This is a genomic window from Pseudomonas sp. NFACC45, assembly GCF_900113505.1.
Classification (GTDB): Bacteria; Pseudomonadota; Gammaproteobacteria; order Pseudomonadales; family Pseudomonadaceae; genus Aquipseudomonas; species Aquipseudomonas tehranensis.
Genome location: NZ_FOPO01000002.1, coordinates 461,372 through 519,042 on the forward strand (window position 1 = coordinate 461,372; position 57,671 = coordinate 519,042).

Consider the following 57,671-nt stretch of genomic DNA (forward strand, 5'->3'; position numbering starts at 1 on the left):
TGATGGTCAGCACCGCGATGTTCAGCGGTTGAAAGTGTTGTTGCGTCAGATGGGCCATGGTCAGCCGTCCTTAAAAAAAACATGGCCCAGCCTGAACCGCAATCGGCGCCGGGCCTATTCCTCCATGGAGGTACCTCCCTCGGCGCTCCCTGCACAAACAATGATCCCCCCGTAGGAGCTGCCGAGCGTAGCGAGGCTGCGATCTTTCCCCGGCCACTTGAGTCTCAAGCGAAGGATCAAAAGATCGCAGCCTGCGGCAGCTCCTACAGGGGCGTTCAGTCAGGGTGCCAGGCGGCTACGCTGCCAGGTGCCCTCTTGCAGGCGGTAGTCGAGGCGATCGTGCAGACGGTCGGCGCGGCCTTGCCAGAACTCCAGCCGTTCAGGCCTCAGGCAATAGCCGCCCCAGTGTTCGGGACGCGGCACCGGTTGATCGGTGAAACGTTGTTCGGTTTGCGCCAGCAAGGTTTCGAGCGCGGCCCGATCATCCAACACACGGCTCTGCGGCGAGGCCCAGGCGCCAAGGCGGCTGGCCAGGGGGCGGGAAGTGAAATAGGCATCCGACAGCCCGGGGTCGAGTTTGTGAACCTGCCCTTCAACCCGCACCTGCCGTTCCAGCCCTGGCCAGAAAAACGTCATGGCCGCCCACGGATTGATCGCCAGGTCCTGTCCCTTGCCACTGTCGTAGTTGCCGAAGAACGTGAAACCGTCCTTGCCGAACCCCTTGAGCAACAGCACCCGGCAATGGGGCCGCCCCTGCTCGTCGACAGTCGCCAGGGCCATGCTGTTGGCTTCCACGGGTGGGCTTTCGGTGTCGCGGGCTTGTTCCATCCATAGCCCGAACAGGACCATCGGGTCGTCCGGGGTCCGGGTTTCATCCAGGCCGTCGAGGGTGTACTGGCGGCGCATTTTGGCCAGGGAAAGGGGCATGAGGGTGATCTCCCGATAGGTTCGGCCCAGTCTGCATCAGGCCACCGAGGGCAACCTTGATCACCATCAATAGGGCGCCGCCCTGTAGGAGCTGCCGAAGGCTGCGGTCCTGTCCCAGGCAAGGGAGTCTCGAGCTAAGAGCAGGTCAAAAGATCGCAGCCTTCGGCAGCTCCTACAGTCAGTGCATGGCTCAGTAGCAGAGTGACCAAAGATTCATTTGAGCCCCAACCGCCGCGCCAGTTTATGCAGGTTGCTCGGGTCGACCTCCAACAACCGCGCCGCCCCCGCCCAGTTCTGCCCGCAACGCTCCAGGGCTTTGAGAATCGCCTGGCGCTGACACGTGTCGACAGCTTCGTTCAAAGGCTGGAACGATACATCGGCGACCTCTGGAGACTGTTCAAGCGTCGCGTGGGCCGTGGATCCGCTGGCATTGACATCCAGATCCAGCACCTGCGGTTCCAGGGTCATGATCAGGCTGCGACTGGCCCCGCGGCTGAGTTGTTTCAACGCCGCGCGACTGATCACGTGTTCCAGCTCCCGCACATTGCCTGGCCAGGTATACGCCAGCAACGCCTGTTCAGCGGCCGGCGACAGGCGCAAGCCGCGCAAGCCCAGGCGCGTGCGGTTCAGCTCCAGGAAATGCCCGGCGAGCATCAGCACATCGTGACCGCGTTCGCGCAGTGGTGGGATCGGCACCGGATAGACCGAGAGCCGGTGATACAGGTCGGCGCGAAACAGCCCGTCGCGAATGCTGTCGGGCAGGTGGCGGTTGGTGGCGGCGATGATCCGCACATCGACATGCAGCGGCTTGTCAGCACCCAGGCGCTGGATCTCACCGTTTTGCAGAGTGCGCAGCAGCTTGGCCTGCACACTTAACGGCAACTCGCCCACCTCGTCGAGAAACAGCGTACCTCCATTGGCCGCGTCGAAGCGCCCGGCGCGGTCGGTCGTCGCCCCGGAAAATGCCCCTTTGACGTGGCCGAACAGTTCACTTTCGGCCAGGGATTCGGGCAATGCCGCGCAATTGACCTGCACCAGCGGCTTGTGGCTGCGCCGGGACAGGCGATGCAAACGACGGGCAAACAACTCCTTGCCGACACCGGTTTCTCCCAGCAACAGCACCGGCAATTCGGAGTCGGCCAATACGTCCAGCTCGTTGAGCAGTTGATCCAGCACCTCGCTGCGCCCAAGGATCTCGCCCTCTTCGGCCGGCAGCCGGACATCCGGCAGATCACTGCGCGAGGCCCGCAGGCTGCGATTTTCCTGTTCGAGTCGGGTCACCCGCACCGCCGCTTCGATCTGCAAGGTGCAGCGTTTGAGTTCCTCCCGTGCGCGGCTGTCGAAGGTGCCGGCGTGCAAGGCATCCAGGGTGATCGCGCCCCACAGGCGGCCTTCCACATACAGGCTCACGCCCATGCAGTCGTGCACCGGCAGCGGCTCGCCGACGTGGTTGTCGAGCAAGCCGTCATAAGGGTCCGGCAAACGGCTGTCGGGCTCAAACCAGGTAGGTTCGCGCGACGCCATGATCGCCGCCAGACGTGGGTGTTGGGCAATCACGAACCGCCGGCCCAGCGCCTCATGCACCAGGCCTACGGTGGCGACGGGCCTGAGGCTGTCATCGTCCAGGCGCAACAAGCCTACGGCGCCACTGTTGAAGTATTCGCGCAGGGTCTGTACCAGGCGTTGCAATCGTACGGCATTGGGCAACTCGACGATCAGGTCGGCGGCCAGGCTTTCACGCAGCATGGTAGTGATTACCCTCCAGGGTTCGTTTGACCCCTTGCAGCCAGGGTGAGAATCACCCTGGTAAATATTTATTCGTTAATTTTCAGGCATTTAAATCTGGCACGTCGGCTGCAAAGTTCGCTCATCTGTCCCTGCCGGGATTCCACCCAAGGAAACATGATGAGCCTCGATCTGCTGGAACAAAGCCTCGGCCAATTGGCCTGCGACATTCCCGGTGCCACCCGTACCTTCCATCACTACAACCTCGACTTCTGTTGTGGCGGGCAAAAATCCTTGCGTGAAGCAGCGCTGGGCAAGGGCCTGAACCCACTGCTGATCGCCGACGCCCTGCGCACCTTGCAAGCCGCCGGGGAGCTGGGTCATGACTGGCGCGACGAACCCCAAGCGTTGTTGATCGCCCACATTCTGGAACGCTACCACGCCCGCCACCGCGAACAGCTGCCGGAATTGATCCGTCTGGCCCGCCGCGTCGAGAGGGTCCATGGCGCCCGCGCCAGTTGCCCCGTCGGCCTGGCCGATCACTTGCAGGACATGTATCAGGAGCTCGAAGGCCACATGCTCAAAGAAGAGCAGGTGCTGTTCCCGATGCTGCAACAGGGCCTGGGTGAACGGGCCTTGGCGCCGATCCAGGTGCTGCGCTACGAACACGACCAGCACGGTGAAGCGTTGGAAACCATGCTCGCCCTGACCGACCAGATCACCCCGCCCTCCGACGCCTGCAACACCTGGCGCGCCCTGTATCGCGGGCTGGTGGAGTTACGTGACGACCTGATGCAGCACATCCATCTGGAAAATAATGTGTTGTTCGTCAATGCGATGAAGCCAACTGCTCGCTGAGCCTTAAACATCGCACTTCTCACTGTGGGAGCGAGCCTGCTCGCGAAGCGTCGGATCAGTCGGTATTGAGTTATCTGACCCACCGCAATCGCGAGCAGGCTCGCTCCCACAAAGGCCTTTGGAGCCCACCCTTTTTTGCACACCCTCGGTTCGGTGTTGTTCTCTCCTGCTTCAAAACTGCCAATAGAACATCGCCTTGGCCAACACCACGATCAGCAACATGTGCCCCAGGATACTGCGACGCAGCCAGCAGGCCCGGTTCGGGGTGAGACGGCCGCTCTTGAGCCAGTACGCCAGCCACAGATAGTGCCCGATGATGCTCAGCGCCAGCAGGATTTTCAGGCTCAGCAGCAGGCCGAAGCTGTTGCTCAGCGGTTGACTCAAGGCGCCACGATGCTGCCAGGCCAGCGCGATACCGGCGCTGTAAAGCACCAGCACCACACCGTGCAACACCTGCCGCGAACGCTTGGCGATCGCCGGGTCGGCGGCGTCCTTGACGCCTTGGGCCAAAGGCCTGCGGGCGGCATGCCAGATAAAAACCTCGAAAAACAACGTGCCGATAAAAGCGATAGCCGCCAATAGATGAGTGACTAGCAAAACCCCATACATCATCGATCCCCTCGGCTCATCCCGGATGCCCATCCACCCGGGCCTGCAACAGCATCGGGCCATAACGCCAGGCGTAGAGTCCGAATGCCAGGGTCCAGCACAGCCCCGCCAGCCACAGTGCAGCCAACGGGAACAGCAGCACCAGCAGCACTCGGCTCAGGCACGCCAGGTTCAGCAGGACGAAAGCCAGGGTCATGCCCGCCGGCGGTTCCAGGGCTCGTCCGGTATGGCCCAGGCTGACGCGGGCGATCATCGCCAGGATCAACCCGGCCATGGCGCCGATGGACAAGCTGTGCACCGCCAGGCTCGGGTTCAGCGCGACGCCGAAATGCCACAACGCCATGCCCAGGCAAGCCAGCGCCAGCCAGGCGTAGGCCAGGTGCAGCGACCACAGCAGCGGCACCCGCCACAAGTCCCGATCGTGCCAACGCACCAGTCGCACCCCGTGCCCCACCGCCAGCGCGGCGAACAGCAGGCCGACCCAGAGGCTGGCCGACAGTGCCGGGCCGAAGGCATACAGCAGCGCCACCAACGCTGACCCTGCCAGTAACAGGCGATCGAGCCACGGCCAGGGGGCAACGCCCTCGACCCGGCCGAGACCGCGCTGAGTAAAGAAAGGAATCACCCGCCCGCCGATCAGCCCCATCATCGCCGCCACCAGCCACAGGCCAGTGAGCACGCTTTGGCGCTGCAAGCCCTCGTCATGTTGCACCAGACCGTACACGGATAACGCATCAGCGGCGGCCAACAGCAGCAAGACCAACACAATCGGGTAATTGCGCTTCTGCCGCACGCGCCACAACGTAATGCCCATCAACGCCGCAACCGCCAGGGCGAAACCCAGCTCCAGCGCCGTCAGCAATGGCCACGGCGCATCCACCAGCCAGGCCAGTCGCGCGCCCAGCCATAACAACGCCAGCGCCGCCAGACGTTTGCCGCTGAGCCCCGGAGTACCTGTCCAGGTCTGCACGGCCGTCAACAAGAACCCGGCGATGATCGCCAGGCCGAAGCCGAACAACAGCTCATGACGGTGCCAGGCCAACCAGCCGCCGGCCGGTTGCCAGGCCGACAGCCTTCCCGTGAACGCCGCCAGCCACAACGGTATGGCCAACAACGCAAGCACACACCCGGCCAGGAAAAACGGTCGAAACGCCAGCCGCCACAACGGCAGGATGGCCATGGCCTTGCGACGGTCAAGCACTTGCATACACCACTCCTTTACCTCACCGCAGGACGGGCCTGGCGATAAGGGGTCAACAATCAGGGGTCGAATGATCAGCTATCGGCACTGACGAGCCTTGTCTCAGATCAAGCCAGCCTGCCTCAGCCAGGTACTTGCAAGGGGCTTGCCGAAACCGGTCGAGGATGTAACGCCCCACTCAATAAACCGTCTGCTTATCCCTTGAAAGGGCGAGCCTACTGGCGATGAGGCCGGTCAGCTCGATATCTCCGCTGACTGTCAAGCCGCCATCGCGAGCAGGCTCGCTCCCACAAACAGCCATCAGCCGGGTAAATATGACCCTGTCATGGTGATTATCACCCTAGCGGACCAGGGTCATTTATACCCACTCAACAGTAAGGCCCCACAAATCAACGGTTGCGGGCCTGGCCCGGCTCTTGCTCAAGCAAGGCACAGACTTTTTTTGCCGGGGTTATCCATGAAACACGTCGCGCTGCCGCTTGCCTGGTTCGTCTTGCTCTCTTGCGTCGTGGGGCTGGCCAGCGGCCTGTCCCTGAGCCTCGTCTGAATCCGATCCATCTTCCTGCCCTACAAGGACTCATGCCATGGTGCTCCACCGTGTTCATCACCAGATTCTGCGCAGTCATCACCTGTTCGAGCCGTTGAACGAAGAACAACTCGACGAACTGATGAGTACCAGCCAACTGCTGAATGTCGACAGGGGCGAACCGCTGTTCCGCCAGGGCGAACCGGCGCAGGCGTTTTACTTCGTGATCTCCGGGGCGGTGAAAATCTACCGACTGACGCCAGACGGCCAGGAAAAAGTCTTCGAGGTGATCGGCGAGCGCCAGACCTTCGCAGAAGCCATGATGCTAATGGACACCCCGAACTACGTCGCTTGCGCAGAAGCCGTTGGGCCCACCCAGCTGTATCGCCTGTCCAATGCCACGTACATGCGTCTTTTGCAAAGCAACAGCCGGTTGACCTTTGCCCTGCTCGGCAAGCTCTGTGTGCGCCTGCACCAACGGGTCAACGAGATTGAAACCCTGTCGCTGAAGAACGCCACCCACCGCGTGGTGCGCTACCTGCTGACGCAACTGGTGCGCCTGCAAACCGTGGACAGCCAGTTCGAGCTGCCAATGGCCAAGCAACTGATCGCCGGGCACCTGTCGATCCAGCCGGAAACGTTTTCGCGGATCATCCGCCGGCTGATCGATGAAAAGATCATCACCCAGGACGGTCGCCAGATCGCCATTCTCGACCGCCTGCGCCTGGAACATTTCGAATGAGCGCGCAACCCACCTGCCTGTATTGCCAACACGCCAACCCGACGAGTCAATCCGGATGTCGCCAGTGCGGCATGCCCCTGCCGGCCGAGGCTGCACGGGCCGGCGAGCGCCGCCTGCGGCGCTTCACCTGGTTCTGTGTCGGCCTGACGGTGTTCTGCGTCGTCATGTTTTTCTGGTTACCTCGCAGCATCGCTTGAACCCTCAATCCTGAGTCAATTGCCGGTACAACTGTGGCAAACGCAGCGGCAGCTGTTCCGGTTGACGGATCAAGGTGTAGCCATTGGCGCCGAACATGTACGGCAGGTAATCCCCGGCTTCACGATCGATGGTGATGCAAAACGGCGTCAGCCCCTGGCGCCGGGCCTCCAGCACCGCCTGGCGGGTGTCCTCCACGCCATAGCGCCCTTCATAGAGATCCAGGTCGTTGGGCTTGCCATCGCTCACCAGCAACAACAACTTGCGTCGCCGCTTGCAACCTTCCAGCCGCTGGGTCGCCTGGCGAATGGCGGCGCCCATGCGCGTGTAATAACCGGGCCTGAGGCCCTGGATCCGACCTCGGGTGTGGTCGTCATAACCTTGGTTGAACGCCTTGATCTCGTGCATCCGCACTTGTTGGCGGCGCAGTGAAGAGAATCCGTACAGGGCAAAATCGTCCCCCAGCACTGACAGGGTTTCACCGAACAGCAGCAGGCTGTCGCGGATCACGTCGATCACCCGGTGCTCGTCGTTGAGATGAGCATCGGTGGACATCGACAGATCGGCCAACAGCAGGCAAGCCAGGTCGCGGCGGGTCTGGCGCTGTTCCATGAACAGGCCGCGTTCGCTGCACTGGCCGTGCTGGCGCTCGACGTGAAAGTCCAGCCAGGCTTGCAGGTCCAGCTCCGAGCCCTGGGTTTGCTGGCGCAGCCATTGTCGATCGTTGCGCAGATGCTCGAACTGGCGGCGCAAACGCTGGGCCGAAGCGCGCAGGCGGGCCGGCAGCGGCTGGGGTTCGCAGTCTCGGGGAATGAAGGTCTGCACGCTGACGAAATCGTCCTGCAGGCGTTGCTTACGGTAGTCCCATTCCGGCAACAGGATGCCCGCGCCCAGGGGAATGTCATCCACATCGGCTGGCGGCAGGTCCAGGTGCAACTTCAAACCGCCGCCCTTGCGCAAGCGGGTGCGCGACAGGGTCAATTGATCCAGGTCCTCGGCGACTCGCGCCGCGTCCGGGTCTTCGCTGTCATCCGCCCAGCGATCCAGGTCCACGTGTTCGGTCCAACTGAACAGGTTCTCCAGGCGCACGATCAGCAACCCACCGTCACGGGTGGTGTCATCGATTCGCTCGGCGCGCTTGCGACCGCCCTGCTGCTCACCCGGCGGCGTCGCCAGGTATTGCTCGGACTCTTCGAGGTTGGCCGCCTGGGGATTGCCCAGATGCTGGGGCGGATACAGCCACAGCGGCAGTGGCCAGGCGGCCCGCTCACTGCGCGGAAACTGTTCGACGCTGCCCGGCTCGCGCAAGGCTTGGCACAGTGCGCGCTCCAGGGCAGCTTCGGCCGGGGGCAACGATTGCGGATCGGGGCGCAAGGACAGATGCGCCTCCACCAGTCGCCGATATCGGCTGCGCAGCGCCGGGTAACGTCCCAGCAGCGCTTGCGTCCAGCGCTGGTTGTCCCGCCCCCAATGCGTCATCGGCCCCGCTTGCGCGGCCAGCAACGCCAGCCAGCGGTACAGTTCTTCGTTCAATTTGGCATCGGGAAACGCTGCCAGGCTCGCCGGCAAACGCAGGTTATCGCCATCGCAGCAGGCCAGCGGCACTTGCTTGCAGGTGCCGGCGATCTGCTGCAACAGGTTGCGCCGCAGCAGCAGGTCGCGGTCGCTGACGGCCTCCACACCCAGGTGAGAAGCACCACCGGTGGCGCGCAACAGCACCTGCAAAGCGCGTTGCCGGGGGATCAACTCCACCCGTGCTTCGGGAAAATCCACACTGGCTCGTCGGGTGATGAAACGGTGCCAGACGCTGCCGACCCATTCTTCCAGTTCTAGGGTGAATGCCATGGTTATTCTCCTATCGACCCGTTGCGGTGAGGGAGCTGGTTCGCACTGCGCTTTGTGGCGAGGGAGCTTGCTCCCGCTTGGGTGCGCAGCGCCCATCAAAAAGGGTCTGCTACGCAGCCCAGCGGGAGCAAGCTCCCTCGCCACAACAGCTGCCTCGACACGGCTTCAGTGGTGGCCCGTCAAGAAGGCACCACTGCTGCCGGGGCGCGCAAAGCCGCACGGCCACGTTGGCGGAAGCTGAACAGGTAGCAGAGCAAACCCGCCAGGAACCCGACGCCGCTGACCAGACGCGCCCAGAACAGCGGCTTCAAATGGTCCATCGTCGCCATGAACGGCAAGGCGCTGCCGTCCGCCATCCAGCGTTGCAGCCACACCTGGACGACACCGGCAGCGGTGAGGAACAAGGTGATCATCACCATCGACAGGGTCATCAGCCAGAAGCCCCAGATCTCCAGGCGCTGCGAACGCTCATCCGCCGCTTCACCCAACCCGCGCAGACGCGGCATGGCGTAACTGATCAGGGTCATCACGATCATCGCGTAGGCCCCGTAGAAGGCCAGGTGACCGTGGGCTGCGGTCAGTTGCGAGCCGTGGGTGTAGAAGTTCACCGGAGCCAGGGTGTGCAGGAACCCCCAAACGCCAGCACCGAAGAACGCGGTGACCGTGGTGCCCTTGGCCCACAACGTGGCGGCGCGGTTGGGGTGTTGCCGGCGACGGTTTTTCACCATGCTGAAGGCGAAGATCACCATCGCCAGGAACGGCAGCGGTTCCAGCGCGGAGAAGATCGAGCCGACCCACAACCAGACCTCGGGTGCACCGATCCAGAAGAAGTGGTGACCGGTGCCGATGATCCCGGTAATCAGGGCCATGGCGATGATCACGTAGAGCCACTTCTCGACCACTTCCCGGTCCACGCCAGTGACCTTGATCAGCACAAAGGCGAGCATCGAACCCATGATCAGTTCCCAGACGCCTTCAACCCAAAGATGCACCACCCACCACCAGTAGAACTTGTCACGGACGAGGTTTTCCGGGTTGTAGAAGGAGAACAGGAAGAACACCGCCAGGCCGATCAGGCCGGTCATCATCACCATGCTGACGGTGGTCTTGCGGCCCTTGAGCAGAGTCATGCCGATGTTGTAGAGGAAACCCAGGCAGACCACCACGATGCCCATCTTGGTGATCGTCGGTTGCTCCAGGAACTCACGGCCCATGGTCGGCAGCAAATCGTTGCCGGTGACTTTGGCCAGCGTGGCATAAGGCACTGAGAGGTAGCCCAGGATCGTCAGTACCCCGGCGGCGGCGAACACCCAGAACAGCACGATCGCCAGCTTCGGACTGTGCAGCTCCCGATCAGCTTCCTCGGGTATCAGGTAGTACGCCGCGCCCATGAAGCCAAACAGCAGCCAGACGATCAGCAGGTTGGTGTGGACCATACGGGCCACGTTGAAGGGAATCAGCGGGAACAGGAAGTCGCCGACCACGTATTGCAAGCCCATGATCAAACCGAACAACACTTGCCCCAGGAACAGGATCAAGGCAAACACGAAGTAGGGTTTGGCAACGGCTTGCGAGGCGAATTTCAGATGCGGATTAGCCATGCTCATCTCTCAGCCCTCCTTGTTTGGCGGCCAGCCATTGGTATTGATTTTCGCGCTCCACTTGAGGAACTCGGCGATGTCGTTGACTTCCTGTTCGCTGAGGTTGAATTGCGGCATGGCTCGGCGTCCGGGCACGCCCAAAGGCTGCATCTTCATCCAGGCTTGCAGGAACGGCGTGAAGGCTTCATCGCCGCCGCGCCGGTTGACCACATTGCCCAGCTCCGGCGCGAAATACGCGCCCTCGCCCAGCAGGGTGTGGCAGCCGATGCAGTTGTTGCGCTCCCAGACGCCCTTGCCGCGAATCACCGATTCGGTCAATTGCGTATCGTTACTGCGTTCCGGAAACGTTTGTTCCGAGTGGTAGGTCAGGGCCAGGAAGATCAGGAAAAAGAACACGCTTCCCCCGAAATAAATATTCCTGGCCATGCCTTTGGTGAAGGTATCTGACATGGTCACTTCCTCATTGCTTGGCGTGTCCATTCTAGGAAGTGAGGGTCTGAAACCCGCTTGATGGCGATCAAGAATCTCCGATGGTTTTAGTGGGTTGTTCAAACACCGCTCGAAAGTCAGATGAGCTTTTGCTTTTGTGGCGAGGGGATTTATCCCCGCTGGGCTGCGAAGCGGCCCCCGACATGCTGTCTGATACACCGAGGTAGCAGAACATTTGGGTCTGCTTCGCAGCCCAGCGGGGATAAATCCCCTCGCCACAGGGGGTTGCATTCGCAGTGTCAGGCAGCGGAGATGATGACGCCCCCGATCACCGTCGCCAACAGCACCGCCCAACTCAACACCAACCAACGCCACAAGCGCGGCGCATGGCGCAGTTCCATGAAGCCGTCGGCGATCAACCAGGCCTTGGTCACCGCCACCGCCAGGATCGCGACGGACACCAGCCCGGTGGCAGCGACCTGGCCCAGGGCAACGGTGCCGATGCTCAACACGGCCAGTGTCATCCAGCAGGTGATCAAGACATGGGAAGCCGACATGAGCACCTCCGCTCAACCAAGAATGTAGACAACCGGAAACAGCAGCACCCAGACCAGGTCCACCATGTGCCAATACAGCACGCCGGATTCCAGCCCGCTGCACTGCTGCGAACCGTAACGCCGGCGCCGGCAACCCTCGGCCAGCCAGCCGAGGATGACCATGCCCAGCAGCACGTGCAGGAAATGAAACGCGGTGAGGATCCAGTACAAGGTGAAGAAGGTGTTGTGCTCCAGCCCGAGGCCGTTCGCCCACAAGTGGGCGTACTCAATGAGCTTGAGCGCCACGTAGGCGCCGGCAACCAGCAAGGCCAGCCACAACAGCAGCGCCCCTTGGCGTGGCCGGTCCTGCCGGACTTGCTCCTGGGCCAAGGCGGCGAACAACCCGGCGCTCAGCAGGCTGAGGGTCATTGCCAGGCCGGTGGAGCGGTCCAGCAATTGCCGGCCTTCGCTGAACAACGGCGGGTTCAATGCCTGGGCGACAGCGAACGCCAGGATCAGCAAGGCAAACACCGTCAGTTCGGCGAGGATGAAAAACCACATCGCCAGATCCCCTGGCAAACGCCGGGTGGACAGCGCAGCGGCTTCAGCCGAAGTGAACATCGACCACATCCATCAGCGCGGCCACGGTCTGCGGATCGTCGCTCAACGGCTCGGCCAGGCAGGCCAGGCAGGCTTGGCGCGGGTCCATGCCGGATCCGATCATGCGCGCGGCGAAAATCAGCAGACGGGTGGAGGCCACCTCCTCCAGATCATGTTGATCGAGCCGGCGCAGCGCCTGCCCCAGCCGCACCACCTGGGCCGCCAGAGCCATATCCACCCCGGCCTCGCGAGCCACGATGCGCTCTTCATCGGCAATCGTCGGATAGCCAAAGCGCATCGCCACGAAACGCTGGCGGGTGCTGGGTTTCATGCCCTTGAGCAAGTTCTGGTAACCGGGGTTGTACGACACCACCAACATGAACGAGGGCGGTGCCTGAAGAACCTCACCGGTGCGTTCCAGGTACAGCTGCCGGCGATCATCGGCCAAGGGATGCAACACCACCGCGGTGTCTTGGCGTGCCTCCACCACCTCGTCCAGATAACAGATACCGCCCTCGCGCACTGCTCGGGTCAGCGGCCCATCTTGCCACCAGGTGCCCTGGGCGCCAATCAGGTGGCGCCCCACCAGATCGGCTGCGCTCAGGTCATCGTGGCAAGCCACGGTGTACAACGGCAATTTCAGTCGATGGGCCATGTGCTGGACAAAACGGGTCTTGCCGCAGCCCGTCGGGCCTTTGACCAGTACCGGCATGCCGTGCTGCCAGGCCTGTTCGAACAACGCCAGCTCGTTGTCCTGGGGTTGGTAGAAAGGTTCGGCCGGGTGTTCAAGGGTGTGGATAGCGTTCATGGCATGACCTGATCAGATAACACGATTGCCAGCCACGCTACGGGCCCCTGCGACAACCTGGCAAGGGCTGTGGCCGGCAAACTTGATCGCCGTCAAGCAGGTAACCACCGGCCTGGGCATAGCCTTGCAGCGCACCAAGAATCTGCGCGCCGAACGTCAACTGCAGGGCCGCGCGGGTCATGCCTGAGGAGAAATGGAATGCTGATCAGCCACAAAAAATCGTGGGTCATGGGGGTCGGGGCGCTGTGTACGGCGCTGGCTGCACTCAATGCCTTCGCCAACCCACCCGCTGCGCCGCAAGACGCCCGTATGGTCAAGACCGAAGGCGCACCGGACCTGAGCCAGGCCGACTTCGACTCGGCCAAGCAAATCTACTTCCAGCGCTGCGCCGGCTGCCACGGTGTGCTGCGCAAGGGCGCCACCGGTAAACCGCTGACACCCGACATCACCCAGGGCCGCGGCCAGGCCTATCTGGAGGCGCTGATTACCTACGGTTCAGCCGCCGGCATGCCCAACTGGGGCACCTCCAACGCCCTGACCAAAGACCAGATCACGGTAATGGCCAAGTTCATCCAGCACACCCCGCCTACCCCACCGGAATGGGGTATGGCCGAAACCCTCAAGACCTGGAAGGTGTTGGTCAAACCCGAAGACCGGCCCACCCGGCAACTCAATTCGCTCAACCTGCAGAATCTGTTTTCGGTCACTCTGCGCGACGATGGCAAGATCGCCCTGATCGACGGCGACAGCAAGAAGATCGTCAAGCTGATCGACACCGGTTACGCAGTGCACATCTCGCGTATCTCGGCATCGGGCCGCTACCTGCTGGTGATTGGCCGGGACGCCAAGATCGACATGATCGACCTGTGGCCCAAGGAGCCGACCAAAGTCGCGGAAATCAAAGTAGGCATCGAAGCGCGCTCGGTGGAAACCTCCAAGTTCAAGGGCTACGAAGACAAGTACACCATCGCCGGCTCCTATTGGCCGCCGCAGTTCACCATCATGGACGGCGAGACCCTGGAGCCCAGGCAGATCGTCTCGACTCGCGGCATGACCGTCGATACCCAGCAATATCATCCCGAACCCCGGGTTGCGGCGATCATCGCGTCACATGAATGGCCGGAGTTCATCGTCAACGTCAAGGAAACCGGCAAGGTGATGCTGGTCAACTACCAGGACATCAAGAACCTCACCATCACCAGCATCGACGCCGCACCGTTCCTGCATGACGGCGGCTGGGACAGCAGCCATCGCTACTTCATGACGGCGGCGAACAACTCCAACCAGGTTGCAGTCATTGACTCCAAGGAACGCAAGCTCACCGCCCTGGTGGATGTCGGTAAAACCCCGCACCCGGGACGCGGCGCCAACTTCACCCATCCGCTTTACGGCCCGGTCTGGGCTACCAGTCACCTGGGTGATGCCGGCGTCTCGCTGATCGGCACCGACCCAATCAAGCATCCGCAATATGCCTGGAAACAGGTGGGCTCTCTCCAGGGCCAGGGTGGCGGTTCGCTGTTCATCAAGACCCACCCCAAGTCCCGTCACCTGTACGTCGACACCACCCTTAGCCCCGACACCAAGCTCAGCCAATCGGTGGCGGTGTTCGACATCGACAAACTCGACGCCGGCTACACCGTGCTGCCGATTGCCGAGTACGCCGGTATCAAGAAGGGGGCGATGCGCGTGGTGCAACCGGAATACAACAAGGCCGGCGATGAAGTCTGGTTCTCGGTCTGGAGCGGCCAGGAAGACGAGTCGGCGCTGGTGGTGATCGATGACAAGACCCTCAAGCTCAAGAGCGTGATCAAGGACAAACGCCTGATCACCCCCACCGGAAAATTCAACGTCTACAACACTCAACACGACATCTATTGAGCCCCATCAATAAGAGGAAAAACCATGAAGCCTATTCTGCTTGCCCTGACCTTGAGTGCCGCCTTCAGCCTGCAACCGGCGCTGGCCCAGGACGGCCCGACGCTGTTCAAGAGCAAACCCTGTGGCGCCTGCCACTCCATTGACACCAAGTTGGTAGGACCGGCGCTCAAGGAGGTGGCGGCAAAGAATGCCGGCGTCGCCGGAGCACAAGAACTGTTGGCCAAGCACATCAAGGAAGGCACACAAGGAAACTGGGGGCCGATGCCGATGCCGGCCAATCCGGTGACCGATGAAGAAGCCAAGATCCTTGCGGCGTGGGTCTTGACCCTTAAATAAACGTTTAAGGAGCACATCTCTGTGGCGAGGGGATTTATCCCCGCTGGGCTGCGAAGCAGCCCCCAGAAGAGCAGAACCTATCTGCCTGACACATCGCGATGTCAAGTTTTAGGGCTGCTTTGCAGCCCAACGGGGATAAATCCCCTCGCCACAGGGGCACGCACGACTTTAATTCAGGAGGACGTCATGGACCGACACCGCTGTGCAACCCGGATAACCACCCTCCTCTTCGTCTTCTGTACCCCGGTGCTGGCCGCTCCCGACCACCCGCGCCAGGCGCAACTGCAACACCTGCTGGTTCAGGACTGTGGCGCCTGCCATGGCCTGCACATGACCGGCGGCCTGGGCCCGCCACTGACCCGTGAGGCCCTGGCCGGAAAATCCCGCGACAGCCTCATCGCCACCGTCACCCAAGGACGGCCCGGCAGCGCCATGCCCGGCTGGGCGCCGCTGCTGGGCCCCGACGATATTCGCTGGCTGGTGGACCGGCTCCTTCAAGGAATTCCCGCCCCATGATCCGATCTCTGCTGTCTCTCACCGCCTGCACGCTGTTGCTCTCGGCGTGTGCCCAGCCAGCGCTGCGCGGCACCGGCGACCTGGGCGTGGTGGTGGAGCGTGCCACCGGCAGCCTGCAAATCATCGAAAGCGACACGCGCACCGCCCTCGCCCGCGTCGAAGGGCTGGGGGATCTGTCGCATGCCTCGGTGGTGTTCTCCCGCGACCAACGTTATGCCTATGTATTTGGCCGCGATGGCGGCTTGAGCAAGGTCGACTTGCTGAGCGCACGCATCGACCGCCGCATCATTCAGGGCGGCAACAGCATCGGCGGCGCAATCAGTCAGGACGGCAAGCTGATCGCCGTCTCCAACTACGAACCCGGCGGCGTCAAGGTGTTCGACGCGCAGACACTGGAACCGGTCGCGGACATTCCGGCCACACCCCTACCCGACGGACAAAAACGTTCGCGGGTGGTCGGCCTGGTGGACGCGCCGGGGCAGCGCTTCGTTTTCAGCCTGTTCGACACCGGCGAAATCTGGACCGCCGATTTCAGTCAAAGCCAAACGCCACGCATCGAACGCTTCACCGCCATCGGCCGGCAACCCTACGACGCGCTGATAACACCGGACGGGCGTTATTACATGGCCGGGCTGTTTGGCGAGGACGGCATGGCGCAACTCGATCTCTGGCATCCCGAACACGGCGTGAAACGGGTGCTGGGGCACTATGGACGCGGCGAGGCCCGGCTCCCGGTGTACAAGATGCCCCATCTGGAAGGCTGGGCCATGGCCGGCCAACAGGCCTTTGTCCCCGCCGTCGGGCACCATCAAGTGCTGGTGATGGACGCCCGCACCTGGCAGCAGACCGGCACGATCGCCGTGGCCGGCCAGCCAGTGTTCGTCACGGCGCGACCCGATGGCCGCCAACTGTGGGTCAACTTCGCCTACCCGGACAACGACCGGGTGCAGGTCATCGATACCCAGACTCACGCCATCATCGCGGACCTGCGGCCAGGGCCTGCGGTGCTGCACATGGAATTCACCGCTCGCGGCGATCAGGTGTGGCTGTCCGCCCGCGACGGTGGCGAGGTGCAGGTCTGGGATCCGTATCGGCTCGAACGCCTGAGCAGCCTGCCGGCCCTGAGCCCCAGCGGCATCTTCTTCAGCAGCCGTGCGCACAAACCGGGGTACTGACCATGACACCAAGCCCACTCGCCCGCCGCCTGATCGATCAGTTCCAGCATGGCCTGCCGTTGTGCGCCGAACCCTATCGGGCAATGGCCGATGCCCTGGGTTGCAGCCAGGCCCAGGTGCTCGATTGCCTGCAGCACCTGCAACTGGCGGGCACCCTGTCACGGGTCGGCCCGGTGTTCGAACACACCCGAGCCGGGGCCAGCACCCTCGCCGCCCTGGCAGTGCCCGTGGACCGACTGCAGCAGGTGGCGGCGCGCGTCAGCCAGTACCCGGAAGTCAATCACAACTACGCCCGTGAACACCGCTACAACCTGTGGTTCGTGCTGACCGGTCCTGATCGTGCCCACCTGGACAACATTCTCCGGGAACTGGAAAACGACACCGGCCTCACGCCGCTGGACCTGCCCATGCTGACCGCTTACCGCATCGACCTGGGCTTTGCCCTGGAGGCTACCCCATGACCCCGACCTTAAGTGACCACCAGTCGCTGCAACTGCGCCGTCTACTGGAGACCGGCTTGCCCCTGACACCCCGTCCCTTCCAGGCCCTGGCCGAACAGATCGACGCCAGCGAACAGCAGATTCTTGACCAGATGCAAGACTGGCATGAACAAGGCCTGTTCCGCCGCGTCGGCCTGGTGGTCAACCACCGCGCCTTGGGCTTTGCCGCCAACGCCATGCTGGTGCTGGACGTGCCGGATGCCTTGGTTGACGAAGTCGGTCGCCGCCTCGGCCAGGCGCCCGGCATCAGCCTTTGCTATCAACGACCACGACGCTTGCCCCAGTGGCAATACAACCTGTTCTGCATGATCCACGGTCGTCAGCGCGACCGTGTCGAGGCCCAGGTCCAGGCACTGCTGGAGGCGCACTTGCTGAGTGATCTACCGCACCAGTTGCTGTTCAGCACCCACCTGTTCAAGCAGTGTGGCGGACGCTACGCCACGCCGGCCGGAGTGGCGATCGATGGATGACCTGGACCGACGCCTGATCAATCGCCTGCAATTGGGTTTGCCTCTGGTACGCCATCCTTGGCAGGCATTGGCCGAAGAACTGGAGAGCAGCAGCAGCGAACTGCTCGACCGCCTGCACGAGTTGCTCAACGACGGCGTACTCACCCGCTTCGGCCCGATGTTCGACATCGACCGCCTGGGCGGTGCCTTCACCCTGGCGGCGCTGGCGGTGCCCGAACCGCGTTTCGAGACCATCGCCGAGTTGCTCGCGGCCATGCCCGAAGTGGCCCACAACTACCGCCGCGAGCACAGCTGGAACATGTGGTTCGTGCTTGCCTGCCCCAGCGAACAGACGATCAGCGACACCTTGTTGCGTATCGAACGCCTGACCGGCCTGGAGCCGCTGAACCTGCCCAAGGAGGAGACCTACCATGTCGGCCTGTATTTCCCAGTCTGAGCCGTTGCCGCAAACGCTACCTCGTCTGGATGAAATGCCACTGGCCCTGCGGCTGGTGGAACTGACCCAGGACGGCCTGCCCTTGCTCGAAGATCCCTGGGCCTGGCTGGCCGAGCAACTGGGGCTGAGCGTGGAATCGACCCTCGACCTGCTCAAGCGTTTACAGGCCGAAGGGGCAATCCGCCGCATCGCCGCGGTGCCCAATCACTATCGCCTGGGTTATCGCCACAACGGCATGACCGTCTGGGATGTGTGCGACGCCGACGTGCCGCGCCTGGGCGCGCTGCTGGGTGCGCAGCCTTTTGTCAGCCATTGCTACCGCCGCCCGCGCCGGGCCGGTTGGCCCTACAACCTGTTTGCCATGGTCCATGGCCGCAGCCGCGAGGAAATCGACAGCTACCGTGAGCACCTGCGCTATCTGCTGGGTGACGCCTGTAGCGCTGACGACATGCTGGTGAGCAGCCGCATCCTGAAAAAAACCGGCTTGCGCCTGTCGCCGGTGGGAGCAAGTTTTGCTCGCGAAACAGCCGCCTCGGTTTCTGAGGGACTGCATCGGCTTCATCGCGGGCAAGCCTTGCTCCCACAACGAAGGAGCGACTTATGTTGAGGATCAGCCACTACCTGCGCGCCCTGGCTGGCCAATGCCCCGCGCCGCGTGTGGCGCCACCGGGCAGCACACGGCCGCCGGTGGTGATCTGGAACCTGCTCAGGCGCTGCAACCTGACCTGCAAACACTGCTACGCCACCTCGGCCGACAGCGTATTTCGCGATGAGCTGGACACGACGGCGGCACTCAAGGTCATCGACGACCTGCATGACGCGGGCGTACGGGTATTGATCCTGTCCGGCGGCGAGCCGTTGCTGCGCGAGGACCTGTTCCAGCTCAGTGCCTATGCCCGGGGCAAGGGCTTTTTCCTCGCCCTGTCCACCAACGGCACGTTGATCGACCCGAGCAACATTGGGCAGATCGAGGCGGCGAACTTCGACTATGTGGGCATCAGCATCGATGGCCTGGAAGCGACCCACGACGCCTTCCGCCAGCTCAAAGGCAGTTTTGCCCGTTCCATGGCGGCCATCGGCTTGTGTCGCGAACGAGGGATCCGGGTCGGGTTGCGCACCACCCTGACCCAGCAGAACCACGCCCAGTTACCACGACTGCTGGATCTGATGACTGAATACGACGTGCAGAAATTCTACCTGTCGCACCTCAACTACAGCGGCCGCGGCAAGCGCAGTCGCCAGCTCGACGCCCGGCAACAGATGAGCCGCGAAGCCATGGTCCTGATCTTCGAGCGGGCCTGGAGCGACATCCTGCAGGGACGCGACACGGACTTCGTCAGCGGTAACAACGACGCCGATGCGGTGCTGTTGCTGCAATGGGTGGCCTGGCGCCTGCCCCATCACTACGCCGAGCTGGAGCGCATGCTCAAGGCCTGGGGCGGCAATGCCTCGGGCAGCGGCATTGCCAACATCGACAACACCGGCGAGGTGCACCCTGACACCTACTGGTGGCAGCACTCGGTGGGCAATGTCCGCCAAACGCCGTTTCGCACACTCTGGCTCGAACGTCCCGACGCCCTGCTGCAAAAACTGCGCGAGCATCCGCGGAGCGTGGGAGGCCGTTGCGGACAGTGCCGTTGGCTGGCCATCTGCAACGGCAACACCCGCACACGCGCCTGGGCCGACGGCGACCTGTGGGGCCAAGACCCCGGCTGCCACCTCAGCGATGACGAAATTGGCTTGCAGGCAATCCCCAGCGCTTTGATTCCCAGCGTTGCATTGCCCTGTGCCCGATAACCCGACGGCGAACCTGATGATGAACCAAGGAAGTCCCATGCCTGCCTCTATCGTTCTGCCCGCTGCCCTGCAATCGCCCTTCAGACCGGGTGAAGTCGCCCTGGTGGGTGCCGGTCCCGGTGACCCCGGCCTGCTGACGCTGCGCGCCTGGAGCCTGTTGATGCAGGCCGACGCGGTGGTCTACGACCGCCTGATCAGCGCGCAACTGCTGGGACTGATCCCGCTGACATGCGCCCGGCATTACGTCGGCAAGGCCGCCGGTTGCCACAGCCTGCCCCAGGCGCAGATCAACGAACTGCTGGCCGATCTCGCTGATCAGGGCCAACGGGTTGTGCGGCTCAAGGGCGGCGACCCGTTCATTTTTGGTCGCGGTGCCGAAGAGCTGGAGTACTTGCTGGGGCGAGGTACCGATTGCCAGGTGGTGCCTGGTATCACCGCCGCGTCCGGTTGCAGCGCCTACGCCGGCATTCCGCTGACCCATCGTGACCTGGTCAATTCCTGCCGTTTCATCACCGGCCACTTGCAACGCGAAGGTGATTTGAGCCTGCCGTGGCAAAGCCTGGCGGATGACAGCCAGACCCTGGTGTTTTACATGGGCTTGTCGAACCTGGGCACCATTGCTGCGCGGTTGATGGCGGCAGGTTTGGCCGCGGATACTCCGGCGGCGTTGATCAGCAACGGCACTCGCCCCGACCAGCAAGTGCTTCGCGGCACCCTGCAACAACTGCCGGCCATGGCACGTGATTGCGTCGAAGGTCTGCCAACATTGACGGTGATCGGCAAAGTGGTCGGCTTGTTTGCCCAGCAGCCGTTGCAGCATCCGGCGCGCGTTCATCCCCTCCCCCAGGCTTTGAAGGTGGCGCTATGAGGCGCTGCTGGGTGGCCATGCTGTGGATCGGTGCAAGCCATGGCGCCGTTACCGCCGGCGCCGACCTGGAGCAGGCCGAGCGCAATTACCAGCAGCTCTGCCAACAATGTCACGGCGTGAACCGCATCGGCGGCGCCGGGCCTGCGCTGCTGCCCCAGAGCCTGGGCCGGATCAAACCCGGCGAAATCCGCCAGGTGATTGAGAACGGCCGCCCCGCCAGTCAGATGGCGGCCTTCGGTGCGCTGCTGGAACCTGCGCAAATCGACGCCCTGGCGCTGTATCTCCAGCGCCCGCCCAGCGTCGCACCAAACTGGAATGAAGCGGATATTCGCCAAAGCCATCGTGTGCTGGTGGACGTCGCCACCTTGCCCAACCAACCGCAACACCGGGCCGACCCGCTGAACCTGTTCGTGGTGGTGGAAGCCGGCGATCATCACGTCGCGGTGGTCGACGGTGATCGCTTCGAAGTGCTCGCGCGCTTCGCCTCGCACTTTGCCGTACACGGCGGACCCAAGTTTTCCCCGGACGGACGTTTTGTCTACCTGGCGTCGCGCGATGGCTGGATCAGCCTGTATGACCTGCACAACCTCAAGCTGATCGCCGAAGTGCGGGCCGGACTCAATACCCGCAACCTGGCGGTGAGCAAGGACGGTCGCTGGGTGCTGGTGGGCAACTCGCTGCCTGGCAACCTGGCGGTGCTGGATGCCCGGGACTTGTCACTGGTCAAGACGATCGCGACGCTGGGCAGTGATGGTCAGGCCTCCCGGGTCAGCGCGGTCTATACCGCTGCGCCGCGCAACAGCTTCATCGTCGCACTGAAGGATGTGAACGAGGTTTGGGAACTGTCTACCGGTCCGAACCCGGACTTCGTGCCCAGGCGCATCGAGGTCCAGGATCATCTGGATGACTTTTCCTTCTCCCCCGACTACCGCCAGTTGCTCGCCACCTCGCGCAAGGCCCAGGGTGGCCAGGTGATCGACCTCGACAGTGGCCGGGTGGTCACCGACATCAGCTTGCCGGGCATGCCGCACCTGGGTTCGGGCACCTATTGGAAGCGCGATGGCCGCTGGGTGTTCGCGACACCCAATATCAGTAAAGGCCTGGTGTCGGTGATCGATATCGGCACCTGGCAAGTCATCCGGCAGATCCCTACCCTCGGGCCGGGTTTCTTCCTGCGCAGCCACGCCAATTCGCGCTATGCCTGGACCGACGTGTTCTTCGCTCCCGGCAACGATGCCATCCACCTGATCGACAAACAGACCCTGGAAATCGCTCACACCTTGCGCCCCATGCCCGGCAAAACCGCCGCCCACGTCGAATTCACCCATGACGGCCGTTACCTGCTGTTGAGCATCTGGGACACCGACGGCGCGCTGATCGTCTACGACAGCAACACCCTCAAGGAAATCAAACGCCTGCCCATGAACAAGCCTTCGGGCAAATACAACGTGGGCAACAAGATCGAGTTCGCCGAGGGCACGTCTCACTGAGCCAGCACACCTGCCCCCGCTCGGTCCTGTAGGAGCTGGCGAAGGCTGCGATCTTTTGATCTTTTGATCTTTTGATCTTTCGCTTGAGATTCAAGTGGCTGGGGAAAGATCGCAGCCTCGTTGCACTCGTCAGCTCCTACGCAGCTCCTACGCAGCTCCTGCGCGGTTTCTACGCGGCGCCTGCGCGCCTCAGCGGGAGCAGGCTGCTGGTTCAATGACTCATCGGCGACATGGCGGTAGCCTGTCCTAGCAGCTTCTGATCAATGTCTTCCAGACGCAGCACTCGGCCGCCGGTATCGCGGGCGAGTTTTTCTGCCGCCTGGGCGTCGGAGAAGGAAGCCAGGACCACACCCATAGCGCCTTTGAGTCCCGAGCCGAGCACGAAGTACGCACTCCGCGCGTCGATCAAATGTTCATCATCCGGGGTGTTCCAGTGACTGCGGCCCATGTCGTGGACGTACAGCTGGACGTCAGCCCGATGGTTCTCCGGCTGCAGCCACCAACCGAGCATTTCTGCCGGCGAGCAGAACTTCTTCACGCCGCCGGCTGCAACCGCCGCCCCCTTGGGTCCGGGAAAATCCGTGATCACCATGCCACACACGTGACATTCATCACTGGGATGGAACGCCAGCGTCGCCTTAGAGGCCGGTGGCGACTCAGTCTTGCCGCATGCCACCAGCGCCAGGCACATCAACACCCCGGCCAGCCATCGGCCCGTCTTCACATACACCCTGTTCATCGTTACAGGCTCCCTCTATCAACGTAAGAAATCACGGGCAGCGGCGATTGAATAACCGATAGGCCAGCCACAACGGCACAGCCATCCACAACCACAGGCACAGCCAGAGCCAAGGTCCGGGCACCGGCAGGTCGCTGCCCAGGGTCAGCACCGCCGCGCCGCTGGAACCGGGGTCGAACCCCGACAGGTTGATCAACCGATACACATCGGTGGGATTGAACAGCAGCAGCCAGGGCAGCAGATCCGGGCTGAAGCGGCCTTCACTCAGCACCAGCAACGCCAGCAACGCCAGGTCAAACACCAGCACAAAGAAAAACCACACCCCCAGCGCCAGGCCGGCGGCGGTGGATTTTTCCGCCGACAGACTGCTCAGCACATAAGCAAGCCCGAGGAAAACCCACCCCAGCAGCGTGCTGGACACGATGAAGCGGCCAAACGCCCAGAGCAGCAGACTCAGCTCGATATCGTCCACCAGCAGGGCAATGGCGACCATCGCGCAGCCGAAGCCAATCAGGGTCGCCAGGGCCAGGATCAGACCGTGACCGACAAACTTGCCCAGCAGCAACTGGCCGCGCCCCAACGGATACGTCAGCAACAGCAGCAAGGTGCCGCTCTCGTCCTCGCCGACAATCGCGTCATAGGCCAGCAGCAACGCGATCAACGGCATCAGGAACGTTGCCAGGCTGGCCAGGCTCGCCACCGTCGCCGGCACCGAGGTAAAACCCAACTGGCCGGACGCTGCCGCGCCAAGCCAGGCGATGCCGATGGCCAGCACCGCGAACAACAGGCTGATCGCCAACAACCAGCGGTTGCGCAAGCCGTCACTGAACTCCTTGCGGGCCATGTTCCAGATCGGATTCATGAGCCAGTCTCCTCAAGCGCCGCGCGAACCATGTAATGGCGGTACAAATCTTCCAGGGACGGCGGTTTGATCTCGACATCCGCCGGGTCATCCTGGGCCAGTAGCTGGCGCAGCAATTTAAGTTTGCTGCCATCGGGTGCGGACACTTGCAGCCCTTGCGCGCCCCAACCTTGAGTGGCGTGCCCTTCGCTGCGCCAATGCTGGCGAAGCCAGTCGGCCCGTGACAGGCCCGAGGCGCGGATCAACGTCGGCAGCCCCGCGTCTTCGCGCAAGCGCGCCAGGCTGCCCAGGGCCAACAAACGCCCTTGGGTGAGAATCGCGGCGCGATTGATGTGCGCTTCCACACCCGGCAAGACATGGGAACAAAGAATGATGCTGGTGCCCTGCCAGCGCAGGCGATCGAGCAGTTGATAGAGGTCCTGGGTGGCGATGGGGTCCAGGCCAACAGTGGGTTCGTCCAGCAACAGCAGCCGCGGCTGGCCGAGCAAGGCCTGGGCCAGCCCCAGACGTTGGCGCATGCCCTTGGAGTACGTGCGCACCCGCCGGCTGGCCGCTTCCGCCAGCCCAACCTCCTCCAGCAAGCGCTCGACCTGTTCTGGAGCCGCGCCCTTGAGCCGGGCGAAATGGCGCAAGGTTTCCAGCCCGCTCAACTGCGGGTAAAACATCACGTTTTCCGGCAGGTAACCGAGCATTCGCCGCACGCCCGGATCACTGGGCGCCCGGCCAAATACCCGCACCTGACCCTCACTGGCCCGGAGCAGGCCGAGTATCAGCTTCATGGTCGTGGTCTTGCCCGCACCGTTATGCCCGAACAGGCCGAGCACTTCGCCCTGGGCCAGGTCCAGGTTCAGCCCGTGCAACACGGCGACATCGCCATAGCGCTGACTGACGCCTTCAATCTCGACGACGTTCAAGACACGTCCTCCTGAGCACTGTTGCGTGGCGGGGGTTGGCGCGGCGCCTCCATCAATGGATGGCTGTCCATCACCCCAGGGGATTTCATCACCGGGAACGCCCGCTGCACCCAGCGCAGCAGCTCGATACCCGGACTGTTCATCAACAGCCGAACCTGGGGGTACAGCCACAGCAGGCGATCGACGTTGTCGTTGGGCTCATAGGCCACGTCCCCGAGCCCGTCGCCGTTGCGATCCCAGCCGAGGTAGTCACTCCAGTAATTGCCGCGCCCGTCCACCGACCATTCCTGCAGCCGCGTGGCCACGTATTTGACCTGGCGCGGGTTGCCGGCGAAAACGTTGCCGGTGATGCGGTTGTCCTCCGAGCCGGCGGTCAGGTGGATGCCCACCGCGCTGCGCTCGAAATGATTGCCTTCGATGCGGTTGAACAATGAGTTGTAAATAAACAGGGCCTTGCCCTCGGCACCGCTGATCATGGTGTCGCCGGTGGACCCGTCGCGAACATCGGTAACCACGTTGTCGCGCAGAGTGGAATAGGTGATGTAGTTCATCAGGATCCCGTAGTTCTGATCCTGTTCGGAGCGGTTGCCGATGACCGTCAGTTGACGGCTTTGCATCAAGGCATAACCGGTGCGGGTGCGCCGGGTGATATTGCCCAACAGGCGGTTATCGTTAGCGAACATGTAATGCACGCCATAGCGCAGATCCTCCAGGAGGTTGCCTTCGATCAGGTTGCCGTTGGAGGTATCGATGTAGATGCCGTCGCGAGTCTCGCGGACCTGGTTGCCGATCACCCGGGCACCGTGTACCGCGTACAAGTGGATGCCGTTACCCCGGTCCTGGGAGCGCAGCCCGGGATCGCCCTGGATGCGGTTATCGATCAGACTGACATCCCGCGTGCCATCGACCCAGATACCGAAACCCGGGCCCTGCATGCGGTTGGCACGCACCACGGCCCCCTGGGCGCCAGGCTGGATGAACACCGCAGCATTCATGGCCGTGAGGTCATGCCCCCAGTCCAGGAAGGTGCAACCCTGGATCTGCACGTTGGGCGCGCGAATGATCAAGGCATTGCCCTGGCCCTGCCCCTGGAATACCGCATCCGGCGCACACGTCAGGGTCATCGGCTGGTCAATGCTGAACGACCCCCGGTACTGCCCCGCGGGCAGGCGCCATTGCCGTTCACCGTCGGCCTGCAACGGCAGGTCGGTGATCGGCTGCGGCGCTGCAAGCGCACCGCCCGAAAGGAGCAGGAGCGCCAGGGCAATGACCGGTGCGCGAGCGTAGCCCGCGGGCTGTTGCTGGTTGCCGGTCATTGAACCTGCCTCCTCGATGAACCTGCTCAGGCCTTCTCAACCAGCATGCGTCCGACCATTTCCATGTGCAGGGCGTGGCAGAACCAGCTGCAGTAGTACCAATGCAAACCGGCCTTGTCGGCGATGAAGGTGATGGACGAGGTCTGTTGCGGGCTGATCTCCATGCTCACGCCGTGGTTGGTCATGACAAAGCCGTGGGAGACGTCTTCGATCTGGTCAATGTTGGTGATCGTCACCGTCACCTCGTTGCCTTGCTTGACGGTAAACTCTGTCAGGCCATAGGCCGGCGCCATCGAGGTCATGTACACCCGCACCTTGTTGCCGTCGCGGATCACCTTGTTGTCGGTCTCCAGGTTTATGCCGTCCTTCTTGGCCAAGGCCACGGTTTCGGCAAAGTACGGATCGGTGCGGCTCCAGATTTTCTGGGTCTTGATCTGGTCACGCCGGGCGAGAATGCAGTCGTGGGGTTCGGCGAAAGCCGGGCCGTCGTGTACCAGCTTCATCTCGTCGCCGGAAATGTCGATCAGTTGGTCGTTCTCCGGGTGCAGCGGACCGGTGGGCAGGAAGCGGTCCTTGGAGAATTTGCACAGGACCACCAACCATTTACCGTCCGCCTCACTGGTTTCGGTCAGGGACGCGTGGTTGTGGCCGGGTTGGTACTGCACGTCGAGTTTCTGTTTGATGTAGTTGACCTTCTCGCCCTTGTAGGCGCGGATGGCCTCGTCCATGTTCCATTTGACCACCTGACTGTCGATGAACAAGGTGGTGTAGGCGTTGCCGCGCCCGTCGAAGGTGGTATGCAACGGCCCCAGGCCCAACTCCGGCTCTGCGACGATCACCTCGCGAGGGTCTTTGTAGCGGTCGTCGAACAGGTCATCCAGCCGGTCGATGGCGATCATCGAGACGGTAGGCGACAGCTTGCCGTTGGCGATGAAGTATTTGCCATCGGAGGAGGTATTGAGCCCGTGAGGGTTCTTCGGCACCGGAATGTAGCGGGTGAACGCGCTGTCCTTGCCATCGGTTTTACGGCCATCGACCACCGGCACCTTGGAGCCGTCCAGGGTGATGAACTTGCCGGCCTTGATCGCCGCTTCGATGCGCGGGATGTTGAACACCACCACCCAGTCGCGCTCGTTGCGCATCATACCGCCCAGGTCGTAGGCCTTCTCGGAGTTGTAGCAGGTGCTGGCGGCGTACTTGCCGGTGTAGTCGGCGTCGGAGTTGTCCAGGTTGCCATCGACGATCACCTGGAAGGCCATCTCCATTTTCTCGGCATCAATGGCGTTGAACATCGTGTAGCTGTTCTTGTCTTGCAGGTCGAAAGTGCGGCCGTCATTGGGGTGCGGGATCACGAATTCGGCGTTGGCGAACACGTACTTGGTGTACGGCACCTTTTGCAGGCGCAGGCCATGGATGGCTTGCACGTTGGGCACGGTGAGAATCTTGTCGCACTTCATGATGTCCAGGCGAATGCGCGCGACCCGGGAATTGGCCTTGTCGTTGATGAACAGGTATTTGCCGTCGTATTTGCCGTCGGTCATGGAAATGTGCGGGTGATGGCAGTCGCCGTTCTGGTACTTGGCGCTGTCACCCAGGATGCGCTTGCTTTCGTTGGTCAGGCCCCAACCGGTGGCCGAGTCGACGTTGAACACCGGAATACGCATCAGCTCGCGCATGGACGGCACGCCCAACACCCTCACTTCGCCCTGATGGCCACCACTCCAGAAACCGTAATAGTCGTCCAGCTCGCCGGGGCCGACGTGGACTTTGGATTTGGCTTCCTTGGCCGCGGCAGCCCAGGACTCACGGGTGAACACCGCGCCCCCCAACGCCGTGGCGCCGGCCAGCACCGCGCCAGTCACCGCGCTGGTGCCGAGGAAACCCCGACGACTGACGCCCTTGGGCGCTTCGACCGTGCCGCTGGTTTCGGTTTTTTTATCGCTCATGCTGTGTGCTCCATGAAAAATGAAAGGGTCAAGGGACAGGCCATTGGCAACCTCAAGGCGCCGGGTTCACCTGCACCACGGCAATCAACTGAGGATCGGTCACGGCAGCCTTGCCGCGCTTTTTGCGTTTATTGATCAGCGGCGGGCATTTGTTTTCGTTGTGCCAGGTCATCTGGCAATCGAGGCAGTAGTGACATTCGTTGGCGTTGATCCGGCCATCGGGGTGAATCGCCTGGATCTCGCATTCCTTGGCGCACAGCTGGCAGGGGTTGCCGCATTCCTTGCGGCGCTTGAGCCAATCGAACAGCCGCAGCCGGGTCGGCATCGCCAGGGCGGCCCCCAGCGGGCAGATGTAGCGGCAATAGACTTTGCGGGTGAACAGGTTGATCACCAGCAGGCCCGCTGCGTAGGCGACGAACCACCACTGACGGTCGAACCTGAGGGTGATGGCGGTCTTGAAGGGTTCCACTTCGGCCAACCGCTCGGCGCTGGACATTGACTCCAGCGAGACGCCGAACAGCACCAGCAAAATGATGTATTTGATAGCCCAGAGTCGCTCGTGGGCGGCGAACGGCAGCTCGTACTGTGGCACTTTCAACTTGCGCGCCAGCTCGTTGAGCAACTCCTGCATCGCACCGAACGGACACAACCACCCGCAGAACACCCCGCGCCCCCACAACAGAATGCTGGCGGCGGTGAACACCCAGAGGATGAAAATCAGCGGATCGGTGAGGAACAGTTCCCAGCGGAAATCTTCGAACAGCGCATGCACAAAGGTCAGTACATTGACCACCGATAACTGTGCCAAGGCATACCCACCGAGGAACACCACAGTGAACATCAGGTAGCCACGGCGGACCCAGTGCAACAGTTTCGGCCGTCGGGCCAGCGCATCTTGCAGGAACAGGATCGCCGTGAGCACCAACAGGGCCACCCCAAGTACCGTGATCTCGACGCTTTTTTGGTACCAGAGGGTCAGCCACATCGGCCGGCTGGCTTCTTCAGCCGCCGCCAGTTGTTCAGCGGTCGGCAATGGCCGTTCCAGATACGGCTCGGGCAATTGATAACCGAGCTCGAAACTGCTGAAGATGCCGCTGACAGGACCGGTCTGGCGACGCACCAGCAGTTCCAGGCTCCAGGGCGAGCCCGGATCGAAACGGTGGGAGGCACGGACGATGAACACCGCCATTTCGTCGAACTCAGGCATGTCCGCGGCCGCCACGTCGTCCAGGCGCTGGAAGTCCAGGTCGCGAAAGCTGATGGCGTCGCCGAACTGGCGCACCTGCACGCGATCGAAAATGCCGCCGCGCACATACCCCGAACCCTTGAAGGAATAGCGCCCGCTGCCCATCACCGCGATGGCCTGCTCGCCGGGTTTGAGCTCGGCCATCAACCTGCGGTATTGCGCCTCGCCCAGTAGGTTGCGGCCGATGGTGGGCGGGTTCAGGTGAGTGACGTACAGGTCAATGAACGTGTCGTCCGCTTGTTCGGCGCTGGCGGCTTCGACGCCCTCGGCCTCGGTCCCCTTGAAGGAAGCATCGGCCTGGCCGCGCGTCAGGTGCAGGCGACGCACCGCGCCGTTGCCGGTCAAGGTTTTCCAGTCGGCGGGCTCGTAGAGGTCATCGCGCACGCGTGCCGGCGCCACTGCCAACCCCGCGTCCCCCTTGACCAGCTCCAGGGAAACCGCGACATCGTGAGCGGCGCGCATGATGACTTCATTGACCACCATCGCCGTCACAGTGGCGCCGGCAATTGCATCCACCGTCACCGCGTTCGGGTCGCTGGAATGCCCCACCACCACCCGTTGATTGACCTGGATGCCGCTGTAGCGGGCACTGAACGCGTGGAGTTTTTCTTCGGCAATCCCGATCAGTAGAATCGGTTCGTGGTGCTCAAGCACAAAAGCGTCGAGGATCACACCGGTCGGATCAAGGATCACCTGGACGTTGATGGGTTTGCCCGAGTAAGCGGGAATGTCCACCACATCCAAGCTCTGGAACACATAGCCCACGACCTTGCCGGCAGCGGACAGTTTGCGAACTTTGTAAGGACCTTCGGACTCGGAGATTGAGTCGGTCTGGCTCAGAACATGGTGGATGCGCTGTTGCTGGATATCACCGTAGTCTTTGGCCTGGGCGAGGCCCGCGAGCAAAAGCAGTAGAACGCACAGGCCATACAGCCAGAATCGGGACGGGGGCAACGTTGCAAAAGGAGGGGTCATGGACGCCAGGTCTTGAAGACAGGATCTTGGCGCTGATGGTAGGGGGCGCCCCCCTGCCCCGCCCTTGATTGAAATCAACTTGCAAGAATTTGCCCCGCCACACCAAAGGAACGCTCCATGCCCCAACGCTTCGCTTCCCCGTCTGAAAACACCGGCTTCGTCCGGGTGCGGGGTGCTCGGGAACACAACCTCAAGAATGTCGATGTCGACATCCCCCGCGATGCCCTGGTGGTATTCACCGGCGTGTCGGGGTCGGGCAAGTCATCGCTGGCCTTTTCCACGCTTTATGCCGAAGCCCAGCGCCGTTACTTCGAGTCGGTTGCGCCTTATGCCCGGCGCCTGATCGATCAGGTGGGAGTGCCGGACGTGGACAGCATCGAAGGCCTGCCGCCGGCGGTGGCCTTGCAGCAACAACGCGGCACGCCCAGCGCACGATCCTCGGTGGGTAGCGTCACCACGTTGTCGAGCCTGATCCGCATGCTCTACTCCCGGGCCGGTAGCTACCCGGCCGACCAACCCATGCTCTACGCCGAGGATTTCTCGCCCAACACCCCACAGGGCGCCTGCCAGCAATGCCATGGCCTGGGTCGGATCTATGAAGTGACCGAAGCGTCCATGGTGCCGGACCCTTCGCTGACCATCCGCGAGCGCGCCGTAGCGGCCTGGCCCATGGCCTGGCAAGGCCAGAACCTGCGGGACATTCTGGTAACCCTGGGTTATGACGTCGACGTTCCTTGGCGCGACCTGCCGAAAAAGCAGCGTGACTGGATTCTATTCACTGAAGAAACCCCCACCGTCCCGGTGTACGCCGGGCTCACCCCAGCCCAGACCCGCGCCGCCCTCAAGCGCAAACTCGAGCCCAGCTATCAGGGCACGTTCAGCGGCGTCCGACGCTACCTGTTGCACACGTTCATGCACTCCCAAAGCGCTCAGATGCGCAAACGCGTGGCGCAATACATGCGCGCCAGCCCTTGCCCGGTGTGCGAGGGTAAACGCCTCAAGCGCCAGGCACTGACGGTGACTTTTGCCGGTCTGGATATCGCCGAACTGTCCCACCTGCCGTTGCTGGAACTGGCCGAGGTGCTCAAGGGCGTTGCCGCCCCCGATTATCTGGCGCAAGCCGAGGAACCGGGAACAACCCTGACCCACCAGCAAACCCGCGAGGCCCGCGAGCAACGCGCGGCCCGGGGCGAAAATCCCCACGCCGGCGGGCCTGATGCGCGCCACACCCACAATCTTTCCCTGGAAAAACGCCTGGCCGCGCAACGCATCGCCACTGAATTGCTGGAGCGCATCGTCACCCTGATCGACCTGGGCCTCGGCTACCTGGCCCTGGAGCGCAGCACGCCGACGCTGTCGTCCGGCGAGCTGCAACGCCTGCGCCTGGCAACCCAGCTCAACTCCCAGTTGTTCGGGGTGATCTATGTGCTGGACGAACCCTCCGCCGGCCTGCACCCGGCCGACAGCGAAGCGCTGTTCCAGGCCCTGCAACGCCTCAAGGCTTCGGGTAACTCCGTATTTGTGGTCGAACACGACCTGGACACCATGCGCCGCGCCGACTGGCTCATTGACGTGGGGCCCGATGCAGGCGAACAAGGCGGAAAGATCCTCTACAGCGGCCCGCCGGCGGGCCTCAGTCAGGTGCCTGAGTCACGCACTCGCGCCTACCTGTTTGCCCAAGACACCGCTGCTGGGCGTATGCCTCGAACACCCAAGCACTGGTTGCGCCTGGAAGGCATCACCCGCAACAATCTCGACAACCTCAGCGCCGCCTTTCCCCTGGGTTGCTTCAGCGCCGTGACCGGCATTTCCGGTTCGGGGAAATCCAGCCTCGTCAGCCAGGCCCTGCTGGACCTGGTGGGCAGCCATCTGGGCCAGGCCAGCCACAACGCCGAAGCCGACGAACACAGCCTGGAAGATGAACCGCTGCAAACCAGCGGCGGGCACGTTACAGCCGGGCTCGAGGCGGTCAAGCGGCTGGTCCAGGTGGACCAGAAACCCATCGGCCGCACCCCGCGCTCCAACCTCGCCACTTACACCGGGCTGTTCGATCACGTACGTAAATTGTTCGCCGCCACGCCCCAGGCGCAGGAACTGGGTTTCGATGCCGGACAGTTCTCCTTCAACGTCGCCAAAGGCCGTTGCGAAACCTGCGAGGGCGAGGGTTTCGTCAGCGTCGAGCTGCTGTTCATGCCCAGCGTGTATGCGCCCTGCCCCACGTGCCACGGGGATCGCTACAACCCCCAGACCCTTGAAGTGAACTGGCAGGGGCTGAACATCGCTCAGGTGTTGCAACTGACCGTGAACCAGGCACTTGAGGTGTTTGCCGAGCAGGCGTCGGCGAAGCGCTCACTGAAAGTGCTGCAGGATATCGGGCTGGGTTATCTGCGCCTGGGCCAACCGGCCACGGAACTGTCCGGCGGCGAGGCCCAGCGCATCAAACTGGCAACCGAGCTGCAGCGCAAAGCCCGGGGCGCCACTTTGTACGTGCTGGATGAGCCAACCAACGGCTTGCATCCCCAGGACGTGGATCGCTTGCTGGTGCAATTGAATCGCCTGGTGGATGAAGGCCACAGCGTGGTGGTGGTGGAACATGACATGCGCGTGGTGGCGCAGAGTGATTGGGTCATCGACATCGGCCCGGGCGCTGGGAACCAGGGCGGAAAAGTCGTGGTATGCGGGCCTCCGGCGCAGGTGGCCGAGTGTCGAGAGAGCCGAACGGCGGTGTTTCTGCGCAGGGTGCTACAGCCCGACGGTTGAAGGGCAATCACTGTGGCGAGGGGATTTATCCCCGCTGGCTGCGCAGCCGCGCAGCCCGGCGGGAACAGCCAGCGCTCGTCATAACGTCAAACCGTACGCGAATACTGAACCGCCTGACCTGTCTCCAGATACGCATCGAACGCCATGGCCACGTTGCGCATCATCAATTGGCCCTGGGGCAGCAGCACCAGCGAGTCGGGGTGGATCTCCAGCAGGCCGTCGCGCACCAGTTCCTCAAGCCGGACCAGGGCATCGGCAAAGTACTCGTTGAAACCCACACCGTGACTGATCTGAATCTGGTTGAAATCGATCCGCCCATGGCACATCAACTCGCTGATGACCTCGCGGCGCAACCGATCATCGTCGCTCAGGCGATAGCCCCGCTGCACCGGCAGCAGGCCTTGATCCAGGCGAGCGTAGTACTGGGAAAGCTCCTTGACGTTCTGACCATAGCTGTCACCGACCTTCCCGATCGAAGACACGCCCAGGCCGATCAAATCGCAATCGGCATGGGTGGAATAGCCCTGGAAGTTACGTTGCAGCGAGCCCTGGGCCCGAGCGCGCACCAACTCGTCGTCCGGCAAGGCGAAATGGTCCATGCCGATGTAGACATAACCGGCTTCGGTCAGACGATTGATGGTCAACTCCAGCAACTCCAGCTTGCGCTCCGGCGGCGGCATGTCTTCGGGCCGGATCATCCGTTGCGCCCGCACCCGTTGCGGCAGATGCGCATAGCTGTAGGCGGCGATCCGGTCGGGACGCAGGGCGATGATCTTGCTCAGGGTCACATCGAAACTGGCGATGGTTTGCAGCGGCAGACCGTAAATCAAATCGACGCTGACCGACTTGAAACGCGCCAAACGGGCAGCCTCCACCAACTCGACCACCTGGGCCTCGCTCTGCACCCGATTGACCGCGGCCTGCACCTGGGCATCGAAATCCTGGACGCCGAAGCTCAGGCGATTGAACCCCAGTTGGCGCAGCCCCTGGATCTGTTGCGCGCCGATGGTCCGCGGATCGACCTCGATGGAAAACTCATGGGCGTCACTGTCGTCCATGTCGAACGACTGATGCAGACACTCCATCAGCTCGGCCAGTTGCTCATGGGTCAGATAGGTCGGTGTGCCACCGCCCAGGTGCAGTTGCGTCAGTTTGCGCGAGCGGTCGAACAACGCCGCCTGCAGGCCGATCTCACGCTTGAGGTAAGTCAGGTATTCAGCGGCGCGATGAGTCTTGCGGGTAATAATCTTGTTGCACGCGCAGTAGTAGCAAAGGCTCTGGCAGAACGGAATATGGATGTAGACCGACAGCGGCTTGGGTACCGGCGCCTGGTTGCTCAGCTCGGCGGCCTGGCGGTACTCATCCATGGCAAAGGCCTGATGAAACTGCGGGGCGGTCGGATAGGAGGTGTAGCGCGGTCCCGGACGGTCGTACTTCTCGACCAGGGCGCGATTGAAAGCGGATACAGCATTCATGATGGGGTCAACCTGTCAAAGGGGCCGGTCAAAATGCCTGCGTCGTCGGGAGCTGGATCAAACAGATTGCAGATCGCATCCACACTCAGGCGCCCGGCGGGCAAGATGCCGATAAAACGGCTGGTCAATTCGATCAAACCCTGGCTGCGCAACGCCTCCAGCTGCGGCCAGATGGACGCGAAATAGTCGCGCAACACCAGCCCGAAACGCGCTTCGATGGCCGGGATATCCAGCTCCAGATCGCAGGCAAGTTGCTCGGTCACTGCGGCCCTGAGCAGGTCCTGCGCTTCACAGCGCCAGCCGCGCGACACCGGCAACTGCCCGGCGTCCAGTTGCTGGCAGTACTCAAGCAGGTCATCGGTGTTCTGCACGTACAAGTGTTCGATCTGGGTGATGGCCGCCAGACCGAAACCCAAGTGGTCACAGCAACCGCGCCGGGTGAAACCCTGGCAATTGCGATGCAGGCGCCCGTGCTCTTGGGCGACGGCCAGGTCATCGTCTGCCCTGACGAACTGCCCCAGCCCGATGTAGTGATACCCCGCCCCGGTCAGTTGCTCACAGCAGATCCGGCGCATGGTGTCTGTATCGGCCTGGCTGCTGAAGGCTCCCGCCTGCTGGTGTTTTTTCGAACGATAGCGATATGGCGCATGGGCGTAGTCGAACACGTGCAGTCGGTCTGGCTCCAGCTCGATCAGCGTGGCCAGTTTGCGCGCGAAGCTATGGGGCGTTTGCCAGGCATGACCATAACCGAGGTCGATGTTGATGGAGCGGAAGCCAAAGGTTCTCGCGGCATCGATCAGCGAATGAATCGGTGCGGGGTTCTGATAGCAATCAACGGATAAATCGCTGTCCAGGCCAATGTCCGGCACACCGATGCTCACATGGGTGAACCCCTGGTCGCGAATCAGCCCCATGGTGGACCAGTCGGTGTGATGCAGGTCGACCTCGATGCTGTGTTCGGCGCTGTCGTATTCACCGAACTCGAAACGCTTGCGCAGGTCATCCATCAGCCGCTGCAAATGGGCGATCACCGGCGTGCCGCCGGTCAGGCAAAACGCCTCGACCCGACGTCCTGTGCCCAAGTGACAACCGACCAGGCCGATTTCATAGGTCAGGTGTTGCAGGTAGCCCTCGATCTCGCCACACCGACACACGCTCGCCAGGGGCGAACACGATGACAAACGCAAACGCGAAGGCAGATGCACCGCCAGGGACAGCGGCCGCCGTTTATGGCGGCTGTCGCGCAACTCCCGGAGCAAATCCAGCGAGCCAATGCCCGTATGGAATTTACGCGTACCGACCGGGCAATCGACATCAGCCACCGCCGGGATACGCTGCGGGGGGCTATCGCCGAGGGTGTGGAACAGGTCGAACATGACAATCTCCGAGTGGCTGCGCAGGCACAGTGTCGGACTTAACCTGGTGGGGCGCCTTGACCTGTATCAAGCGCCTTGGATACCGGCCGCAACGGCTCACCAGGTCAGGTAAAACATACCCTTGGCCAACAGCACGATCGCCACCAGATGGATAAACACACTGGTATGGATGATCCGCACGTAACGGGTATTCATGCGCCCGCTTCTGAACAGCCACATGGCCCACAGAAAATGCCCCAGCACACTGCCCGCCAACACAATCTTGAGCCCCAGCAGCAAGCCGAACGAGGACGCCAGCGGCGCCGATAGCACCGGCCAATAGCGCAACCAGACCATGGCAGCGCCGGCACCGAACAGCGTCAGCAACACCCAGGGCATCAACTGTCGGGCGCGCCGGCTGATGCCCTGCTCCACCAGCACCATGACTTTGGCGGGCAGCTGTTTGCGGATGCTCTCCAGGAACAACACCTCAAAGAACACCGTGCCAATGAAAACCAGCGCGGCAAACAGGTGCAAGGTCAGAAACAGCGGGTAACTCATGGACGCCTCGGTCGCCCTTGATCATCGGGCGATGGTTTATTCGAGATTATCCCGTGGCGTCGGATTGGGGGTTGATGCCAATCAAGGAAACCCGAAACCCGATACCGCATCTGTGGGAGCGAGCCTGCTCGCGATAGCGTCGGTTCAGCTTGCATCCCATCGACTGACAAACCGCTATCGCGAGCAGGCTCGCTCCCACAAGGGTTGCGCGGACCCAAAAGCGTCAACAGAACGTTACCTTTTCCTGAAACCGTTCCTACCGCTGATCAGCTAGTTCTTTTTTTTGACGCTTTGCCGATATGCGGTCACAACTTTCGCGCTCCTGCGGGTCATAACACGGTGGCCGCCGATGGAATATTGGCTTCTACCGTGGTTCCAGCCCGATACGGAGATAAGCTCATGATTTTCAACGTACAAAATTTTGGCGCCAAAGGAGATGGCATCACCGACGACACGGCGGCGATACAAAGTGCCATTGATGCGGCGGCTGCCGCAGGCGGCGGGCAGGTGTACATGCCGACCGGGACCTACATCGTTTCGGCCGGCGAGGAACCCTCCGACGGCTGCCTGATGCTCAAGAGCAACGTCTATTTGTACGGCGACGGCATGGGCGAAACCACCGTCAAGGTGGCCGACGGCTCCGACACCAAGATCACCGGCATCATCCGCTCGGCCTACGGTGAAGAAACCCATGATTTCGGCGTCAGCCACCTCACCATCGACGGCAACCGCGACAACACCACAGGCAAGATCGACGGCTGGTTCAACGGCTACATTCCCGGCGAAGAAGGCTACGACTCCAACGTCACCCTCGACAGCGTCGAGATCAAGGATTGCTCCGGGTACGGCTTCGACCCCCACGAGCAGACCGTCAACATGGTCATCAAGAACAGCGTGTCCCACGGCAACGGCCTGGACGGTTTCGTTGCTGACTTCCTCAGCGACAGCACCTTTGAAAACAACGTCGCCTATGACAACGACCGCCACGGCTTCAACGTTGTCACCAGCACCCACGACTTCACCCTCACCAATAACGTTGCCTACAACAACGGCGGCAACGGCATCGTGGTGCAGCGCGGCAGCGAGGACATCCCCTCTCCCAGCAACATCACCATCACCGGCGGTGAGGTGTATGGCAACGGCGGTGAAGGAATACTGATCAAGCTGTCCAGCGACGTCACCGTCAGCGGCGTCGACATCCACGACAACGCCAGCGCCGGGATTCGCATCTACGGCAGCAACCACGTGGAAGTCATCGACAACACCCTCAACAACAACTCCCTGGGCAATCCGGTACCGGAAATCATCATCCAGTCCTACGACGACACCCTGGGCGTGTCCGGTCGCTACTTCAACGGCAGCGATAACCTTATCCAGGGCAACATCATCAGCGGCAGCGACCTGTCGACCTACGGTGTTGCCGAACGCAATGAAGACGGCACCGACCGCAATGCGATCATCGCCAACACCATCAGTCACACCAGCAAGGGCGCCACGCTGGTCTACGGCGACGGCAGCTATGTCAGTGCCACGGTACCGGTGACCACCGTACAAGGCACGCCCGGCAACGACACCCTGGTGGGCAGCAGCGCCAATGAGATTTTCTATGGCGGGGCCGGCAACGACACCATCAACGGTGGCGCGGGTGACGACATCCTGGTGGGTGGCGCGGGCATCGACAGACTGACTGGCGGCACCGGCGCCGACACGTTCCGCTTCGCCAGCCAGTCCGACAGTTACCGCAATGCCACCACCAGCTTCGACGACACCATCACCGATTTCGACGTCACCCAGGACAAGATCGACCTCGCGGGCCTGGGCTTCACCGGCCTGGGCAATGGCCGTGGCGGTACATTGCAGATCAGCTACAGCGCCAGCAGCGACCGCACCTACATCAAGGATTACGATGCCGACGCCAACGGCAATCGCTTCGAGCTGATTCTGTCGGGCAACCTGACCAGTACCCTGACCGCCAGCAACTTCATCTTCAATCGGGTGGTCACCGGCACCAGTGGCAGTGACTCGCTGATCGGCAGTGACTCGGCCGACACCCTGCTGGGCCTGGCGGGCAACGACAGCCTCAGTGGCGGCGCGGGCGACGACAAGCTCGACGGCGGCGCCGGCATGGACACCCTCACCGGTGGCACCGGGGCCGATACCTTTGTGTTTTCCAACCGCCTGGACAGCTACCGCAATTACAACACCGGCGGCGTCAACCTCGGCGACGTGATCACCGATTTCGATGTCAGCGCCGACAAGATCGATCTGTCGGCCATGGGTTTCACCGGCCTTGGCGACGGCAAGAACGACACCGTGTACGTGGTACTCAACAGCGCCGGGACCAAGACCTACATCAAATCCCTGACCGCTGACGCCAATGGCAACCGCTTCGAAGTGGCGCTGGAGGGCAATTACCTCAACACGCTGACCAGCGCCAATTTTGTCTTTGCCACTGCGTCGCCGACCAATCAGGCACCGGTGCTGGCTACGCCACTGCTGGACCAGAACGCGACCGAAAACACCCCGTTCAGCTACGTGGTACCGGCCACCAGTTTTACCGACCCGGACAACGACAGCCTCAGCTACACAGCCAGACTGGCTGACGGCAGCGCCCTGCCCAACTGGCTGGTCTTCGATGCCGCCACGCGTACCTTCAGCGGCACGCCAAGCGATACAGCATCGGGCACTTACTCCATTCAGGTCACGGCGACCGACGGCAGCAACGCCACCGTCAGCGACAGCTTTACCCTGGCGGTGCAGGACGTGCCCGCCGCGCCCATTGTGATCAATGGCACGCCGAACAACGACACGCTGACCGGTACCGCGGCCAACGAACAACTGTATGGCGGCGCCGGTAACGACACCCTCAATGGCGGGGCTGGCAACGACATTCTGGTAGGCGGCACCGGCGTGGACAAACTCACCGGCGGTGCGGGTGCCGACGTGTTTCGCTACACCTCAAAGCTCGACAGCTACCGCACCAGTTCCACCAGCGCCAGTGACCAGATCCTCGATTTCGACGTGGCCGCCGACAAGATCGATGTATCAGCCCTGGGCTACACCGGACTGGGCAATGGCCAGGGTGGCACGCTGCTGGTGACCTACAGCAGCTCGACCAACCGCACCTACCTCAAGGACCTCACGGTCGATGCCAACGGCAACCGTTTCGAAGTGTCGCTGGCGGGTAATCTGGTCAGCAGCCTGACCGCCAGTCATTTCGTCTTCGCCGACCAGAACACCCCCAGCAATGTGGCACCCGTGGTGGTTATCCCCTTGCTCGACCAGAACGCCACCGAAAGTACGCCGTTCAGCTACACCGTCACCTCCGACAGCTTCAGTGATGCCAACCAGGATGTACTGACCTACACCGCCACCCTGGCCGACGGCAGTGCCCTGCCCGCCTGGCTGACTTTCAATGCCAGCAATCTGACTTTCGCCGGCACGCCGACCAGCACTGCAGCAGGCAACTACAACGTACTGGTCAAGGCCACCGATCCGTCAGGTGCCTCGGTGAGCGACAGCTTCGCTTTGGCAGTGGCCGATGCGCCGGCCAATACCATCACCGGAACCCACAACGCCGAGTCCCTCACCGGCACCGCAGGCGCGGACTTGATCCTCGGCCTGGGCGGCAACGACACGATCAGGGCCGGCACTGGGGCGGACATTGTCGATGGTGGCGCCGGTCGCGACTCGTTGTACGGCGGCGACGGAGCCGACACCTTCCGCTACACCAACGTGCTCGACAGCTACCGCGACTACGACACCGGCGGCGTCACGGCCACGGACACGATCTATGACTTCACCGTGGGCGTCGACAAGATCGATGTTTCCGGCCTGGGCTATCTCGGCCTCGGCAATGGCAGCAACGGCACGCTGTACATGACCCTCAACTCGGCCGGCGACAAGACCTACATCAAATCCAGCGAAGCGGACGCCGACGGCAATCGTTTCGAAATCGCCCTCAGCGGTAACTACCTCAACACCCTGACCGCCGATGACTTCGTGTTCGGCGAGCGCGCCCAACAGGACATCCTCTACCTGCCGACCCTCGGCCAGTCCAATGCACGCCTGCTGCGCATGACCGAGGACGATGATCAGTCCGGTACGTCAATGCTGGTCAATGACCTGAGCAGGTACACCACCTATGACGTTCGCAGTCAGTTCGAGGATGCCGACGGCAATGGCATCGACATCGCGGTGGGTGGCAGTACAGTCAATGGCCTGTCGACCCTGGGCGCCGAAGAGCTCAAGTTGTGCTGGTGGCTGACCGACACCAACCAACCGGGGCCTGCGCTGTTGCGCGCCGTGGCGTTGCTGCAGGATCAGTTCGCCGAGCTCAGGGCCATCGACAACGTCACCCTGGGCATCGTTTGGGGCCAAGGCGAGGAAGCGGCCCAGGAGATCGCCCGTGCCTCCGACAAGGAAGCTGCGGCGGCAGCCTACAAGACCGCCACGCTGGCCGTGTTTGATTACCTGCACGCCCAGTTCGGCAGTTTCAACGTGTACCTGATGGAGACCGGGCACTACCAACAGGACGCGGCGCGTGCCCGTGGTTATTCGGAAGAAAAGATCGCTGACATTGTTGAAGGTGTCGGTTATGTCCGCGCCACCCAGGAGGCCATCGCCGCCGAGCGCGCGGACGTGAAACTGGCCGTGGACTACACCGATCTGCCCTTGCGCTACGAAGTCGATCCGCTGGTGTATCCCGACGACGTCTGGCACTTGCACGAGGAATCGGCGGAAATCGTCGGCCAGCGCCTGGCCGATTACATCGCCGACGACTTGGGTTTCCAGGGCAATCCCGATGACAACAACAGCGTGCAAGACATTTTCGACGACGCTCAGAACGAAGGCGGGATGATTTCCGGCACCGACCAGGACGACACGCTGGTGGGCAGCTCGGGCAATGACACGCTGGATGGCGACTTGGGCGCCGACACCCTGACCGGTGGCGATGGCAACGATATTTATGTGGTTGATAACGCGTTCGATACGGTGGTGGAAACCAATACCTCAACCGCACAGATCGACACAGTGCAGGCCTCGGTCAGTTGGACTTTGGGCGATAACCTGGAAAATCTGTTGCTCACCGGCGTATCGGACATCAACGGCACCGGCAATGAGCGGCGCAATTTCATCACCGGCAATGCCGCCAATAACGTACTCGATGGCGCCGCCGGCGCCGACAGCATGAGCGGGGGCGATGGCAACGACACCTATTATGTCGACAACACCGGCGACGCCGTTATCGAAACCAACAGCAACCCGGTGTCTGGCGGAATCGACAGCGTGCACAGCAGCCTGACGGCCTATACCCTCAGCAACAACGTCGAGAACCTGTACATCGATACCCCCGACGCCGCCAACGGCACCGGGAATGCGTTGGACAACATACTGTTTGCCGGGGCCGGCAACAACGTGCTGGACGGCCGCGACGGCAATGACACGGTGTCGTTTGAACGGGCCATGGCCGGTGTCACGGCCACCCTGTCCACCTCCGCGCAACAGAACACCGTGGGTTCGGGCCTCGACACCTTCAAGTATGTCGAGAACCTGACCGGCAGTGCCTACGCCGACAACCTGACAGGTAACAGCGGCGCCAACGTGCTCAACGGTGGGGCGGGCAACGATACGCTGGTGGGTGGCTCAGGCGATGACCGGTTGATCGGCGGCGCGGGCACCGACAGCCTGAGCGGCGGCACGGGCGCAGACACTTACGTCTTCGAGGCGCTGACTGACATGGGCGTCGGGGCGTTACGCGATGTCATCAGCGGTTTCAAGAGCACGGAGTTCGACCAACTGGACTTCACCGGATTGGACGCCAATCCGCTGACCGCCGACATCGACGCCTTCACCTTCATTGGCAGCAATGCCTTTGGCGCCGATGCCACCGGTCAACTGCGTTTTGCCGATGGCATCCTCTACGGCAGTGTCGATGCCGACGCCAGTGCCGAGTTCGAATTCGAACTGGTGGGGGTCAAGGAGCTGCATGCCAGCGACTTCACGGCCTGACGGGAGCAGGCAGATCTATCAACCATCAGGGACCGGGACTCTGGCGGAAACTCACCGCCAGCCGGTTCCAGCTGTTGATGGTGCTGATCGCCAGCGTGAGGTCGACCAACTCCTCCTCGCTGAACACGGCGCGGGCCTGGGCAAAGACCTCATCCGGCACCTGGCTGTCGGCTAACAGCGTTACCGCCTCGGTCCAGGCCAGGGCGGCGCATTCGCGGGGGCTGAAAAAACCACTGTCGCGCCACACTGCCACGGCGAACAGGCGCCGCTCGCTCTCGCCCAGGCGGCGCGCATCCACCGAGTGCATGTCGGTGCAGAACGCACAGCCGTTCAGCTGCGAGGCACGGATCTTGATCAGATGCACAAGTCCCGGTTCTATACTCAGGCGACTGCTTAGCGCTTCAAGGCCAATCATGGCTTTCATCGCCCTTGGGGACGCACTGTAGTAATCCAGACGCTGGCTCATGGCGAACTCCGTGATGATCTGTACCTGCACGGTAGGACGTGAGCAGGCTGCGCGACAGATCCAATCGGTCGAAAAACACCGGACCATTTCCCAGCCAGGCCAATTGGCGCGATTTTCTTCACGCAACTTCGTTGCATTCGCACAATGCGGTTAATCTTGCGCCTTTGAGGGCTGGCGCCAAACAATCGCTCAGGAGCGCGCGGGTATGGAACTTCATGTTGTCATCAACGGCCGCAAGGACCTGGCGGGCCAGTTGTATCAACAACTGCGCAGCGCCATCGAAAGTGGGCGCCTGGCCGCCGGCACGCAACTGCCGCCCAGCCGCTTGCTCGCTGAACAGTTGGGCGTCTCGCGCAAGACCGTGTCCGACACCTACACCCAACTGACCTACGAAAACTTTCTCACCGGTATCATTGGCAGAGGCACCTACGTCAATGCCCGCCCGGCCCCAATCGTGCGCAAACAAAGCCACCGCGAGCTGGCCGGTGCCGATGTCGTCGAGACCTGGCGCAACATGCCGGACCTGATGCGCCATCCCACCCTTGAAGGTGCGCTGCGTTACGACTTCATCGGCGGTGCCACCGGCAAGGGTCAGTTTCCCCTGGACGACTGGCGGCGTTGCACCGCTCACGCCTTGCGCCAGATCGCCAGCGCCAAGGGCTTCTACAGCCAGCCCGAGGGCTTGCCGGCGCTGCGCAATGCCATTGCCCGGCATATTGCATTTTCCCGTGGGGTCAATTGTCAGGACGATGACGTGGTGGTGTGCAATGGCGCGCAACAGGCCCTGGACCTGATCTCGCGGGTCTTGACCCGGTCGGGCAGCCTGGTGGCCATGGAGGACCCGGGTTATCCGCCGGCGCGCCTGCTGTTTGGCTCCCACGGCGCCACGGTGGCCGGGATACCGGTGGATGACCAGGGTATGCGGGTAGACCTCATACCCGACGGCACGAGCCTGATTTATGTGACGCCGTCCCACCAGTTTCCCTTGGGCATGCCCATGAGCCAGGCCCGCCGCGAGGCCTTGCTGGCGCGGGCCTACGCGTTGGGGGCAATCATCATCGAGGATGATTACGACAGCGAATTCCGTTACGAAGGCCGGCCTGCCGACTCACTGCAAAGCCTGGACGAACGCGGGATCGTGGCCTACGTCGGCACCTTCTCGAAAACGCTGTTGCCGGAGCTGCGCCTCGGTTACGCGATCCTGCCACCGGCGATTCTCGAAGCGGTGATCCTGGCCAAGCGCCTCACCGATCAACACACCTCCACCCTGCCCCAGTGGGCACTGGCCAAGTTCATTGCCGAGGGCTGCCTGCTCAAGCACATCCGCCGCTGCCACACGCTGTATGCCGGGCGCCGCGAGCGAATCCTGGCGCGCATGGCCGGGGACCTGTCGCCCTGGTTCGAGGCGGTTCCCACAACCGCAGGCTTCCACCTGGCCGTGCTGTGCAAGGTGCCCATCGACCTGGCGCTGGTGATCGAGCTGGCGAGAAAAGCCGAAGTCGGGCTGTACAGCCTCGACGGCTTTTTCAATGAGGCTGCGGTGCGTCCCGGCCTGTTCCTGGGTTTCGGCGCCATTGACACCCTGGACATCGACATCGCCCTGGACCGCTTGCGAGACATTTTGCAGCAGGTCACTTGAGCCATTGGACTGGGCATTTATCCGCCCATTGGCTGTTTTAGCCTCGCCATTACAGGCCTATCCTGCTGGGGTCTCGTTGATGTCGAGCCAAATCCCGTCCGACTTGATTCAGGAGCCAGAACCATGACTCGCCAGGTGATCAATACCGTACAGGTCCAAGCCGCCGCTGGTCGCTCGGAAGAACTGGGCCGCCAGTTGCAGAAAATCGTCGAAACCCTGCGCGCGCAGCCTGGGTGCGATGCCTACATGGTTGACCGTTGCCCGGACGACGGTGACCGCTGGACCGTCAGCGCTCGCTGGCAATCGGAAGCGGCGATGCAAGCCCATTTCAACTGCCCTGAAGTGCAAGGTTTTATCGGCCTGATCGACAACCATCTGGCCCGAAGCGTGGATTTCAACCGCTGACACCCACGCCCGTAGGAGCTGTCGAGTGCAACGAGGCTGCGATCTTTTCCCAGCCACTTGAGTCTCAAGCGAAAGATCAAAAGATCGCAGCCTCGTTGCACTCGACAGCTCCTACAAGGGGCCCCCTTCAACATTGGGTGGAGCGCGGTATTGGTCTACCCGCCTTCTTAAAGATTGGACGTTTGTTTGCACCACCGTGGGGCTTAGGGTGAATCCATCGTCGCGCCAGCGCGAAATCACTCAAACCCACGAAGGTCATTCCCATGAAAATCCTCTGCCTGATCGCCACCCTCAGTCTGCTGCCCCTGGCCCCGGTCTATGCCCACGAAACCGCGCCTTCGGAAAAGGTCAACGTATTGCAGGAAAAGATGCTGAAGAACCTGCCGGGTAAAAAAGCCATGATGCTGACGGTCGACTACGCCCCCGGCCAGTCGTCCGTTGCCCACAAACATGAAGGAACGGCCATGGCCTATGTGCTGGAAGGCGCCATCACCTCCCAGGTCAAAGGCGAGCCGGCGAGGACCTACAAGGCCGGGGAGTTCTGGTACGAAGCAGCGGGTTCCGAGCACTTGGTTTCAAAAAACGCCAGCTCGACCGAACCGGCGAAATTGCTGGTGTTCATGGTGATGGGTGAACATGAGGCGGTGTTGATTCCGCTGAAGAACTAACCAATCGCACCACAGTTCCCCTGTGGGAGCGGGCTTGCTCGCGAAGGCGGTGCTCCAGTCAAAATTTTGTTGGCTGACACACCGCTTTCGCGAGCAAGCCCGCTCCCACAAGGGATCTCTATTCCAAACTGGCATGAAAAAGCCCCGCATCTCTCAATGCGGGGCTTTTTCATTCAACGCCGGATCAGTTGGCCGTTACGACCGCCTGACCACTCAACGCCAGGTCCAGCAGTTCGCGGTTGGCGACCGCGTACATGGCGTAGTCCGTGCCACTGGCGGCACGGATGTCCACCAGCATGGCACGCCAGCGCTCGACCATGTCGTGATGCTGCGCCAGCCACAGCGCCAGGCGAGTTTCCACCTCCTGGGTGCCGTCGCCCTGCTGCAGGACCGAAATGGTGATCGCCCGTTGCTGCCAGTCGACGTCATCACGGAACGCTTCACGGGCCAGGGCCTGCCAGTTGTTTTCCACCGGCAGCGCGCTGATCTGTTGCAAGTACCAGGTGATGTCCAGGGCACTGCCTACGGCGAAGTAAGCCTTGGCCACATCGGCGGCGTTCTGGCCGGTGACATCGGACGCCTCGATGATCGGCAGCAAGGTGTACAGGTGCGTAGTGCCTGCAACCATGCGCGCCAGCAGTTCCGGCACGCCGGCTGCTACGTAGGCCTGGTAGCGGGTCTGCCAGCCTTCACGGGTCGGGCCTTCCAGCAGTTCGTCGAGCTTGAGGCCCAACGCCGCCAGGTGCGGACCGAAGTGAGCCACGTCACGGGCAGCGTTCTGCTCGTTGCGGCGGCTGCGCAGGAACCAGCGCGTCGCACGACGACCCAGGCGCATCAGCTCGTCCATCAGCTCAAGTTGCACGTCAGCCGACACCTGGTGATCCAGGGCTTCAATCTGACGGAACCAGTGCGGGAGATGGAAGATGTCCCGCACGATCACGTAAGCGCCCGCCACGTTCGCCGGGCTCATGCCGGTGGACTCTTTGAGCCGTTGAACGAAGGTGATGCCCATGTGGTTGACCAGGTCGTTGGCGATCTGGGTGCTGACGATCTCGCGCTTGAGGCGATGGCGACGCATGGCTTCGGAGAACTTGCTCACCAGAGTCGGCGGGAACGCGGTCTCCATGTCACGGGTCAGGTAATCGTCATCCGGCACCTGGGAGTTGAGCAGCGCTTCCTTGAGGTCGATCTTGCTGTAGGAGATCAGCACCGACAGTTCGGCACGGGTCAGGCCTTGGCCCGCCGAGATGCGTTCGGCCAGTTGTTCTTCGGCCGGCAGGAACTCGATGGCGCGATCCAGCTTGCCTCGTGCCTCCAGATCGTTCATCAGGCGCTTGTATTCGGCAATGCGCACGAATGCACGGCGTGCCGCCAGGGACAGGGCCTGGGTCTGCTTGTAGTTGTTGCCCAACACCAGGCCACCGACTTCGTCGGTCATGCTGCCAAGCAACTGGTTACGTTGCTTCTCGGTCATGTCGCCGGCCTGCACCACTTCGTTGAGCAGGATCTTGATGTTCACTTCGTGGTCGGAGCAGTCCACACCACCGGCGTTGTCGATGAAGTCGGTGTTGGTGGCGCCGCCATGCAGGCCGAACTCGACACGACCCAGTTGAGTCATGCCCAGGTTGCCACCCTCGCCCACCACCTTGCAGCGCAGTTCGTTGCCGTTCACGCGCAGCGCATCGTTGGCCTTGTCGCCCACGTCGGCGTGGCTTTCGCTGCTGGCCTTGACGTACGTGCCGATACCGCCGTTCCACAACAGATCCACCGGCGCCTTGAGCAAGGCGTTGAGCAGCTCGGTCGGGGTCAGTTTGTCGGCCTTGATGTCGAAGCGTTCTTTCATCTGTGGCGAGATGGCGATGCTCTTGGCGCTGCGCGAGAAGATACCGCCGCCTTCGGACATGATGCTGGTGTCGTAGTCGGTCCAGGCCGAACGCGGCAAGTCGAACAGACGCTGGCGCTCGGCGAAGCTGCTGGCAGGCTCCGGGTTCGGGTCGATGAAGATGTGCAGGTGGTTGAAGGCTGCCACCAGCTGCAACTTGTCAGACATCAACAGGCCGTTACCGAACACGTCGCCGGCCATGTCGCCAACGCCCACCACGGTGATGCTGTCTTCCTGGACATTGATACCGCGTTCACGGAAGTGACGCTGTACGCCGACCCACGCGCCCTTGGCGGTGATGCCCATTTTCTTGTGGTCGTAGCCAGCCGAACCACCGGAAGCGAACGCATCGCCAAGCCAGAAGCCGTAGTCGATGGCGATGCCGTTGGCGATGTCGGAGAAGGTCGCAGTGCCCTTGTCCGCAGCCACTACCAGGTACGGGTCATCGTCGTCATGACGCACGACATTGGTCGGCGGAACCAGTACGCCTTCCTTGAGGTTGTCGGTGATGTCCAGCAGGCCGGAGATGAAGATGCGATAGCACGCCACGCCCTCGGCGGCGATCTCGTCCCGGCCACCGCCCAACGGCAGGCGTCGCGGCAGGAAACCGCCTTTGGCGCCCACCGGCACGATCACCGAGTTCTTCACTTGCTGGGCCTTGACCAGACCCAGCACTTCGGTACGGTAGTCTTCTTCACGGTCGGACCAGCGCAGGCCACCGCGAGCAACGTTACCGAAGCGCAGGTGCACGCCCTCGACCCGAGGCGAATACACGAAGATCTCGAACTTGGGCACCGGTTTCGGCAGTTCCGGGATCAGGTGCGGGTTGAACTTGAAGCTGAAGTAGGACTTGTTCTGGCCGTTGGCGTCGGTCTGGTAGAAGTTGGTCCGCAGGGTGGCCTTGATCAGGTCCAGGTAGCGACGCAGGATGCGGTCTTCGTTGAGCACCTGGACGTCGTCCAGCGCCGTGAGGATCGCCTGTTCCAGACGCAACTGCTTGTCTTCCAGGTCGTCGCCGCTGAGTTTGCGCGCCAGGTAGAAGCGGGTCTTGAACAACCGGGTCAGTTCGCGAGCGATGTCGGTGTGGTTGTTCAGCGTGCTGGCGATGTAACCCAGGTCGAAGCCCAGGCGGATCTGCTTCAGGTAACGGGCGTAGGCACGCAGCAGCGCCACGTCGCGCCATGGCAGGCCGGCAGTCAGCACCAGGCGGTTGAATGCATCGTTCTCGGCATCACCACGCACGATGTGGACAAAGGCGTCCTGCAAGGTGTCGTTGAGCTGCTGGATGTCCAGGTCCAGGCCTTCGGCGGCGGTGAACGCGAAATCATGAATCCAGAACTCGCGGCCATTGGTGTGGCGCAGGCGATACGGGAACTCGCCCAACACGCGCAGGCCGAGGTTCTCCAGGATGGGCAACACATCGGACAGCGCCAGCGGCGTGTCGGCGTGATACAGCTTGCAGTGCAGCTCGCGCTGGCCGGAAACCTGGCCCAGCGGCTGGTAGAAGCTCATCACCAGCGGATTTTTTTCGTTCAGGCTCAGCAGGTGCTGCATGTCGACCACGGCCGAATGCGCGGCAAAACGCTCGCGGTAGCCGGCCGGGAAGCCTTTCGGGAAGTCGGACAGCACGTTGGTGCCCTGGGCTTCGCCGAAGCTTTCGATCACCAGGCTGGCGTAGTCGTCCTTCCAGCTGCGGCAGGCCTGCACCACTTCTTTTTCCAGCAAGACCGGGTCGATGTCGAGACGATTCTTCGGGTCCACCCGCAGGATCAGCTGTACACGGGCCAGCACGGATTCGGAGAAGAAGGTCCAGAACTCGCAGTCCGAGGCTTTCAGACGCTCCATCAGCACTTGCTGGATCTTCTGGCGCACTTCGGTGGAATAGATGTCGCGCGGCACATAGGCCAGGCAGTAGCAGAAACGGCCATACGGGTCTTTACGCAGGAATACGCGGATCTTGTTGCGTTCCTGGATCTGCACGATGGACATCACGGTGCTGAACAGCTCGTCCACCGGGGTCTGGAACAGATCGTCACGGGGCAGCACTTCGACCACCTGGGCCAGTTCCTTGCCCAGGTGCGCCTTGGCCTGGAAGCCCGAGCGACGTTCGATTTCCTCGACCTTGCGACGGATGTAAGGGATCACGCGCACGCTTTCGCCATACACCGACGAGGTGTACAAGCCCATGAAGCGGCATTCCTTGATGACCTTGCCATCGGCGTCGATCTCACGGATCGACACGTAGTCCGGGTAAGCTGGACGGTGTACGCGGCTTGGGTGTGCGGCCTTGGCGAACGACAGCGGAGTCGGTTCGCGCAGGTAGTTGACGGCGTAGTCTTCAATGCGCAGGTCATCGACCGTGAGGCCGGCACGCAGCAGTTTAGTCAGACCGAGGAACGAATCGGCGTCGTATTCGATATGGCCGCCATCGGCGTCATCACGAACCACGAATTCTTCATAGCCCAGGAAGGTGAAGTGGTTACCCACCAGCCATTCCAGGAAACTCTTGATTTCACCTTTTTCGTCGGCATCGATAGCGTAGGCGCTGCTGTCCAGACTCGACAGAATATCCTGGACCTTGGCTTTCATCGGCTCGAAATCAGCCACCGCCACGCGCACTTCGCCCAGCACCTGCTCAAGTTCCTTGCTCAGGACGTTGAGTTCGGCGGCGTTGGCGCAGCGGTCGATTTCAAGGTACATCAGCGATTCTTGGAGGATGCCATCGCCTTGGGTGCCTTTGGGCAGGATTTCCAGCAACTCGCCCTTGTTGCCGCGACGCACGCTCAACACGGTGGTTTGCAGGGTATGGATGCTGTAACCGCGACGGTTCAGTTCGGTGCGGACCGAATCCACCAGAAATGGCAGGTCGTGGTGCAACACTTCCACCGCCGTATGGGTCGACTGCCAGCCGTGGCGTTCGTAATCCGGGTTGTAGACACGGACCTGCGGCTGCGTGTGATCGAAGCGCTCAAGCAGGCGCCAGGCAGACAGGGTGCAGCCGGCGAGGTCGGACAACCGGCGCTGGGTAAGTTCATCGAGGGAAATGATGCCGAAGAATTGTTCAGCGAACAGCGCCACTTGTGGCAGTGCCTGTTCACTGATGTGCTGCGCCAGTGCCGCTTGCAGTTGATGCTGGAAGTCGGCTTTGCTGGCTGCGGTGAAGAACGCCATCTGTGGTACTCCGCTTGGGCTTGTTATTGATGGAAGCGTCGCGTGCAGCCCTTTTTCAGGGCTGTCGGCCATCCTGTTCCTGATTCTCGGGCAGAGGAAACAGGACGACAGGTGGGTGAAGCTGGACAAGACCGGCAGGTCACATCCTTTTCCATGTAATTTCCATGTAATGGACACCTGCAAAAAGCCCTCGTGGTGCCCTTTGCAGGTGTACATCCGCCGTGCAGCTTAACGAGTGCGACAATGTGCCTGCTTGCAGCGCTGCGACATATTCGGTCAACGGCAAGCTAAACAGCCGGTTTGCATCGAACAACCGTAGCAGCCCCACGACCAAAACGGCACCTTGCGGTGTGAAATTGCACGCAGTTTTTTGCGTGTGACTGCAGTAATCCAGCAGAAAATTACACGGGCTGGCAAAATCCACTTTATTTGCGCCCAGCAAGGCTCATTGAGCCAGGAGCCATCACCATGCAAATGACCACCGCCCTTCTGATCGCCAACCCGTGCGACGACGAAGAAGACAACATGGCCATGTTGTGCTGTCACAGCGCCCAGGGCGAAATGTTCCTGATGACCCGCTACCCCGACGAAGACGAACTGGAAATCGCCCTGGATGGAGAGCCTTCGACACTGGAGGGCGTCAAGGTCACTCTCAGCCCGACCCTGCTGAAAATCGAAATTGCTGCCTCGGATGCCGATGTGTTGAATGGGGATGATGTGCTGGAGATCACCCACGACACCGACGCGGCGGACCTTGCGGAAGTGGAACTGACGCTGCAGAACATCCTCAAGGGGACGGGCACCTATATAAGCCAGCTCTGATTCCAAAGGCGACCGCCCGCCCTGTGGCGGGGAGCCTGATAGGAGCCGTGTAGGAGCTGTCGAGTGCAACGAGGCTGCGATCTTTCCCACTACACTTGAATCTCAAGCGAAAGATCAAAAGATCAAAAGATCGCAGCCTCGCTTCGCTCGACAGCTCCTACACGGCGCCTACAACCCAGAGTGGGTAAATGAGAGCCCTATCGCGAGCAAGCTCAGCTCCCAAACCGATCACAAATCCGCACACCAAACAAAATCCCGTTAGTCGCCACCCCCCGCCATGCATTAAAGTAACGCCCCCAGCTCCGACGTTATCCGAACGCCTGGGCCACCCTTTCCAGGAACAGTCATCGATGGAACATCGTGAAGCGCTGCTGGCGCTGCGAACCTTTCTTTCAACGCAGATCCTCGGCCAGGAAAAACTCATCGAGCGTCTGCTCATCGCCCTGCTCGCTGACGGCCACATGCTGGTGGAAGGCGCGCCGGGGCTGGCCAAGACCAAGGCCATCAAAGAACTGGCCGAGGGCATTGAGGCGCAGTTCCATCGCATTCAGTTCACCCCCGACCTGCTGCCCGCCGACATTACCGGCACGGAAATCTACCGCCCGGAAACCGGTAGTTTCGTGTTCCAGCAGGGACCTATTTTCCACAACCTGGTGCTGGCGGACGAAATCAACCGTGCCCCGGCCAAGGTCCAGTCGGCCTTGCTCGAAGCAATGGCCGAGCGCCAGGTCAGCGTCGGGCGCAGCACCTATGAGCTGTCGCCGCTGTTTTTGGTGATGGCCACGCAAAACCCGATCGAGCAGGAAGGCACCTACCCGCTGCCTGAAGCCCAGCTCGACCGCTTTCTGATGCACGTCAAGATCGGTTTTCCCGATGCGGCGGTGGAACGGCGCATTCTGCAGCAGGCCCGGGGTGAGGCGCTGAATGGCGAAACCAAGCCCGAGCGTCGCGTGAGCCAGCAGGCCATTTTCTCCGCACGCAAGGAGATCCTCGGGTTGTACATGGCCGACGCCGTGGAGGAATACCTGGTGCAACTGGTCATGGCCACCCGTACGCCGGCCAAATTCGACCCGGAAATGGCCGAATGGATCGCCTACGGCGCCAGCCCGCGAGGCTCCATTGCCCTGGACCGGTGCGCCCGTGCCCACGCCTGGCTCGCCGGCCGCGACTTCGTTAGCCCCGAAGACATCCAGGCTGTGCTGTTTGACGTGCTGCGCCACCGCATCATCCTGTCGTTCGAAGCCGAAGCCGCCGGCATTGACCAGGACCGCGTCGTGCAGCGGATTCTTGACGTCGTCGCCGTCGCTTGAGTAGCCAGCCATGAACAACCCACTGGCGCCCGTCCCGGGCATCCGCGTCAGCCTTTCGGAGCTGATCGAGATGCGCCATCGCGTGCGTGAAGTGCAGTTGTTCTCGACGCCAGGCCAGCGCAGTCCGCTGATCGGTCTGCATCACTCCAAGCTGCGCGGGCGCGGCGTGGATTTCGATCAGGTGCGGGTCTATCAGGCCGGCGACGATGTACGCACCATCGACTGGCGCGTGACCGCCCGAACCCAGGAGCCCCACACCAAGCTGTTTCATGAGGAGCGGGAACGACCGATCTTCATCATGATCGAGCAAAGCCATCGGCTGTTCTTCGGCTCGGGGCTGGTGTTCAAGTCGGTGCTCGCGGCCCAGGCCGCCAGCCTGATCGGCTGGGCCGCCCTGGGGCACAACGACCGGGTCGGCGGGCTGGTGTTCGGAGATAACACCCATTACGAGGTCAAGCCCAGGCGCAGCAAACAGAGCCTTCTGCAACTGCTTAACCGCCTGGTGCGGGTCAATCAGTCGTTGCATACCGAGGGCGAAGCGGACCGCGATTCGTTCGGCAACGCCTTGCGCCGGGCCCGGGAAGTGTTGCGTCCTGGTAGCCTGGTGATCGTGATTTGCGATGAGCGCGCGCTGTCCGACAGCGCCGAGCAACAGTTGAGCCTGCTGTCACGCCATTGCGACCTGTTGCTGTTGCCGCTTTCGGATCCGCTGGATCACGCCCTGCCCGCCGCGGGATTGCTGCGTTTCGCCCAGCGCGGCGCGCAGTTGGAGCTCGACACCCTGAATTTCGAACTGCGCCAGACCTATCGAGCCCAGGCCGAGGCCCGCCAGGAGCGCTGGGAATTGCTGGCCCAGAAGCTGCGGATTCTGCTGATGCCCCTGAGCACCCAGGGCGACATGGTCGAACAGCTACGCGAATACCTGAACCCCAAGCGGTCGGGGAAAAACCGATGAGCAGCCTCGATCAACTGCAACCGCTGATCACGCCGCCACCCGTCGGTTTCTGGCCCCCTGCGCCGGGCTGGTGGCTGCTGCTGGTCGTGTTGCCGTTGCTGGGTCTTGGACTGTGGCAATTGCGCCGGTTCCTTCCCGTCAAGCGCTCCACCGTGCGCGCCGAGCAGCCCCTGGACCCTGCGCGCCTGGCCGCTCTGGCGGAACTCGCCCAGCTCCCCAAACCCTACGATGGCGCCCCTGCCGGCGCCTGGCTGCAACAACTCAACGGGCTGCTCAAGCGCCTGTGTCGCAACCACTACCCGTACAGCCAGAGCCACACCCTCAACGGACGTAAATGGCTGGCTTTCCTGGATAACCGCTGCCCGGCGGCAGGCCTGACCCGCTGGATGGTGCTGGTGGAAGGCGCCTACAAACCCGAATGCAAGCTCGATGACAAAGCCATTGCCGGCCTGACCCACGCCGTCGAAATCTGGATTCGCAAACATGTTTGAGTTCGCCTGGCCGTGGATTTTCGCGCTGTTGCCGCTGCCCTGGCTGATGCGTCTGGTGCTGCCGGCGGCCGACAGTGGCGAGCCGGCCCTCAGGGTCAGTTTCCTGGGCGATCTCGAAGGTCTCGTGGGGCGCCGGGCCCGAAGCAATCTGCCGACCTGGCGTCAGCAGGCGCCCTTCATCCTGCTCTGGCTGCTATTGCTGATTGCCGCAGCCCGCCCACAATGGTTGGGCGAGCCGTTGCCGATTGCTGCCAGCGGCCGAGACCTGTTGGTGGCGGTAGATGTTTCGGGGTCCATGGACTTTCCCGATATGCGCTGGCAAGACGAGGACATCAGTCGTCTCGCGCTGGTCCAGCATCTGCTGGGAGATTTTCTCGAGAGCCGCGAAGGTGATCGGGTCGGCCTGATCCTGTTCGGCAGCCAGGCCTACCTGCAGGCACCGCTGACCTTCGACCGGCGCACCGTGCGGCTCTGGCTGGATGAGGCGCGCATCGGCATCGCCGGCAAGAACACCGCTATCGGCGACGCCATCGGTCTGGCGCTCAAGCGTCTGCGTCAACGTCCGGCAAACAGCCGCGTGCTGATCCTGGTCACCGACGGGGCCAACAACGGCGGGGAAATCGACCCGCTGACCGCCGCCCGGCTGGCCGCTGAAGAAGGCGTGAAAATCTACCCGATCGGCATTGGCGCCGATCCGGAAGAAAGTGGCACGGCAGGGTTTGTCGGGGTCAACCCGAGCCTGGACCTCGACGAAGCGACACTCAGGGAAATCGCCCAAGCCACCGGCGGCCAGTATTTCCGCGCCCAGGACGGTCAACAGTTGCTGGCGATCAAGACCACCCTCGATCAGCTCGAACCGGTGACCCAGCAACCGACCCAAGCGCGCCCCGCCCAGGCACTTTACCAATGGCCCCTGGCCGTTGCGCTGCTGCTGAGCGTTTTGCTGGTAGCCCGGGAACGCTGGCCGGACAACCCTTTGCAGCGCCTGTTCACCCAGTCCTTGTTCCAACCGGCAGAACATTCCGAGTGGCGCCGGCGACTCAAGCGCATGCGCCTGGGGAAACGCCGATGATCGCTCTCTGGCCACACTGGCTGCGTCCCTGGTTTCTCTTGCTACTGCCTGTGTTGGGCTGGCTGCTGTGGCAGCTGTGGCACCGGCAGAAAAGCGTGGGCCGCTGGCAAATGATTCTGCCGCCGGCGTTTCATGCCGTGCTGCTCAGTGGCGGCAGCGGCCGCGAAAGCAAGCTCCCGTGGATTGCCCTCGGCCTGGGCTGGTTATTGGTAGTGCTCGCGCTACTGGGCCCCAGTTGGGCACGGGTCGAACAGACCAGCCAAAAACCTGCCGATCCGCTGGTGGTGGTGCTGGAGCTGACTCCGCAAATGCTCGCCGCCGACGTCCCGCCCACGCGTCTGGAGCAAGCCCGACGCAAAGTGCTGGACTTGCTGCATAGCCGCAGCGACGCCCAGACCGCAATCATCGTCTATTCCGGCAGTGCCCATACGCTGGTGCCGCTGTCCGACGACCTGTCCACCAGCGCCAACCTCCTGGAGGCGCTCACGCCCTCGATCATGCCCCAAAACGGCCATCGCGCCGACTTGGCGGTCAACAAGGCCAAGGCCCTGTTAAATCAGAGCGGGCTCGGCCACGGTCGGATCCTGCTGATTGGTTCGTCGTTGAACGACCAGGAACGCGAGCATATCCGCCAGATCCTCGATGGGTCTGCCACGCAATTACTGATGCTCGGCATCGGGACACGCGAAGGCGCCCCGGTAACCCAGGAAGACGGCAGTTACCTCAAGGATGCCCAGGGCGCGATTCTGGTACCGCGCCTGGACAGCCCGAGTCTCAAGTCCTTCCTCAATGAGCTGGACGGTCGCTATCGCCCGGCGCGCCTGGACGATAGCGACCTGCGCGGCCTGGGGCTGCTGGACGGTCCTCGCCATTTGCGCAGCGACGGTCAGACGTTGCGCCTGGATACCTGGGCGGACCATGGCTACTGGCTGCTTCTGCCGCTGTTGCTGCTGGCCGCCTGCGCGGGACGTCGTGGCTGGCTGTTCTGCCTGCCGTGGGTGTTCATGTTGCCGCAGACCGGTCATGCCTTCGAACTCCAGGACCTGTGGCTGCGCCCCGATCAACAGGGCCAGCACCTGCTCAAGCAGAAGCGTCCGGCCGAGGCCGCCGCCCACTTCGAGGACCACCAATGGCAAGGTGTGGCCCTGTATGAAGCCGGTGACTACAGCGAAGCCGCCCGCCGCTTTGCCGAGGGCAACGACGCCCGCGCCCACTACAATCGCGGCAACGCCTTGGCCAAAAGCGGCGAACTGGACGCCGCGCTGGATGCGTACGAGCAAGCCCTGGAATTGCAGCCGGACCTGCGTCCCGCCCAAACCAACAAAGCGCTGGTGCAGAGCCTGCTCAAAGAGCAGGCGGCAAAACCTGCCGAACCTGAGCCTAGTGAAAGTGAGCAGCCAGGGCCCGCCGAGCAATCACCGAACGCCAATGCCCAGGCACAAAGTTCTGCGCCGGGACAGCCCTCCCCCGAAGCGACCGCGACACCGGAACAATCCCAGGGCCCCCAGGCACCGGCACCGCCCGGCGCCCAGGATGTGCCGGGCAGTGAGTTGCCCGATGAGCGGACCACGACCCCACCGCTGCGTCCCGCGGCCGGCCAGCGCAATGACGAAGAACAGCGCCAGGCACTGGAACAATGGCTGCGCCAGATCCCGGATAATCCGGGCGAACTGCTCAGACGTAAATTCTGGTATGAACAGCAAAGCCATCAGGCCCAGGGAAAAAACCCATGACCCGCTTCACCGCCTACCTCCTCGTCTTGCTGCTCTGGGCCTCTGGAACCCAGGCTGCACAGCTGACTGCCAGTGTGGACCGCAGCCGCCTGAACTCCGGGGAAACGGTGGAACTGACCCTGGAATCCAATGACGCCACACTGTTCGGCAAACCCGACCTGAGCCCGCTCCAGACGCTGTTCGAAGTGCGCGGCACCCGCCAGGTCAACCAACTGACGACGCTTGACGGCGAGAATCGCGCCACCACCCGCTGGATCGTCACCCTGCTGCCGCGCCAGAGTGGCACCGTGGTCATTCCGCCCCTGCAATTGGGCGAAGTGACGAGCCAGCCGATCAGCCTGCAAGTGATCGAAAGCGAAACGCGCAATGAGCCAGGCAAACTGGCCCCGGTGTTCATCGAGGCCAGCCTCGACCAGACCCAGGTCTATGTGCAGGCACAGGCGATCCTGACCTTGCGCATCTACCATTCGGTGTCGCTGTACGACGACAGCAGCCTGACGCCGCTGCACATCCCCGATGCCCGCACCGAACAACTGGGCGAATCGCGCACCTACGAAAAGGTCATCAACAACTTACGCCACGGCGTGATCGAACTGCGCTATGGCATCTACCCCCAGCGCAGCGGCGAACTGACGATCCCGGCCCAGACCTTCAGCGCCACCCTGGTCGAGCCGGTGGCCCAGGGAGCTGCCCCGTCGGGGCCCAAACCCGGCCAGTTGATACGTGTCAGCTCCGAGCCACTGCGCCTGACCGTCACCCCCAAGCCCGCCAGTTACCCGGCTGATGTGCCCTGGCTGCCGGCACGCAGCCTTTCCTTGAGCGAGAGCT

The 57,671-nt window shown here is 62.3% G+C and carries 47 protein-coding genes and 1 pseudogene (2 of these 48 running past the window's edge); 26 read left to right on the forward strand and 22 right to left on the reverse strand.

All coding sequences use genetic code 11. From position 1 onward, the window contains the following. From moaB to norR, 3 genes are all read right to left on the reverse strand, one after another. A protein-coding gene (gene moaB / locus BM132_RS04925) for a molybdenum cofactor biosynthesis protein B (protein WP_092453702.1) crosses the window boundary here: on the reverse strand, nt 1–58 show its 5' end (the start). 497 nt of this gene lie to the left of the window's left edge; only the first 58 of its 555 coding nucleotides appear in the window; the start codon lies at nt 56–58; the stop codon falls past the left edge of the window. Between the two features lie 221 nt (nt 59–279). Further along, entirely contained in the window at nt 280–927 is a 648-nt protein-coding gene (pdxH, locus tag BM132_RS04930) for a pyridoxamine 5'-phosphate oxidase (RefSeq protein ID WP_092453704.1), read from the reverse strand. Nucleotides 928–1,140: 213 nt separating this feature from the next. Next, nucleotides 1,141–2,673: a nitric oxide reductase transcriptional regulator NorR gene (gene norR / locus BM132_RS04935; RefSeq protein ID WP_092453706.1), complete on the reverse strand. Its 1,533-nt coding sequence runs from the start codon at nt 2,671–2,673 to the stop codon at nt 1,141–1,143. 159 nt (nt 2,674–2,832) lie between these two features. On the opposite strand from norR, the gene ytfE reads away from it, so the two are divergent. Then, the gene (ytfE, locus tag BM132_RS04940) at nt 2,833–3,510 is read left to right on the forward strand and encodes an iron-sulfur cluster repair protein YtfE (protein WP_092453708.1); all 678 of its coding nucleotides are present in this window, start codon (nt 2,833–2,835) and stop codon (nt 3,508–3,510) included. 171 nt (nt 3,511–3,681) lie between these two features. On the opposite strand, the gene BM132_RS04945 is transcribed toward ytfE, so the two are convergent. Continuing rightward, the gene (locus BM132_RS04945; protein WP_092453710.1) at nt 3,682–4,122 is read right to left on the reverse strand and encodes a hypothetical protein; all 441 of its coding nucleotides are present in this window, start codon (nt 4,120–4,122) and stop codon (nt 3,682–3,684) included. 13 nt (nt 4,123–4,135) lie between these two features. After that, nucleotides 4,136–5,326: an NnrS family protein gene (locus tag BM132_RS04950; protein ID WP_092453712.1), complete on the reverse strand. Its 1,191-nt coding sequence runs from the start codon at nt 5,324–5,326 to the stop codon at nt 4,136–4,138. A 578-nt stretch (nt 5,327–5,904) separates the two neighbouring features. On the opposite strand from BM132_RS04950, the gene BM132_RS04960 reads away from it, so the two are divergent. Next, nucleotides 5,905–6,588 carry a Crp/Fnr family transcriptional regulator gene (locus BM132_RS04960; protein WP_047225841.1) on the forward strand — a complete coding sequence of 228 codons (684 nt, stop codon included), beginning with the start codon at nt 5,905–5,907 and terminating at the stop codon, nt 6,586–6,588. Continuing rightward, on the forward strand, nt 6,585–6,785 hold the full coding sequence (locus tag BM132_RS04965) for a protein DnrP (protein ID WP_092453717.1): 201 nt from the start codon (nt 6,585–6,587) through the stop codon (nt 6,783–6,785). The genes BM132_RS04960 and BM132_RS04965 overlap by 4 nt, the downstream gene beginning before the upstream one ends. A gap of 4 nt (nt 6,786–6,789) precedes the next feature. Here BM132_RS04965 and BM132_RS04970 read toward each other — a convergent pair whose 3' ends face one another. The 6 genes from BM132_RS04970 to BM132_RS04995 form a co-directional block, all read right to left on the reverse strand. Beyond that, nucleotides 6,790–8,628 carry a nitric oxide reductase activation protein NorD gene (locus BM132_RS04970; protein ID WP_092453719.1) on the reverse strand — a complete coding sequence of 613 codons (1,839 nt, stop codon included), beginning with the start codon at nt 8,626–8,628 and terminating at the stop codon, nt 6,790–6,792. 179 nt (nt 8,629–8,807) lie between these two features. Continuing rightward, nucleotides 8,808–10,235: a cbb3-type cytochrome c oxidase subunit I gene (locus BM132_RS04975; RefSeq protein ID WP_092398448.1), complete on the reverse strand. Its 1,428-nt coding sequence runs from the start codon at nt 10,233–10,235 to the stop codon at nt 8,808–8,810. A gap of 3 nt (nt 10,236–10,238) precedes the next feature. Then, a complete protein-coding gene (locus tag BM132_RS04980; protein ID WP_092398450.1) occupies nt 10,239–10,679 on the reverse strand; it encodes a c-type cytochrome in 441 nt (146 codons plus the stop codon). Nucleotides 10,680–10,957: 278 nt separating this feature from the next. Next, nucleotides 10,958–11,215: a cytochrome C oxidase subunit IV family protein gene (locus BM132_RS04985; RefSeq protein WP_092398452.1), complete on the reverse strand. Its 258-nt coding sequence runs from the start codon at nt 11,213–11,215 to the stop codon at nt 10,958–10,960. 12 nt (nt 11,216–11,227) lie between these two features. Beyond that, nucleotides 11,228–11,815, reverse strand: a complete 588-nt coding sequence (locus BM132_RS04990) for a cytochrome c oxidase subunit 3 family protein (protein ID WP_092453721.1) — start codon at nt 11,813–11,815, stop codon at nt 11,228–11,230. After that, nucleotides 11,799–12,602, reverse strand: a complete 804-nt coding sequence (locus BM132_RS04995) for a CbbQ/NirQ/NorQ/GpvN family protein (RefSeq protein WP_092453723.1) — start codon at nt 12,600–12,602, stop codon at nt 11,799–11,801. Before BM132_RS04995 ends, BM132_RS04990 begins: the two co-directional genes overlap by 17 nt. Nucleotides 12,603–12,911: 309 nt before the next feature. On the opposite strand from BM132_RS04995, the gene nirS reads away from it, so the two are divergent. The 11 genes and pseudogenes from nirS to BM132_RS05050 all read left to right on the forward strand — a co-directional run bounded on the left by nirS (nt 12,912) and on the right by BM132_RS05050 (nt 22,068). Next, a complete protein-coding gene (gene nirS, locus BM132_RS05000) occupies nt 12,912–14,480 on the forward strand; it encodes a nitrite reductase (RefSeq protein ID WP_256244146.1) in 1,569 nt (522 codons plus the stop codon). Nucleotides 14,481–14,504: 24 nt separating this feature from the next. Then, nucleotides 14,505–14,816, forward strand: a complete 312-nt coding sequence (locus BM132_RS05005) for a c-type cytochrome (protein WP_047225832.1) — start codon at nt 14,505–14,507, stop codon at nt 14,814–14,816. Between the two features lie 186 nt (nt 14,817–15,002). Beyond that, the gene (locus BM132_RS05010; protein WP_092453727.1) at nt 15,003–15,332 is read left to right on the forward strand and encodes a c-type cytochrome; all 330 of its coding nucleotides are present in this window, start codon (nt 15,003–15,005) and stop codon (nt 15,330–15,332) included. Continuing rightward, nucleotides 15,329–16,507, forward strand: a complete 1,179-nt coding sequence (locus BM132_RS05015) for a cytochrome D1 domain-containing protein (protein WP_092453729.1) — start codon at nt 15,329–15,331, stop codon at nt 16,505–16,507. Before BM132_RS05010 ends, BM132_RS05015 begins: the two co-directional genes overlap by 4 nt. 2 nt (nt 16,508–16,509) lie before the next feature. Further along, nucleotides 16,510–16,968, forward strand: coding sequence for an Lrp/AsnC family transcriptional regulator (locus tag BM132_RS05020; RefSeq protein ID WP_092398464.1), 459 nt, complete (start codon nt 16,510–16,512; stop codon nt 16,966–16,968). After that, nucleotides 16,965–17,477, forward strand: a complete 513-nt coding sequence (locus BM132_RS05025; protein ID WP_092453731.1) for a siroheme decarboxylase subunit beta — start codon at nt 16,965–16,967, stop codon at nt 17,475–17,477. The genes BM132_RS05020 and BM132_RS05025 overlap by 4 nt, the downstream gene beginning before the upstream one ends. After that, entirely contained in the window at nt 17,470–17,913 is a 444-nt protein-coding gene (locus BM132_RS05030) for an AsnC family transcriptional regulator (RefSeq protein WP_092453733.1), read from the forward strand. Before BM132_RS05025 ends, BM132_RS05030 begins: the two co-directional genes overlap by 8 nt. Beyond that, a pseudogene (locus tag BM132_RS05035) lies at nt 17,888–18,412 on the forward strand (Lrp/AsnC family transcriptional regulator); the annotation flags it as partial. The gene BM132_RS05030 and the pseudogene BM132_RS05035, both read left to right, overlap by 26 nt. Nucleotides 18,413–18,513: 101 nt before the next feature. Continuing rightward, nucleotides 18,514–19,710, forward strand: a complete 1,197-nt coding sequence (gene nirJ, locus BM132_RS05040) for a heme d1 biosynthesis radical SAM protein NirJ (RefSeq protein ID WP_092453737.1) — start codon at nt 18,514–18,516, stop codon at nt 19,708–19,710. Nucleotides 19,711–19,747: 37 nt separating this feature from the next. Continuing rightward, complete coding sequence (gene cobA, locus BM132_RS05045) at nt 19,748–20,578, forward strand: uroporphyrinogen-III C-methyltransferase (RefSeq protein ID WP_092453739.1); 831 nt, start codon at nt 19,748–19,750, stop codon at nt 20,576–20,578. Next, entirely contained in the window at nt 20,575–22,068 is a 1,494-nt protein-coding gene (locus BM132_RS05050) for a nitrite reductase (protein ID WP_092453741.1), read from the forward strand. Before cobA ends, BM132_RS05050 begins: the two co-directional genes overlap by 4 nt. A 211-nt stretch (nt 22,069–22,279) precedes the next feature. Here BM132_RS05050 and BM132_RS05055 read toward each other — a convergent pair whose 3' ends face one another. The 6 genes from BM132_RS05055 to nosR are packed head-to-tail and all read right to left on the reverse strand — an operon-like array spanning nt 22,280 to nt 30,066. Beyond that, nucleotides 22,280–22,807 (reverse strand): nitrous oxide reductase accessory protein NosL, encoded by a 528-nt coding sequence (locus tag BM132_RS05055; RefSeq protein ID WP_092453743.1) that lies wholly within the window; start codon nt 22,805–22,807, stop codon nt 22,280–22,282. A gap of 31 nt (nt 22,808–22,838) precedes the next feature. After that, nucleotides 22,839–23,669 carry an ABC transporter permease gene (locus BM132_RS05060; RefSeq protein WP_092398480.1) on the reverse strand — a complete coding sequence of 277 codons (831 nt, stop codon included), beginning with the start codon at nt 23,667–23,669 and terminating at the stop codon, nt 22,839–22,841. Next, on the reverse strand, nt 23,666–24,583 hold the full coding sequence (locus BM132_RS05065) for an ABC transporter ATP-binding protein (RefSeq protein WP_092453745.1): 918 nt from the start codon (nt 24,581–24,583) through the stop codon (nt 23,666–23,668). Before BM132_RS05065 ends, BM132_RS05060 begins: the two co-directional genes overlap by 4 nt. Further along, nucleotides 24,580–25,899 (reverse strand): nitrous oxide reductase family maturation protein NosD, encoded by a 1,320-nt coding sequence (locus BM132_RS05070; protein WP_092453747.1) that lies wholly within the window; start codon nt 25,897–25,899, stop codon nt 24,580–24,582. The genes BM132_RS05065 and BM132_RS05070 overlap by 4 nt, the downstream gene beginning before the upstream one ends. 26 nt (nt 25,900–25,925) lie before the next feature. Then, nucleotides 25,926–27,845: a TAT-dependent nitrous-oxide reductase gene (gene nosZ / locus BM132_RS05075; protein WP_092453749.1), complete on the reverse strand. Its 1,920-nt coding sequence runs from the start codon at nt 27,843–27,845 to the stop codon at nt 25,926–25,928. Between the two features lie 52 nt (nt 27,846–27,897). Continuing rightward, complete coding sequence (gene nosR, locus BM132_RS05080; RefSeq protein WP_092453751.1) at nt 27,898–30,066, reverse strand: transcriptional regulator NosR; 2,169 nt, start codon at nt 30,064–30,066, stop codon at nt 27,898–27,900. Between the two features lie 117 nt (nt 30,067–30,183). Here nosR and BM132_RS05085 point away from each other — a divergent pair, with 117 nt between their 5' ends. Next, the gene (locus BM132_RS05085) at nt 30,184–32,826 is read left to right on the forward strand and encodes an excinuclease ABC subunit UvrA (protein WP_092453753.1); all 2,643 of its coding nucleotides are present in this window, start codon (nt 30,184–30,186) and stop codon (nt 32,824–32,826) included. A gap of 86 nt (nt 32,827–32,912) precedes the next feature. Here BM132_RS05085 and hemN read toward each other — a convergent pair whose 3' ends face one another. From hemN to BM132_RS05100, 3 genes are all read right to left on the reverse strand, one after another. After that, a complete protein-coding gene (gene hemN, locus BM132_RS05090) occupies nt 32,913–34,301 on the reverse strand; it encodes an oxygen-independent coproporphyrinogen III oxidase (protein WP_092453755.1) in 1,389 nt (462 codons plus the stop codon). Next, nucleotides 34,298–35,677, reverse strand: coding sequence for an oxygen-independent coproporphyrinogen III oxidase (locus BM132_RS05095; protein ID WP_092453757.1), 1,380 nt, complete (start codon nt 35,675–35,677; stop codon nt 34,298–34,300). The genes hemN and BM132_RS05095 overlap by 4 nt, the downstream gene beginning before the upstream one ends. A gap of 96 nt (nt 35,678–35,773) precedes the next feature. After that, nucleotides 35,774–36,217: a CopD family copper resistance protein gene (locus BM132_RS05100; protein ID WP_092453759.1), complete on the reverse strand. Its 444-nt coding sequence runs from the start codon at nt 36,215–36,217 to the stop codon at nt 35,774–35,776. A gap of 399 nt (nt 36,218–36,616) precedes the next feature. Between BM132_RS05100 and BM132_RS05105 the strand changes: the two genes are divergently transcribed. Then, the gene (locus BM132_RS05105) at nt 36,617–42,229 is read left to right on the forward strand and encodes a putative Ig domain-containing protein (protein WP_092453761.1); all 5,613 of its coding nucleotides are present in this window, start codon (nt 36,617–36,619) and stop codon (nt 42,227–42,229) included. A 25-nt stretch (nt 42,230–42,254) separates the two neighbouring features. Here BM132_RS05105 and BM132_RS05110 read toward each other — a convergent pair whose 3' ends face one another. Next, nucleotides 42,255–42,695, reverse strand: coding sequence for a carboxymuconolactone decarboxylase family protein (locus BM132_RS05110; RefSeq protein WP_092398500.1), 441 nt, complete (start codon nt 42,693–42,695; stop codon nt 42,255–42,257). A gap of 205 nt (nt 42,696–42,900) precedes the next feature. Here BM132_RS05110 and BM132_RS05115 point away from each other — a divergent pair, with 205 nt between their 5' ends. The 3 genes from BM132_RS05115 (at nt 42,901) to BM132_RS05125 (ending at nt 45,407) form a co-directional block, all read left to right on the forward strand. Continuing rightward, nucleotides 42,901–44,334 (forward strand): MocR-like pyridoxine biosynthesis transcription factor PdxR, encoded by a 1,434-nt coding sequence (locus tag BM132_RS05115; RefSeq protein WP_092398502.1) that lies wholly within the window; start codon nt 42,901–42,903, stop codon nt 44,332–44,334. Nucleotides 44,335–44,457: 123 nt separating this feature from the next. Beyond that, nucleotides 44,458–44,739, forward strand: a complete 282-nt coding sequence (locus BM132_RS05120; RefSeq protein WP_092453763.1) for a putative quinol monooxygenase — start codon at nt 44,458–44,460, stop codon at nt 44,737–44,739. Between the two features lie 263 nt (nt 44,740–45,002). Continuing rightward, entirely contained in the window at nt 45,003–45,407 is a 405-nt protein-coding gene (locus BM132_RS05125) for a cupin domain-containing protein (RefSeq protein WP_092453765.1), read from the forward strand. A gap of 184 nt (nt 45,408–45,591) precedes the next feature. Here the strand turns inward: BM132_RS05125 and BM132_RS05130 are convergent, their stop codons facing one another. Continuing rightward, nucleotides 45,592–50,460 carry an NAD-glutamate dehydrogenase gene (locus BM132_RS05130; RefSeq protein ID WP_092453767.1) on the reverse strand — a complete coding sequence of 1,623 codons (4,869 nt, stop codon included), beginning with the start codon at nt 50,458–50,460 and terminating at the stop codon, nt 45,592–45,594. Between the two features lie 468 nt (nt 50,461–50,928). On the opposite strand from BM132_RS05130, the gene BM132_RS05135 reads away from it, so the two are divergent. The 7 genes from BM132_RS05135 to BM132_RS05165 form a co-directional block, all read left to right on the forward strand. Continuing rightward, nucleotides 50,929–51,282: a hypothetical protein gene (locus BM132_RS05135; protein ID WP_092453768.1), complete on the forward strand. Its 354-nt coding sequence runs from the start codon at nt 50,929–50,931 to the stop codon at nt 51,280–51,282. Nucleotides 51,283–51,632: 350 nt separating this feature from the next. After that, nucleotides 51,633–52,592 carry an AAA family ATPase gene (locus tag BM132_RS05140; protein ID WP_025213310.1) on the forward strand — a complete coding sequence of 320 codons (960 nt, stop codon included), beginning with the start codon at nt 51,633–51,635 and terminating at the stop codon, nt 52,590–52,592. A 10-nt stretch (nt 52,593–52,602) separates the two neighbouring features. After that, nucleotides 52,603–53,547 (forward strand): DUF58 domain-containing protein, encoded by a 945-nt coding sequence (locus BM132_RS05145; protein WP_092453770.1) that lies wholly within the window; start codon nt 52,603–52,605, stop codon nt 53,545–53,547. Further along, entirely contained in the window at nt 53,544–54,038 is a 495-nt protein-coding gene (locus tag BM132_RS05150) for a DUF4381 domain-containing protein (protein WP_092453772.1), read from the forward strand. Before BM132_RS05145 ends, BM132_RS05150 begins: the two co-directional genes overlap by 4 nt. Beyond that, nucleotides 54,031–55,110, forward strand: coding sequence for a vWA domain-containing protein (locus tag BM132_RS05155; protein ID WP_092453774.1), 1,080 nt, complete (start codon nt 54,031–54,033; stop codon nt 55,108–55,110). The genes BM132_RS05150 and BM132_RS05155 overlap by 8 nt, the downstream gene beginning before the upstream one ends. Continuing rightward, complete coding sequence (locus tag BM132_RS05160) at nt 55,107–56,843, forward strand: tetratricopeptide repeat protein (protein ID WP_092453776.1); 1,737 nt, start codon at nt 55,107–55,109, stop codon at nt 56,841–56,843. The genes BM132_RS05155 and BM132_RS05160 overlap by 4 nt, the downstream gene beginning before the upstream one ends. Further along, nucleotides 56,840–57,671, forward strand: partial view of a BatD family protein gene (locus tag BM132_RS05165; RefSeq protein WP_092453778.1) — the 5' portion only. 806 nt of this gene lie beyond the right edge of the window; 832 of the gene's 1,638 nt are visible here — the first part of the coding sequence; the start codon lies at nt 56,840–56,842; its stop codon lies off the right edge, out of view. Before BM132_RS05160 ends, BM132_RS05165 begins: the two co-directional genes overlap by 4 nt.

Coding starts and splice junctions, on each gene's coding strand:
- BM132_RS05100 (WP_092453759.1), bottom strand. CDS start 36,217: ATGAGTTACCCGCTGTTTCTGACCTTGCACCTGTTTGCCGCGCTGGTT.
- BM132_RS05120 (WP_092453763.1), top strand. CDS start 44,458: ATGACTCGCCAGGTGATCAATACCGTACAGGTCCAAGCCGCCGCTGGT.
- hemN (WP_092453755.1), bottom strand. CDS start 34,301: ATGAATGCTGTATCCGCTTTCAATCGCGCCCTGGTCGAGAAGTACGAC.
- BM132_RS04960 (WP_047225841.1), top strand. CDS start 5,905: ATGGTGCTCCACCGTGTTCATCACCAGATTCTGCGCAGTCATCACCTG.
- BM132_RS04950 (WP_092453712.1), bottom strand. CDS start 5,326: ATGCAAGTGCTTGACCGTCGCAAGGCCATGGCCATCCTGCCGTTGTGG.
- BM132_RS05125 (WP_092453765.1), top strand. CDS start 45,003: ATGAAAATCCTCTGCCTGATCGCCACCCTCAGTCTGCTGCCCCTGGCC.
- nosZ (WP_092453749.1), bottom strand. CDS start 27,845: ATGAGCGATAAAAAAACCGAAACCAGCGGCACGGTCGAAGCGCCCAAG.
- BM132_RS05015 (WP_092453729.1), top strand. CDS start 15,329: ATGATCCGATCTCTGCTGTCTCTCACCGCCTGCACGCTGTTGCTCTCG.
- nosR (WP_092453751.1), bottom strand. CDS start 30,066: ATGACCCCTCCTTTTGCAACGTTGCCCCCGTCCCGATTCTGGCTGTAT.
- BM132_RS05050 (WP_092453741.1), top strand. CDS start 20,575: ATGAGGCGCTGCTGGGTGGCCATGCTGTGGATCGGTGCAAGCCATGGC.
- BM132_RS05095 (WP_092453757.1), bottom strand. CDS start 35,677: ATGTTCGACCTGTTCCACACCCTCGGCGATAGCCCCCCGCAGCGTATC.
- BM132_RS05145 (WP_092453770.1), top strand. CDS start 52,603: ATGAACAACCCACTGGCGCCCGTCCCGGGCATCCGCGTCAGCCTTTCG.
- BM132_RS05110 (WP_092398500.1), bottom strand. CDS start 42,695: ATGAGCCAGCGTCTGGATTACTACAGTGCGTCCCCAAGGGCGATGAAA.
- cobA (WP_092453739.1), top strand. CDS start 19,748: ATGCCTGCCTCTATCGTTCTGCCCGCTGCCCTGCAATCGCCCTTCAGA.
- BM132_RS05025 (WP_092453731.1), top strand. CDS start 16,965: ATGACCCCGACCTTAAGTGACCACCAGTCGCTGCAACTGCGCCGTCTA.
- BM132_RS04990 (WP_092453721.1), bottom strand. CDS start 11,815: ATGTTCACTTCGGCTGAAGCCGCTGCGCTGTCCACCCGGCGTTTGCCA.
- pdxH (WP_092453704.1), bottom strand. CDS start 927: ATGCCCCTTTCCCTGGCCAAAATGCGCCGCCAGTACACCCTCGACGGC.
- BM132_RS04985 (WP_092398452.1), bottom strand. CDS start 11,215: ATGTCGGCTTCCCATGTCTTGATCACCTGCTGGATGACACTGGCCGTG.
- BM132_RS05105 (WP_092453761.1), top strand. CDS start 36,617: ATGATTTTCAACGTACAAAATTTTGGCGCCAAAGGAGATGGCATCACC.
- BM132_RS05085 (WP_092453753.1), top strand. CDS start 30,184: ATGCCCCAACGCTTCGCTTCCCCGTCTGAAAACACCGGCTTCGTCCGG.
- BM132_RS05130 (WP_092453767.1), bottom strand. CDS start 50,460: ATGGCGTTCTTCACCGCAGCCAGCAAAGCCGACTTCCAGCATCAACTG.
- ytfE (WP_092453708.1), top strand. CDS start 2,833: ATGAGCCTCGATCTGCTGGAACAAAGCCTCGGCCAATTGGCCTGCGAC.
- BM132_RS05060 (WP_092398480.1), bottom strand. CDS start 23,669: ATGAATCCGATCTGGAACATGGCCCGCAAGGAGTTCAGTGACGGCTTG.
- BM132_RS05160 (WP_092453776.1), top strand. CDS start 55,107: ATGATCGCTCTCTGGCCACACTGGCTGCGTCCCTGGTTTCTCTTGCTA.
- BM132_RS05070 (WP_092453747.1), bottom strand. CDS start 25,899: ATGACCGGCAACCAGCAACAGCCCGCGGGCTACGCTCGCGCACCGGTC.
- BM132_RS04970 (WP_092453719.1), bottom strand. CDS start 8,628: ATGGCATTCACCCTAGAACTGGAAGAATGGGTCGGCAGCGTCTGGCAC.
- norR (WP_092453706.1), bottom strand. CDS start 2,673: ATGCTGCGTGAAAGCCTGGCCGCCGACCTGATCGTCGAGTTGCCCAAT.
- BM132_RS05020 (WP_092398464.1), top strand. CDS start 16,510: ATGACACCAAGCCCACTCGCCCGCCGCCTGATCGATCAGTTCCAGCAT.
- BM132_RS05115 (WP_092398502.1), top strand. CDS start 42,901: ATGGAACTTCATGTTGTCATCAACGGCCGCAAGGACCTGGCGGGCCAG.
- BM132_RS05010 (WP_092453727.1), top strand. CDS start 15,003: ATGGACCGACACCGCTGTGCAACCCGGATAACCACCCTCCTCTTCGTC.
- BM132_RS04995 (WP_092453723.1), bottom strand. CDS start 12,602: ATGAACGCTATCCACACCCTTGAACACCCGGCCGAACCTTTCTACCAA.
- BM132_RS05140 (WP_025213310.1), top strand. CDS start 51,633: ATGGAACATCGTGAAGCGCTGCTGGCGCTGCGAACCTTTCTTTCAACG.
- nirS (WP_256244146.1), top strand. CDS start 12,912: ATGGTCAAGACCGAAGGCGCACCGGACCTGAGCCAGGCCGACTTCGAC.
- BM132_RS04975 (WP_092398448.1), bottom strand. CDS start 10,235: ATGAGCATGGCTAATCCGCATCTGAAATTCGCCTCGCAAGCCGTTGCC.
- BM132_RS05135 (WP_092453768.1), top strand. CDS start 50,929: ATGCAAATGACCACCGCCCTTCTGATCGCCAACCCGTGCGACGACGAA.
- BM132_RS05055 (WP_092453743.1), bottom strand. CDS start 22,807: ATGAACAGGGTGTATGTGAAGACGGGCCGATGGCTGGCCGGGGTGTTG.
- BM132_RS04945 (WP_092453710.1), bottom strand. CDS start 4,122: ATGATGTATGGGGTTTTGCTAGTCACTCATCTATTGGCGGCTATCGCT.
- BM132_RS05005 (WP_047225832.1), top strand. CDS start 14,505: ATGAAGCCTATTCTGCTTGCCCTGACCTTGAGTGCCGCCTTCAGCCTG.
- BM132_RS05150 (WP_092453772.1), top strand. CDS start 53,544: ATGAGCAGCCTCGATCAACTGCAACCGCTGATCACGCCGCCACCCGTC.
- BM132_RS04965 (WP_092453717.1), top strand. CDS start 6,585: ATGAGCGCGCAACCCACCTGCCTGTATTGCCAACACGCCAACCCGACG.
- nirJ (WP_092453737.1), top strand. CDS start 18,514: ATGTTGAGGATCAGCCACTACCTGCGCGCCCTGGCTGGCCAATGCCCC.
- BM132_RS04980 (WP_092398450.1), bottom strand. CDS start 10,679: ATGTCAGATACCTTCACCAAAGGCATGGCCAGGAATATTTATTTCGGG.
- BM132_RS05155 (WP_092453774.1), top strand. CDS start 54,031: ATGTTTGAGTTCGCCTGGCCGTGGATTTTCGCGCTGTTGCCGCTGCCC.
- BM132_RS05030 (WP_092453733.1), top strand. CDS start 17,470: ATGGATGACCTGGACCGACGCCTGATCAATCGCCTGCAATTGGGTTTG.